The sequence below is a fragment of the Aeromicrobium sp. P5_D10 genome (assembly GCF_054049535.1).
In genome coordinates this window covers 1-55,772 of record NZ_JBFUME010000010.1, presented here as the reverse complement: position 1 = coordinate 55,772, position 55,772 = coordinate 1, and the positions used below count along the sequence as shown (strand labels likewise).

General features: G+C 65.3%; 59 protein-coding genes and 1 riboswitch. Of the genes, 19 read left to right on the top strand and 40 right to left on the bottom strand.

The annotated features are described in order from the left end of the window. Positions 1-81: 81 nt before the first annotated feature. The 3 genes from mraZ to ACXJKC_RS17895 all read right to left on the bottom strand — a co-directional run bounded on the left by mraZ (position 82) and on the right by ACXJKC_RS17895 (position 1,915). Positions 82-531, bottom strand: a complete 450-nt coding sequence (gene mraZ / locus ACXJKC_RS17905; protein WP_367649190.1) for a division/cell wall cluster transcriptional repressor MraZ — start codon at positions 529-531, stop codon at positions 82-84. 222 nt (positions 532-753) lie between these two features. Continuing rightward, positions 754-1,158 (bottom strand): DUF3040 domain-containing protein, encoded by a 405-nt coding sequence (locus tag ACXJKC_RS17900; RefSeq protein WP_456698098.1) that lies wholly within the window; start codon positions 1,156-1,158, stop codon positions 754-756. Next, positions 1,145-1,915, bottom strand: a complete 771-nt coding sequence (locus ACXJKC_RS17895) for a class I SAM-dependent methyltransferase (RefSeq protein WP_456698097.1) — start codon at positions 1,913-1,915, stop codon at positions 1,145-1,147. Before ACXJKC_RS17895 ends, ACXJKC_RS17900 begins: the two co-directional genes overlap by 14 nt. A 73-nt stretch (positions 1,916-1,988) precedes the next feature. Between ACXJKC_RS17895 and ACXJKC_RS17890 the strand changes: the two genes are divergently transcribed. Then, entirely contained in the window at positions 1,989-3,236 is a 1,248-nt protein-coding gene (locus ACXJKC_RS17890) for a phytoene desaturase family protein (protein ID WP_456698096.1), read from the top strand. Between the two features lie 8 nt (positions 3,237-3,244). On the opposite strand, the gene metF is transcribed toward ACXJKC_RS17890, so the two are convergent. Continuing rightward, positions 3,245-4,138, bottom strand: a complete 894-nt coding sequence (metF, locus tag ACXJKC_RS17885) for a methylenetetrahydrofolate reductase [NAD(P)H] (protein ID WP_456698095.1) — start codon at positions 4,136-4,138, stop codon at positions 3,245-3,247. A 23-nt stretch (positions 4,139-4,161) separates the two neighbouring features. Here metF and ACXJKC_RS17880 point away from each other — a divergent pair, with 23 nt between their 5' ends. Next, the gene (locus tag ACXJKC_RS17880) at positions 4,162-5,223 is read left to right on the top strand and encodes a polyprenyl synthetase family protein (RefSeq protein ID WP_456698094.1); all 1,062 of its coding nucleotides are present in this window, start codon (positions 4,162-4,164) and stop codon (positions 5,221-5,223) included. On the opposite strand, the gene ACXJKC_RS17875 is transcribed toward ACXJKC_RS17880, so the two are convergent. Both ACXJKC_RS17875 and ACXJKC_RS17870 read right to left on the bottom strand, forming a co-directional pair. Then, entirely contained in the window at positions 5,198-5,614 is a 417-nt protein-coding gene (locus ACXJKC_RS17875) for a barstar family protein (RefSeq protein ID WP_456698093.1), read from the bottom strand. The genes ACXJKC_RS17880 and ACXJKC_RS17875 overlap by 26 nt on opposite strands. Next, positions 5,611-6,000, bottom strand: a complete 390-nt coding sequence (locus tag ACXJKC_RS17870) for a ribonuclease domain-containing protein (protein ID WP_456698092.1) — start codon at positions 5,998-6,000, stop codon at positions 5,611-5,613. The genes ACXJKC_RS17875 and ACXJKC_RS17870 overlap by 4 nt, the downstream gene beginning before the upstream one ends. A 144-nt stretch (positions 6,001-6,144) precedes the next feature. Between ACXJKC_RS17870 and pknB the strand changes: the two genes are divergently transcribed. Further along, entirely contained in the window at positions 6,145-8,130 is a 1,986-nt protein-coding gene (gene pknB / locus ACXJKC_RS17865) for a Stk1 family PASTA domain-containing Ser/Thr kinase (RefSeq protein WP_456698091.1), read from the top strand. 49 nt (positions 8,131-8,179) lie between these two features. Further along, a complete protein-coding gene (locus ACXJKC_RS17860; RefSeq protein ID WP_456698090.1) occupies positions 8,180-8,779 on the top strand; it encodes a carboxymuconolactone decarboxylase family protein in 600 nt (199 codons plus the stop codon). A gap of 46 nt (positions 8,780-8,825) precedes the next feature. Here ACXJKC_RS17860 and ACXJKC_RS17855 read toward each other — a convergent pair whose 3' ends face one another. The 6 genes from ACXJKC_RS17855 to ACXJKC_RS17830 all read right to left on the bottom strand — a co-directional run bounded on the left by ACXJKC_RS17855 (position 8,826) and on the right by ACXJKC_RS17830 (position 14,839). Then, the gene (locus ACXJKC_RS17855; RefSeq protein ID WP_456698089.1) at positions 8,826-10,163 is read right to left on the bottom strand and encodes a class II 3-deoxy-7-phosphoheptulonate synthase; all 1,338 of its coding nucleotides are present in this window, start codon (positions 10,161-10,163) and stop codon (positions 8,826-8,828) included. 262 nt (positions 10,164-10,425) lie between these two features. Continuing rightward, complete coding sequence (locus tag ACXJKC_RS17850) at positions 10,426-11,454, bottom strand: 6-phosphofructokinase (RefSeq protein ID WP_456698088.1); 1,029 nt, start codon at positions 11,452-11,454, stop codon at positions 10,426-10,428. Between the two features lie 30 nt (positions 11,455-11,484). Beyond that, the gene (locus ACXJKC_RS17845) at positions 11,485-12,258 is read right to left on the bottom strand and encodes a MerR family transcriptional regulator (protein WP_456698087.1); all 774 of its coding nucleotides are present in this window, start codon (positions 12,256-12,258) and stop codon (positions 11,485-11,487) included. A gap of 17 nt (positions 12,259-12,275) precedes the next feature. Beyond that, positions 12,276-13,088 carry an ABC transporter permease gene (locus ACXJKC_RS17840; RefSeq protein WP_456698086.1) on the bottom strand — a complete coding sequence of 271 codons (813 nt, stop codon included), beginning with the start codon at positions 13,086-13,088 and terminating at the stop codon, positions 12,276-12,278. Further along, complete coding sequence (locus ACXJKC_RS17835) at positions 13,088-14,023, bottom strand: ATP-binding cassette domain-containing protein (RefSeq protein ID WP_456698085.1); 936 nt, start codon at positions 14,021-14,023, stop codon at positions 13,088-13,090. The genes ACXJKC_RS17840 and ACXJKC_RS17835 overlap by 1 nt, the downstream gene beginning before the upstream one ends. 63 nt (positions 14,024-14,086) lie before the next feature. Beyond that, entirely contained in the window at positions 14,087-14,839 is a 753-nt protein-coding gene (locus ACXJKC_RS17830) for a lysophospholipid acyltransferase family protein (RefSeq protein WP_456698084.1), read from the bottom strand. A 77-nt stretch (positions 14,840-14,916) separates the two neighbouring features. Here ACXJKC_RS17830 and ACXJKC_RS17825 point away from each other — a divergent pair, with 77 nt between their 5' ends. Both ACXJKC_RS17825 and ACXJKC_RS17820 read left to right on the top strand, forming a co-directional pair. Beyond that, positions 14,917-15,681 carry an alpha/beta hydrolase gene (locus tag ACXJKC_RS17825; RefSeq protein WP_456698083.1) on the top strand — a complete coding sequence of 255 codons (765 nt, stop codon included), beginning with the start codon at positions 14,917-14,919 and terminating at the stop codon, positions 15,679-15,681. Further along, entirely contained in the window at positions 15,674-16,069 is a 396-nt protein-coding gene (locus ACXJKC_RS17820) for a hypothetical protein (protein ID WP_456698082.1), read from the top strand. The genes ACXJKC_RS17825 and ACXJKC_RS17820 overlap by 8 nt, the downstream gene beginning before the upstream one ends. Here the strand turns inward: ACXJKC_RS17820 and ACXJKC_RS17815 are convergent. From ACXJKC_RS17815 to ACXJKC_RS17800, 4 genes are read right to left on the bottom strand one after another with little or no spacing between them, the layout of a single operon-like run. Further along, positions 15,975-17,012: an ROK family glucokinase gene (locus ACXJKC_RS17815; RefSeq protein WP_456698081.1), complete on the bottom strand. Its 1,038-nt coding sequence runs from the start codon at positions 17,010-17,012 to the stop codon at positions 15,975-15,977. The genes ACXJKC_RS17820 and ACXJKC_RS17815 overlap by 95 nt on opposite strands. Further along, positions 17,012-17,959, bottom strand: a complete 948-nt coding sequence (locus ACXJKC_RS17810) for an ROK family glucokinase (protein WP_456698080.1) — start codon at positions 17,957-17,959, stop codon at positions 17,012-17,014. The genes ACXJKC_RS17815 and ACXJKC_RS17810 overlap by 1 nt, the downstream gene beginning before the upstream one ends. After that, a complete protein-coding gene (locus tag ACXJKC_RS17805) occupies positions 17,956-18,258 on the bottom strand; it encodes a hypothetical protein (RefSeq protein ID WP_456698079.1) in 303 nt (100 codons plus the stop codon). Before ACXJKC_RS17805 ends, ACXJKC_RS17810 begins: the two co-directional genes overlap by 4 nt. Then, positions 18,255-18,692: an SRPBCC family protein gene (locus ACXJKC_RS17800; protein ID WP_456698078.1), complete on the bottom strand. Its 438-nt coding sequence runs from the start codon at positions 18,690-18,692 to the stop codon at positions 18,255-18,257. The genes ACXJKC_RS17805 and ACXJKC_RS17800 overlap by 4 nt, the downstream gene beginning before the upstream one ends. A gap of 134 nt (positions 18,693-18,826) precedes the next feature. Between ACXJKC_RS17800 and ACXJKC_RS17795 the strand changes: the two genes are divergently transcribed. Beyond that, on the top strand, positions 18,827-20,560 hold the full coding sequence (locus tag ACXJKC_RS17795; protein WP_456698077.1) for an AMP-dependent synthetase/ligase: 1,734 nt from the start codon (positions 18,827-18,829) through the stop codon (positions 20,558-20,560). Here ACXJKC_RS17795 and ACXJKC_RS17790 read toward each other — a convergent pair. From ACXJKC_RS17790 to ACXJKC_RS17780, 3 genes are all read right to left on the bottom strand, one after another. Then, positions 20,527-21,780, bottom strand: coding sequence for a hypothetical protein (locus ACXJKC_RS17790; protein ID WP_456698076.1), 1,254 nt, complete (start codon positions 21,778-21,780; stop codon positions 20,527-20,529). The two genes, ACXJKC_RS17795 and ACXJKC_RS17790, sit on opposite strands and share 34 nt — an antisense overlap. Positions 21,781-21,787: 7 nt before the next feature. Next, positions 21,788-22,753: a C40 family peptidase gene (locus ACXJKC_RS17785; protein WP_456698193.1), complete on the bottom strand. Its 966-nt coding sequence runs from the start codon at positions 22,751-22,753 to the stop codon at positions 21,788-21,790. Positions 22,754-22,766: 13 nt separating this feature from the next. Then, positions 22,767-22,896: riboswitch (cyclic di-AMP (ydaO/yuaA leader) on the bottom strand. Positions 22,897-23,011: 115 nt separating this feature from the next. Beyond that, complete coding sequence (locus ACXJKC_RS17780) at positions 23,012-23,245, bottom strand: hypothetical protein (RefSeq protein ID WP_456698075.1); 234 nt, start codon at positions 23,243-23,245, stop codon at positions 23,012-23,014. 153 nt (positions 23,246-23,398) lie between these two features. On the opposite strand from ACXJKC_RS17780, the gene ACXJKC_RS17775 reads away from it, so the two are divergent. Together ACXJKC_RS17775 and ACXJKC_RS17770 are read left to right on the top strand one after the other, a co-directional pair. After that, a complete protein-coding gene (locus ACXJKC_RS17775; RefSeq protein ID WP_456698074.1) occupies positions 23,399-25,102 on the top strand; it encodes a DEDD exonuclease domain-containing protein in 1,704 nt (567 codons plus the stop codon). A 27-nt stretch (positions 25,103-25,129) separates the two neighbouring features. Further along, complete coding sequence (locus tag ACXJKC_RS17770) at positions 25,130-25,405, top strand: Lrp/AsnC family transcriptional regulator (protein WP_456698073.1); 276 nt, start codon at positions 25,130-25,132, stop codon at positions 25,403-25,405. A gap of 101 nt (positions 25,406-25,506) precedes the next feature. On the opposite strand, the gene trpD is transcribed toward ACXJKC_RS17770, so the two are convergent. Beyond that, entirely contained in the window at positions 25,507-26,547 is a 1,041-nt protein-coding gene (gene trpD, locus ACXJKC_RS17765) for an anthranilate phosphoribosyltransferase (RefSeq protein ID WP_456698072.1), read from the bottom strand. Between the two features lie 11 nt (positions 26,548-26,558). Beyond that, positions 26,559-26,963 carry a hypothetical protein gene (locus tag ACXJKC_RS17760; RefSeq protein WP_456698071.1) on the bottom strand — a complete coding sequence of 135 codons (405 nt, stop codon included), beginning with the start codon at positions 26,961-26,963 and terminating at the stop codon, positions 26,559-26,561. A 24-nt stretch (positions 26,964-26,987) separates the two neighbouring features. Here ACXJKC_RS17760 and ctaE point away from each other — a divergent pair, with 24 nt between their 5' ends. The 4 genes from ctaE to qcrB all read left to right on the top strand — a co-directional run bounded on the left by ctaE (position 26,988) and on the right by qcrB (position 31,292). Continuing rightward, positions 26,988-27,626: an aa3-type cytochrome oxidase subunit III gene (ctaE, locus tag ACXJKC_RS17755; RefSeq protein ID WP_456698070.1), complete on the top strand. Its 639-nt coding sequence runs from the start codon at positions 26,988-26,990 to the stop codon at positions 27,624-27,626. A gap of 71 nt (positions 27,627-27,697) precedes the next feature. After that, complete coding sequence (gene qcrC / locus ACXJKC_RS17750; protein ID WP_456698069.1) at positions 27,698-28,522, top strand: cytochrome bc1 complex diheme cytochrome c subunit; 825 nt, start codon at positions 27,698-27,700, stop codon at positions 28,520-28,522. Continuing rightward, on the top strand, positions 28,519-29,568 hold the full coding sequence (qcrA, locus tag ACXJKC_RS17745; RefSeq protein WP_456698068.1) for a cytochrome bc1 complex Rieske iron-sulfur subunit: 1,050 nt from the start codon (positions 28,519-28,521) through the stop codon (positions 29,566-29,568). The genes qcrC and qcrA overlap by 4 nt, the downstream gene beginning before the upstream one ends. Then, positions 29,565-31,292, top strand: coding sequence for a cytochrome bc1 complex cytochrome b subunit (gene qcrB / locus ACXJKC_RS17740; RefSeq protein WP_456698067.1), 1,728 nt, complete (start codon positions 29,565-29,567; stop codon positions 31,290-31,292). The genes qcrA and qcrB overlap by 4 nt, the downstream gene beginning before the upstream one ends. Before the next feature lie 206 nt (positions 31,293-31,498). On the opposite strand, the gene ACXJKC_RS17735 is transcribed toward qcrB, so the two are convergent. The 11 genes from ACXJKC_RS17735 to ACXJKC_RS17685 form a co-directional block, all read right to left on the bottom strand. Next, the gene (locus ACXJKC_RS17735) at positions 31,499-32,677 is read right to left on the bottom strand and encodes an Ig-like domain-containing protein (RefSeq protein ID WP_456698066.1); all 1,179 of its coding nucleotides are present in this window, start codon (positions 32,675-32,677) and stop codon (positions 31,499-31,501) included. A gap of 41 nt (positions 32,678-32,718) precedes the next feature. After that, positions 32,719-33,114: a cytochrome c oxidase subunit 4 gene (locus tag ACXJKC_RS17730; protein WP_456698065.1), complete on the bottom strand. Its 396-nt coding sequence runs from the start codon at positions 33,112-33,114 to the stop codon at positions 32,719-32,721. Positions 33,115-33,117: 3 nt separating this feature from the next. Then, on the bottom strand, positions 33,118-34,869 hold the full coding sequence (gene ctaD, locus ACXJKC_RS17725; protein ID WP_456698064.1) for an aa3-type cytochrome oxidase subunit I: 1,752 nt from the start codon (positions 34,867-34,869) through the stop codon (positions 33,118-33,120). Further along, positions 34,869-35,702: an aa3-type cytochrome oxidase subunit II gene (gene ctaC / locus ACXJKC_RS17720; protein ID WP_456698063.1), complete on the bottom strand. Its 834-nt coding sequence runs from the start codon at positions 35,700-35,702 to the stop codon at positions 34,869-34,871. The genes ctaD and ctaC overlap by 1 nt, the downstream gene beginning before the upstream one ends. 146 nt (positions 35,703-35,848) lie before the next feature. Continuing rightward, on the bottom strand, positions 35,849-36,829 hold the full coding sequence (locus tag ACXJKC_RS17715) for a carbohydrate kinase family protein (protein ID WP_456698062.1): 981 nt from the start codon (positions 36,827-36,829) through the stop codon (positions 35,849-35,851). A gap of 77 nt (positions 36,830-36,906) precedes the next feature. Then, complete coding sequence (locus ACXJKC_RS17710) at positions 36,907-37,269, bottom strand: HesB/IscA family protein (protein ID WP_456698061.1); 363 nt, start codon at positions 37,267-37,269, stop codon at positions 36,907-36,909. Between the two features lie 82 nt (positions 37,270-37,351). Further along, the gene (locus ACXJKC_RS17705; RefSeq protein WP_456698192.1) at positions 37,352-38,458 is read right to left on the bottom strand and encodes a glycerate kinase family protein; all 1,107 of its coding nucleotides are present in this window, start codon (positions 38,456-38,458) and stop codon (positions 37,352-37,354) included. A 5-nt stretch (positions 38,459-38,463) separates the two neighbouring features. After that, entirely contained in the window at positions 38,464-39,732 is a 1,269-nt protein-coding gene (locus tag ACXJKC_RS17700) for an aminotransferase (RefSeq protein WP_456698060.1), read from the bottom strand. Between the two features lie 26 nt (positions 39,733-39,758). Continuing rightward, complete coding sequence (gene pspAB / locus ACXJKC_RS17695) at positions 39,759-40,328, bottom strand: PspA-associated protein PspAB (RefSeq protein ID WP_456698059.1); 570 nt, start codon at positions 40,326-40,328, stop codon at positions 39,759-39,761. A 13-nt stretch (positions 40,329-40,341) separates the two neighbouring features. Next, entirely contained in the window at positions 40,342-41,235 is an 894-nt protein-coding gene (htpX, locus tag ACXJKC_RS17690; protein ID WP_456698058.1) for a zinc metalloprotease HtpX, read from the bottom strand. Then, positions 41,222-41,935 carry a PspA/IM30 family protein gene (locus tag ACXJKC_RS17685; protein WP_456698057.1) on the bottom strand — a complete coding sequence of 238 codons (714 nt, stop codon included), beginning with the start codon at positions 41,933-41,935 and terminating at the stop codon, positions 41,222-41,224. The genes htpX and ACXJKC_RS17685 overlap by 14 nt, the downstream gene beginning before the upstream one ends. A gap of 30 nt (positions 41,936-41,965) precedes the next feature. On the opposite strand from ACXJKC_RS17685, the gene ACXJKC_RS17680 reads away from it, so the two are divergent. After that, positions 41,966-42,523 carry a DUF3043 domain-containing protein gene (locus ACXJKC_RS17680; protein WP_456698056.1) on the top strand — a complete coding sequence of 186 codons (558 nt, stop codon included), beginning with the start codon at positions 41,966-41,968 and terminating at the stop codon, positions 42,521-42,523. A gap of 14 nt (positions 42,524-42,537) precedes the next feature. Here the strand turns inward: ACXJKC_RS17680 and ACXJKC_RS17675 are convergent, their stop codons facing one another. Both ACXJKC_RS17675 and gcvT read right to left on the bottom strand, forming a co-directional pair. Continuing rightward, the gene (locus ACXJKC_RS17675) at positions 42,538-42,738 is read right to left on the bottom strand and encodes a hypothetical protein (protein ID WP_456698055.1); all 201 of its coding nucleotides are present in this window, start codon (positions 42,736-42,738) and stop codon (positions 42,538-42,540) included. Positions 42,739-42,740: 2 nt separating this feature from the next. Next, positions 42,741-43,841 carry a glycine cleavage system aminomethyltransferase GcvT gene (gcvT, locus tag ACXJKC_RS17670; protein ID WP_456698054.1) on the bottom strand — a complete coding sequence of 367 codons (1,101 nt, stop codon included), beginning with the start codon at positions 43,839-43,841 and terminating at the stop codon, positions 42,741-42,743. Between the two features lie 56 nt (positions 43,842-43,897). Here gcvT and ACXJKC_RS17665 point away from each other — a divergent pair, with 56 nt between their 5' ends. Continuing rightward, positions 43,898-45,349: a leucyl aminopeptidase gene (locus tag ACXJKC_RS17665; protein WP_456698053.1), complete on the top strand. Its 1,452-nt coding sequence runs from the start codon at positions 43,898-43,900 to the stop codon at positions 45,347-45,349. A 79-nt stretch (positions 45,350-45,428) separates the two neighbouring features. On the opposite strand, the gene ACXJKC_RS17660 is transcribed toward ACXJKC_RS17665, so the two are convergent. Next, positions 45,429-46,001, bottom strand: a complete 573-nt coding sequence (locus tag ACXJKC_RS17660; RefSeq protein ID WP_456698052.1) for a hypothetical protein — start codon at positions 45,999-46,001, stop codon at positions 45,429-45,431. 105 nt (positions 46,002-46,106) lie between these two features. Between ACXJKC_RS17660 and lpdA the strand changes: the two genes are divergently transcribed. From lpdA to ACXJKC_RS17645, 3 genes are read left to right on the top strand one after another with little or no spacing between them, the layout of a single operon-like run. After that, on the top strand, positions 46,107-47,489 hold the full coding sequence (gene lpdA, locus ACXJKC_RS17655; protein WP_456698051.1) for a dihydrolipoyl dehydrogenase: 1,383 nt from the start codon (positions 46,107-46,109) through the stop codon (positions 47,487-47,489). Positions 47,490-47,503: 14 nt separating this feature from the next. After that, entirely contained in the window at positions 47,504-49,321 is a 1,818-nt protein-coding gene (gene sucB, locus ACXJKC_RS17650; protein ID WP_456698050.1) for a 2-oxoglutarate dehydrogenase, E2 component, dihydrolipoamide succinyltransferase, read from the top strand. A 4-nt stretch (positions 49,322-49,325) separates the two neighbouring features. Beyond that, the gene (locus ACXJKC_RS17645) at positions 49,326-50,216 is read left to right on the top strand and encodes a TIGR01777 family oxidoreductase (RefSeq protein ID WP_456698049.1); all 891 of its coding nucleotides are present in this window, start codon (positions 49,326-49,328) and stop codon (positions 50,214-50,216) included. 3 nt (positions 50,217-50,219) lie between these two features. Here ACXJKC_RS17645 and ACXJKC_RS17640 read toward each other — a convergent pair whose 3' ends face one another. After that, positions 50,220-50,657 (bottom strand): hypothetical protein, encoded by a 438-nt coding sequence (locus ACXJKC_RS17640; RefSeq protein WP_456698048.1) that lies wholly within the window; start codon positions 50,655-50,657, stop codon positions 50,220-50,222. A 74-nt stretch (positions 50,658-50,731) separates the two neighbouring features. On the opposite strand from ACXJKC_RS17640, the gene lipB reads away from it, so the two are divergent. After that, positions 50,732-51,457: a lipoyl(octanoyl) transferase LipB gene (gene lipB, locus ACXJKC_RS17635; protein WP_456698047.1), complete on the top strand. Its 726-nt coding sequence runs from the start codon at positions 50,732-50,734 to the stop codon at positions 51,455-51,457. On the opposite strand, the gene ACXJKC_RS17630 is transcribed toward lipB, so the two are convergent. From ACXJKC_RS17630 to ACXJKC_RS17615, 4 genes are all read right to left on the bottom strand, one after another. Continuing rightward, positions 51,447-52,655, bottom strand: a complete 1,209-nt coding sequence (locus ACXJKC_RS17630) for an ABC transporter permease (protein WP_456698046.1) — start codon at positions 52,653-52,655, stop codon at positions 51,447-51,449. The two genes, lipB and ACXJKC_RS17630, sit on opposite strands and share 11 nt — an antisense overlap. Then, positions 52,652-53,530, bottom strand: coding sequence for an ABC transporter ATP-binding protein (locus tag ACXJKC_RS17625; protein ID WP_456698045.1), 879 nt, complete (start codon positions 53,528-53,530; stop codon positions 52,652-52,654). The genes ACXJKC_RS17630 and ACXJKC_RS17625 overlap by 4 nt, the downstream gene beginning before the upstream one ends. 113 nt (positions 53,531-53,643) lie before the next feature. Continuing rightward, positions 53,644-54,300, bottom strand: a complete 657-nt coding sequence (locus ACXJKC_RS17620) for a response regulator transcription factor (RefSeq protein WP_456698044.1) — start codon at positions 54,298-54,300, stop codon at positions 53,644-53,646. After that, complete coding sequence (locus ACXJKC_RS17615) at positions 54,297-55,559, bottom strand: sensor histidine kinase (protein WP_456698043.1); 1,263 nt, start codon at positions 55,557-55,559, stop codon at positions 54,297-54,299. Before ACXJKC_RS17615 ends, ACXJKC_RS17620 begins: the two co-directional genes overlap by 4 nt. Positions 55,560-55,772: the final 213 nt, after the last annotated feature.

Sequence of the window (55,772 nt, the reverse complement as noted above, 5' to 3'; positions counted from 1 at the left end):
TGGCCAGATCCGCGACCGCCGGGTCTGACACCGGGGAAGTGATGTCAGAACCGCGCGGGCGCAGATCTCGCCGCACGAACGTCAGAAGATGCCGGGCATCACTTCCTCCGACATGTCCGCGAACGGACCTTCTTGTGAGGACTCGAACTCGGCCCAGCGACCCGAGTCCCAGATCTCGATGCGATCCATCGCACCGACGACCGTGCATTCCTTGTCGAGCTGCGCCCAAGTGCGCAGCACTGCCGGCACCGAGATGCGTCCCTGCTTGTCCGGCACTTCTGACGAGGCGCCAGAGAAGAACATGCGGTTGAAGTTTCGCGCCGCCTGGTTCGTGAACGGGGTGTTGCGGATGCGATCGGTGAAGGCGTTGAACGCCTCGGTCGTCCATCCGTAGATGCAGTTCTCCTGCCCGCGGGTGAGAACGATCCCGGTCTCGAGGCGGGGACGGAATTTCGCCGGGAGGAACAACCGGCCTTTGTCGTCGAGGCGGGGGGTGTAGGTGCCGAAGAAATTCGATACATCCGGGTTCACCTCGCTCCTCCTGTTCGACGACCATTCGCTCCATTCTCCACCACTGTACTCCACGATCCCCCACTTTGGGACACGTGTCGCCCCTTTTCAAGGCAAAACACATAGCGCCCTCCACGAGGTGGAGAGCGCTCAATTTCCCGTCAGGGCAAAGAAAAACCGCCCCCGAGGGGGCGGTTGGAGTGAAGGTGGAGGGAAGTGGGGCGTCAAAGACCCATCTGGGAGCTAATGATCCTCATCGCGACGTCGCTGCCAGCGCTCTTCCATCCGGTCGACGAACGAACCTGTCGGCTTGGCCTGCTTGCCACCACCGCGACCCTTGCGTGCTGACAGATCGTGCACAGCATCCTCACGACCGCCGATCCCGCGTTTCCAGGCATTGGCGAACAGGTAGGCAGTCACCAGCATCGCGATGAAGCCGAGGACACCGAGCCAGGTCATCTTGCTGACCGTGCCACTGAACATCACGACGAGTCCGCCGATGAAACCCAGGGCTGCCAACACAGCGACGCGCCGGTTACGCGCCATGAACTTCGACCCGCGCAATGTCGACGCGAAGTCGGGATCCTCTGCGGCCAACGACTGTTCGAGCTGGTGAAGCAGTCGAGCCTCTTCGTCAGAGAGTGGCACTCTCGCCTCCTGATGTGGGTGATGCTACTGACAAGTCTAGGCGCGCGATCGACTGCAGACCAGCGGAAAGGCCGGAGAAATCAGATGAGGTTCGCAAGAGCCGCTCCAAGGCGTACAAAGCGTCGCGCGCTCCGGGCTCGGTGTCGACGATTCCGCTGGGCACCAGATCGGCGAACACGCGCAGTCCGTTGACCGCGACCGCGACGAATCCATGGGCTGCCAGCAAGCTCTCAACCTCACTTTGGACGAAGCGACGGGGCCCCATCGACCGGATGTCCCAGGCCGAAGACGACCGCTCGAGCAGCGTCTGCGCCATGACGAAATCTCCGGCCAGAGCACGTGCCATGACGGCCGCGTTGCGTCCGGCCACGACGAGGCTGACGTGCCCGCCGGGTCGCAGCACCGTGGCCACTGCGGCCATGGCAACCGAAGGATCGTCGACGTGTTCGAGCACACCGTGACACAGCACGAGATCGAATGACCCGGGCTCCACGTGGTCGAGTAGATCCGTCGCATCGCCCTGGATTCCGGTGACCGGATGGGCCAAGCCAGCCTCGGCACTACGGCGGTGCAACGAAGCGAGGGCATCGGGGCTCGGGTCGACGATCGTCACCCGGTGACCGAGCTGGGCGAGGCGCACGGCGTCGCCGCCGGTGCCACCACCGAGGTCGAGCACATCGAGGTGCGTTCCCGCACCTGCCAGGTCGGTCGCATCAGCGACTGCCTGCCACATCAGCTCTGAGCGGACCGGACCCATGAGTCACACTGTGCCATATTCACGGGGCCGACCGACTCCGCGGGGCACCGACCCGACCGCGTAGTCTTCGCGCATGGCGAACGTCGTGGTCGTGGGTGGCGGATTCGCCGGATTGTCCGCTGCCGCCCGCATCGCGAAACTTCGACACGATGTGACTCTGCTGGAGTCCGGCGAACGTCTGGGCGGACGCTTGAACGGCTACACGGTCGACGGCCAGACCTGGCAGCTGCAGCTCGACACCGTGACTCTGCCGGGCGTGTTCCGTGACCTGTTCCGCAAGTCCGGTCGCACACTCGACCGCGTGCTGGAGTTCACCAAGACCGACGGCCGCCGGCACCTTTTCAATGACGGCACAGTCCTGGACCTACCGCTCGGCAACCGCGGAGACCAGCACGAGGCGATCGTCGACGTCTTCGGCGAGGACACCTGGTCACCCTGGATCGACCAGTTCTCGGAGCAATGGGAGATCCTCCGCACAGTCGCCCTCAACCAGATCTTCGAAGGCAGACCGGTCATCGACCGGTCGGTTCGCAAGGCCCTGCGCCCCCGGCGGACCGTCAAAGCGCTCGACAAGGACTTCGCCGACGAGCGACTGGCCAAGATCGTGCTCGATCCGGTTCGGCTCGCGGGACACGACTGGCGCATCACGCCGGGATTCGTCGCGATCGCGCATTACCTCGAGCGCTCATTCGGTCGTTGGCGGTTCGAGGGTGGCCTGCCGGCTCTTGCCGCGGCACTCGAACATCGCCTCGAAGAACGCAAGGTCACCGTCGTGTTGGGCGAGGCCGCACATTCGGTCGTGCGGGAGGGCAATCAGGTCACGGGGGTCGTCACCGACAAGCGGACGGTGCCGGCCGATGCCGTGGTGTGGACGGCGCCGACCTCGCCGTCTCCCCTACCCCTGCCCCGCGGTCTGCAGATCATCCCGGCGTCCCGGACGCTCGTCACGTTGTCGGCCGACGCACCTGCCATGCCGCACGAACTCCTCGTGCACGTCAATCCGCCGATCCGACTGTGGACCGCAAATGGCAGCCAGTGGACGATCGAGCACCGCAGCGGCGAGGATCCGCTCAATGCGCTCGTCAGGGCAGGACTCGACCTTCGGCCTTTTGTGACCCAGCGCATCGACTTGTCCCCGAGCGATCTGGTCGCGATGGGGCACTGGGGGTGGACCTGGAACACCTGGACCTCGGCATTCGACCTGCCGGGGATCGCGCCGTCCGGCGGTCTCTATTTCGCCGGTGCCGGCGCGCATCCCGGCGGCACGCTGGAAGCGATCGGCATGGCCACCGCCGCAATAGCCGAGGACCTGCGCCCCTGACGCAGGTCTCAGACCAGGTTCTCGTCGCGCAGAGCCTGGAATATCTCCCTGGTCGCCTTCGAGCGGTTGAGGGTGATGAAGTGCAGACCCGGTGCGCCGCCAGCGAGCAGGTCGCGGCACAACTGGGTCGCCAGCTCGATGCCCTTGGCGCGGACAGCGGCCTTGTCGTCCTGGATCGGTTCGATCTGTTCCAGCACCTCTGGCGGCATTGCCGCACCGGACAGCTCGGCCATGCGGGAGACCTGCGCATAGTTGAGGATCGGCATGATGCCCGGAATGATCGGAATATCGCTGCCCAGCGCCCGCACCCGGTCGACCAGCGAGAAGTAGTCGTCGGCACGGAAGAACAGCTGTGTGATCGCATACTCGGCACCGGCCTTCGCCTTGGCGACGAGCACCTCGGCGTCGTGATCGAGACTCGCGGCGTCGGGATGTCCTTCGGGGAATGCCGCGACGCCGATCTCGAAGCCACCTAGCCCCGAAGCCAACTGCACCAGGTCGATGGCATACGTCAGTCCGTCGGGGTGATGCTCCCACGGCGCGCGGGGCCCGCCCTTGGGGTCGCCGCGCAGAGCCAGCACATTGTCGACGCCGGCCGCCGCGTACTGCTTGAGGACCGACTCGATCTCGCCCTTGGTCTGTGACACCAACGTCAAGTGTCCGACCGGACGCATCGAGGTCTGTTCGGCGATCCGAGCAGTGATGCGGACCGTCCGCTCCTGACTCGTGCCGCCCGCGCCGTAGGTGACCGAGACGAACGTCGGCTCGAACTGCTCCAGCTCGGCGATCGTCTGCCACAGAACGGCTTCGCCCTCATCGTCCTTCGGCGGAAAGAACTCGAATGAGCAGCTCGGCGTGGGTGAGCGCAGTGCCGCAACGAGGGAGGTGTCTTCAGAGCTCATGGACCAACGGTACCGTTCACGATGTGACTGCACGTGCGGATGATCTCGAGTTCCGGACACGCGTCGACGAGAGCCTGGCGGCATTCGTGGATCGCAAGGCTGCCGATCTGCGTCTCCTGGGGGCCGGCATCGACCACATGGTCGCGATCTCCGGCGAGTTCATCGCGGGCGGAAAGCGCCTCCGACCACAGTTCAGCTACGCCGGCTGGCTCGTGGCGGGAGGCCGACGGGGTGATCCGGGCATCATCGCCGCAGCTGCCGCGCTCGAGTGGCTGCAGGCCAGCGCCCTCGTGCACGACGATTTGATGGACGGATCCGACACCCGTCGCGGACGTCCCAGCATCCATCGCGCGTTCGAGGCGATCCACCGCGCCGAACGACGCCACGGCGATGCTGCAGCATTCGGCCTGTCGGCGGCGGTCCTGATCGGCGATCTGATGCTCTCGTGGTGCGACGAGATGCTGACCGATGCGATCTTGGAGTCACCGACCCTCGCACCACACATCCGACAGGCCCGCACCTATTTCGACCTGTGCAAGACCGAGGTCGTCGCGGGCCAGTTCCTCGACGTGGTCGGGCAGACCCGGCAGACCGTGTCGTGGGATGAGGCCATGACTGTCGTGCGGTACAAGTCGGCCAAGTACACCGTCGAGCGTCCGCTGCACATCGGTGCGGCTCTGGCCGGTGCCGACGCCGAGCTGATCGACGGACTGAGCGCCGTCGCACTCCCCCTCGGCGAGGCATTCCAATTGCGCGATGACGTGCTCGGGGTGTTCGGCGACCCAGCGGTCACCGGAAAGCCGGCCGGCGATGATCTGCGCGAGGGCAAGCGCACCGTGCTGATCGCCCGCACCCACGAGCTGACCGACGATGCCGGACGCCGCTTGCTGCTCGATTCACTGGGCACCGCGGAAGGAGTCGACGCGGTCGCCGAACTGATCCGCGGTTGTGGCGCCCTCGAAGCCGTCGAGCACGACATCAGCATGCTCGAAGCTGCCGCCGACGAGGCCATCGACGCACTCGGTCCCGCCGCGCGCGAGGTACTGGGCCCCTTGGCGCTCACAGCAACGCGTCGAAGCCGCTGACCCCCAGATCGTCCCGCACGACCACCACTAGGTGTTGTGTCTGCTCCACCGCGTCGCGCAGCACCTCGACGATCGCGCTCGCGCGGACGGGATCCATCTCGACCAGATCACGAAGCCCGTCCCAGACCATGACCGTCGGTGTCGTGCTCTGTTCTGCAAGCATGTCGAACAGTGCGTCGAGATTGCAGCCGAACCATTCGGGGAGGCCCCACGCCGCGACGAGCCTGGAGTAGAAGTCCTCAATCGATTCGACGTCGCGCGTATCGACCGGCAGCACCTGCCATCCGGCCGCGAACGCTTCACCGGCCAGATCGCGATTCGGCCGCCCCCGCCAGCTGAACAGCCCTGCCGACGCCGTCCCGTTCAGCACCGAAGCGTACGACGCGGTCATCTGCTCCCCCGATCGAGACGGGTGAACGTCCGGTAGTGGTCGCCGGTGTAGTACGTCTCCCCGTCGGCACCCCTCACGATTCGACGAGCCCCACGATCGGCCGATCCCGGTGTGGGAACGGTGTACTCGCGCCAGTATCCGCGCGGACGCTCCGGCAGACGTCGTTCCCGGTTCATGAACACCGTGTCGTCGCGGGAGTACGGGTACGGCCCGCCGTCCTCGATCAGCGCCAGGGTCTCGCCGACTTCTGCGGGTAACCCGGTCGTGGCGACACTCGACGTCTCGGGTCGGGTGTCATCCGACGAATTGTCCGCCGTCACAGTCCAGACGACGTAAGTGATCGCCACGACGGCCAGAAGGACCCGCCACCACGTGTTCGACCGCATGGGTCAATGCTCTCGTACTTTTCGTGTCCGACACCGCAACATCGAAACACCACACCTGCGTGCTGCCCGCGTTCTCATATGGGAGAGTCACTAGACTGCGATGAGGGCCCAAGGGGGTTTCCGGCATGACGAGGGAGGGTTGACGTGCCACTGACCAGCGACGAAGCACTCGTCGGGCGTGTCCTCCACGACCGCTATCTGATCGGCGAACGCATCGCCCGCGGCGGCATGGCCAGCGTTTTCAAGGCCACCGACCAGCGACTCGATCGCGAAGTCGCCATCAAGGTCATGCACCAGGGCCTCGGCGACGACCAGCAGTTCACCCAGCGCTTCGTCCGCGAGGCCAAATCGGCCGCCAAACTCAATCACCGCAATGTCGTCTCGGTCTTCGACCAGGGCACCGACGGCGAGATCACCTATCTCGTCATGGAGTACGTTCCCGGCCGCACGCTGCGCGATCTGATGCGCGATGAGGCCCCCATGCCGCCTTACCGCGCGCTCGAGCTGCTCGAACAGATCCTGATAGCCCTGTCGGCCGCGCACGCCGCCAAGATCATCCACCGCGACGTCAAGCCCGAGAACGTCTTGATCACTCCAGACGGGGAGGTCAAGGTCGCCGACTTCGGCCTGGCCCGGGCGGTCAGTGCCGCGACCACCGCGACCGGCGGCACCCTGATCGGCACGGTCTCCTACCTTGCCCCCGAGATCGTCACGAACGACGGCACCGACGCCCGTTCCGACGTCTACGCATGTGGCGCGATGCTCTACGAGATGCTGACGGGCACCAAACCGCACTCCGGCGAGTCACCCATCCAGATCGCGTACAAGCATGTGCACGAAGACATCGGTGCGCCCTCGGAGGTTCAGCAGGGCATCGCGCCGTACGTCGATGCCTTGGTCGCCCGTGCCACGGTCCGCGACCGCGATCAGCGCTCGACCGATGCGCGCGTCTTGCTGCAGCAGGTCCGATCCGTCCAGCGTGCCCTTGAAGCCGGCCTGGCCGATGATCCCGATCTCGTCGCAGATCTGCTCCCGGGCGCTCGTCCCGGCGAGGACGATCCCGATGCGCCCACGATCGCCGTTCCCCGCGCCGCGATGGGGTTCGCGGCCTCCGAAACCCTCGCGAGTGCGTCGGAGAACACGATGCAGTGGACGCCGCATGAGACGCCGGCCCCGCCTCCGGCGAACGCAGCCAAGCCGATCGGTCTGCATCCGCCGATGTCGCGTGAGGAATACGGCCAGATCGCCAGCAAGCCTCACAGCCGACGGGGCCGCCTGCTACTCATCCTCGCCGTCCTCGCCGCGATCATCGCGGGTCTGCTGACCTGGTACATCACCGATCTCCGCTACGTCGACACGCCGGTCCTGACAAGCAGCTCGGTCGCGGACGCCAAGAAAGAGGCCGAAGCCGAGGGCTTTGAGTTCAAGGAGGTCCGCAAGGACTTCTCCGAGACATTCCTCGCCGGCACCGTCATGAGCACGAATCCCAAGCCCGGCGAGAAGATCCTGCCGGGCAGCACGATCGAGGCCGTCGTGTCGAAGGGCCCCGACCGGGTCTACATCCCCGACGACAACTTCAAGGGTCTCAAGATCAGCGAGACCCGCCAGCTCCTGGAGGCTCAGGACCTCGTGCTGGGCAAGCGGACCAACGTCTATGACGAGAACATCGCCAAGGGGCGGGTCATCCGGGCCGACGGCGTGACGTCCAAGGACGCTCTCAAGCGCGGTGACACGGTCAACGTCATCGTGAGTCGCGGTCGCAAGCCCATCGAGGTCAAGAACTACGTCGGTCAATCTCTCGACACCGCCCGCACAGCATTGCAGAACGCCGGCTTCAACGTCACCGTCAACGAAGCCTTCAGTGACGATGTCAAGCGCGGCAGGGTCATCGCGCAGACCCCCAACGATGGCAACCGGTTCAAGGACGACACGATCGCCTTGACGATCTCCAAGGGCGCTGAGCAAATCGCGATCCCCAATGTCGTCGGAAAGCCCCGGCTCGAGGCCGAGCAGATCCTCAAGGACGCGGGCTTCAAGGTCAGGGTCTTCGGCGGCAATGGCACCGTACTGCTGCAGCCCGACAAGAAGGCCTCACGCGGCAGCCGGGTCACGATCTACACCGCACCCTGATTTCCCATACCAATCAATACGTATGTACAACTTCGCGTAGACTCGGTGTATGGATGAACCCCGGATCGCTCCAGGCGGCCTCAAGGAACTCGGTCTGATCAATTTCGGGTTCGCAACCCTCGCCGGCCGGATGATCGGCGGCGGACGGCCCAATATCTTCACAACTCTTGGACGTCAGCGTCGCCTGTTCCGCGGTTGGCTGCACTTCAGCGGCCGCCTCATGCCGGGTGGCTCGCTCCCCCGCCGCGAATCCGAGTTGATCATCTTGTGGATCGCGACGTTGCGAGAGTGCGAGTACGAACGGCGCCACCATATCCGTCTCGGCCGCAGAGCAGGCATCACCCCCGAACAGATCGCCCATCTCGCCGACCTGAACTGGACGGGATGGTCGGCCCGCGAGCTGGCTCTGCTCGACGGCGCAACCCAACTCGTCGACGCCAAGTACATCGACGACGCCGGCTGGGCCACGCTGCGGACCTACCTCGACGAGGCTCAGGCCATCGAGTTCTTGTTGCTCTGCGGCCAATACGACTCGCTGGCCACGACACTACTGACCTTGAAGGTGCAACCCGAGAACCCGAAACCGCCCGCCGAGGAGGTGGCTACCGCCCTGCGGCGAGGTGGTTACCGCCCTTCCTCAGGGCCGTAACCACCTCCTGAGGGGGCGACAAGTACCTCCTCAGCGGGTGGGTCGATCAGTCCCGACCGGAGAGCATTTCGGCGACGAGGAAGGCCAGCTCGAGCGACTGCGCACGGTTGAGCCGCGGATCGCACAGCGTCTCGTAACGGTGCGTGAGGTCTTCGGCCGAGAGCTTGGCGCCGCCGCCGACGCACTCGGTGACATCGTCACCCGTGAGCTCGACATGCAGACCGCCCGGCCACGTTCCGAGGGCACGGTGCACCTCGAAGAAGCCGCGGACTTCGTCAATGACATCGTCGAACTCGCGGGTCTTGTAGCCGTTGCTGGTCTCGAATGTATTGCCGTGCATCGGATCGCAGACCCAAGCGACCTCGATACCCGCAGCAGTCACCTTCTCGACCAGATTCGGCAGACCCTCGCGGATCTTCTTGGCGCCGAATCGGGTGATGAACGTGATCTTGCCGGGAATGCGCTCCGGGTTGAGCTTCTCGTACAGCGCGATCGCATCGTCAGCCGTCGTGGTCGGGCCGAGCTTGACGCCGATGGGGTTGGCGATGCGGCTCAGCAGCTCGACGTGCGCGCCATCGAGCTGGCGGGTGCGCTCACCGATCCAGACGAAATGGCTCGACACGTCATAGGGCTGTTCGGTGCGCGAGTCGATACGCGTGAGGGCGTGCTCGTACTCCATGATCAGCGCTTCGTGCGAGGAGAAGAAGTCGACGGTGTGGAACTCGTCGGGGTCGACACCGATCGCGTCCATGAAGGCCAAGGCCCGATCGATATCGGCACCGATGCGCTCGTAGCGTTCGCCGACAGGGCTGTTCTTGACGAAGTCGGTGTTCCAGGCGTGCATCTGGCGTAGATCGGCATAGCCGCCGGTTGTGAATGCACGTGCAAGGTTGAGAGTCGCGGCAGATGCGTTGTAGACGTCGACGAGCCGCTGCGGATCGTGCGCGCGGGACTCAGGGGTGAAGTCGAAGCCGTTGACCGCGTCGCCGCGGTACGCCGGCAGCGTCACGCCGTCGCGGGTCTCGGTGTCGCTGGAGCGCGGCTTGGCGTACTGGCCGGCGAGTCGGCCGACCTTGACGACCGGGACGCTCGCGGCGTACGTCAGGACGACTGCCATCGACAGCAGGACCCGCAGCTTGTTGCGGACGTTCTCGGCTGTGACGCCCTCGAATGTCTCGGCGCAGTCGCCGCCTTGCAAGACGAATGCCTTGCCTTGAGCGACCTCGGCCAGACGGTCGCGCAGCGCATCGCACTCGCCCGCAAAAACCAGGGGTGGCATCCTGCGCAACGTCTGCACCGCGGTGTCGCGGGCAGCAGGGTCGACATACGTGGGCTGCTGGGCAGCGCCGATCGCATGCAGTTCGTCAAGGCTAGGAATACTCACCCGCCTAGAATACGCCGCCCGCGGTACCACCTTGAAACCGCGTTGGTTGAGACGCGCAGGCCGCCCACCCCGCTGGTTGAGGTGCGTGCCGCGCCGACTCCGTTGGTTGAGGTGCGCAGGCCGCCTGCGGCCGGAGCCTCGAAACCGCGTTGGTTGAGGTCGTCGAGTCATCTCACCTGGTTTCGAGGCTCGTCGCTACGCTCCTCGGCTCCTCAACCCGCTCGACCGGTCGCGCGCTGAGCGCGCTCGGGCCTCGCGCGCCCTAACCAAACAACACCTCTGCCTCTTCATACAGCTCCGGGCGTACGGTTTTCAGCACGGCAGTTCCCTCGGACAACGGGACACGTTCGATCTCGGTGCCTCGCAGGGCCATCATCTTGCCGAAGTCGCCCTCGTGGACCGCGGTGATGGCGTGCAACCCGAAGCGGGTCGCAAGCCACCGGTCGAATGCGGTCGGCGAGCCACCTCGTTGCACGTGCCCGAGAACAACCGTCCTGGCTTCCTTGCCGGTGCGTTGCTCGATCTCGGCGGCGAGCCGATCACCGATCCCGCCCAACCGCACGTGACCGAACGCGTCCTTGTCGCCGCTGACCAGTGACATCGATCCTCCGTCGGCCGGCACCGCGCCTTCGGAGACCACGATGATCGGCGCATAGTGCGTCGCGAACCGGCTCTCGACTTGTGCGCACACCTTGGCGATGTCGAACGGGCGCTCGGGGATCAAGATGATGTTGGCACCGCCGGCCAGGCCGCTGTGGAGCGCGATCCAGCCCGCGTGACGTCCCATGACCTCCACGACCAGCACCCGGTGATGCGACTCGGCGGTCGTGTGCAGCCGGTCGATCGCCTCGGTCGCGATATTGACCGCAGTATCGAAGCCGAACGTGAAGTCGGTGCCCGACAAATCGTTGTCGATCGTCTTGGGAACACCGACGACGTTGACGCCGAGATCGGCGAGTTTGGTGGCCACCCCGAGGGTGTCCTCACCGCCGATCGCGATCAGCGCGTCACAGCCCTGCTCGGCCAGATTGTCCTTGATGCGCTCGACGCCGTTCTCGATCGCGAACGGGTTGGTTCGTGACGAGCCGAGGATCGTGCCGCCGCGGGGCAGGATGCCTCGAACGGCCTCGATGTCGAGCGTCCGGGTGTCGTTCTCCAAGGGGCCGCGCCAGCCATCACGGAATCCGACGAACTCGTGCCCGTACGTCGAAACCCCCTTGCGGACGGCTCCTCTGATGACGGCATTGAGTCCGGGGCAGTCGCCACCCCCGGTGAGCATGCCAACACGCATCCGACCTCCCATGTCGTAGTCATGACGACCCTAGGCCATGTCACCGGCCGCCACAGGTTCGAACTGCGTCCACCCGGACCAACCCCGTTGCTTCAGGAGCCGAACCAGGGCCGCTCCAGCCGGGACCGAGTTCAGGAAGTAGTTGTCGAGCAGCTCGACCAGTTCTTCCGAGATCATCAGATCACCTGCCTGATGATCGAAATCTGCTGCCGCGATCGTGGCCGCCAGACGATCGGCAAGCTCCGGAAGACGAGGATCGTCAGGCTCCCAACCGACGAGATCCTCGAATTCCCGATACAGGGCGACGACCTCGGGATCGTCGAGCTGCTGGAACTTGGACTGCATCCACAACGCCATCCGGTCCGGGGAGTGGGCAGCGAGCAGGATCCAGCCGTCCCGCTCCCCCTCGATCATCCGCTCCGACATACCCAACGACCGGAGTCGCTCCAGGTACGCCACGGCCTCGGGCGGCAACGCCAGACTGTCACCCGCGGCCAGCTTGGCGATCCGTTCGCGGTGCCGCTGCCGTTCGCGGATCTCGGCGCGCAGCCGGACGTCGATCTGCGCGACGGCCGAGGCGAACTCCGTGTCGTCGGCACGCAGAAGCTCCTCGACCTTCGCCAGCGGCACACCGGCGTCGGCCAACGTCCGGATCTTGATGAGCTCCACGACGGCCTTGGCGTCGTAGCGCCGGTATCCCGATGCATCCCGTGTGGGCTCCGGCAGCAGTCCCTTGGCGTGATAGTGGCGCACCGCGCGCACCGTGACACCGGCATGTGCGGCGATCTGACCGATCGTGAGCATGTTCAGGAGTCTGCCATCTACTGAGTCGGGACACGGGTGAAGAGCTTTCGTGACCACAGGTACCCGAGGACGCCGATCAGAACGCACCACCCCATCGCCAACCACACATCATGTCCGGTGTCGGCGCCGCTGGTCAGAGCACGCAGGCTGTCGATCATCGGCGTGAACGGTTGGTGCTCAGCGAAGTGCCGCAGCCCCCAAGGCATCGCATCGGTCGGCACGAAGCCGCTGCTCAGGAACGGCAACATGACCAGGAACATCGGGGTGTTGCTGGCGGTCTCGACGCTGTTGGCGGCCAGTCCCATCCCGACCGTGAGCCAGGTGAATGCCGACGTCATCATGACCAGCAACACCAAGGCCAGCAACCACTCGCCGAGGCTCCCGCCGGAGCGGTAGCCCAGCACGATCGCGACGATCAGGGTCACCGCCACGGCCAGCAGCGTCTTGAGCACCGCGCCCAGCACGTGGCCCGTGAGCACGGAGACCTTCGCAATGTCCATAGTGCGGAACCGGGCGATGATGCCGCCGGTCATATCCAATGCCACCTCGATCGCGGTCCCCAGGGCGACGCTCGCGACCGCGATGACCAAGATGCCCGGCGTGACGTAGTCGAGATAGTCCCCGCGGTCGCCGCCTCCGGGAACACCCGGCAGACCTGCGCCCATCGTGCCGCCGAACACGTAGACGAACAACAGCAAGAACACGATCGGTTGGGCGACGAGCATGATCGCGAGCGAGGGGTAGCGGATCCAATGCAGCAGATTGCGTCGCAGCATGGTGATCGAGTCCCGGACGACGTAGGTCTGCTGCGGGTTCGATGACGTGGTCATCACGCTGCCTCCTGATGATGTGAGTGACCGGTCAAGGCCAAGAAGACGTCATCCAGGTCGGGATCGCGGACGCTCAACGCCGCCACCGTGACATCGTCCAGCAAAGCGAGGAGATGACGAAGGGAGGCCACACCGTCATTGGCCATCCGGAGCGTGAGCGTTTCGCGGTTGGTACTGGCATCGGGCAGTTGCGCAGCCGCCGCCGCAAGGGCCGCCTCGTCGGTGAATCTGACCTCGACGTGTCCGCCAGGCACCTGACTCTTCAACTCAGCTGGTGTCCCCTCGGCGACGATCCTGCCGCCGTCCAGGACACCTACGCGGTCGGCCAGCTGATCGGCTTCATCGAGGTACTGCGTTGTCAGTAGGACTGTCACACCGCCGGCCACCTGCTCGCGGACGATCTGCCAGAGCTCGCGGCGACTGCGCGGGTCCAGACCCGTGGTCGGTTCGTCCAGGAAGATCAATCGCGGGGAACCGAGCAAAGTCATCGCCAGGTCGAGCCGGCGCTTCATCCCGCCGGAGTAGGTCTGCGCTCGGCGTCCGGCCGCGTCGATCAGGTCGAACCGCTCGAGCAGATCATCGATCGCAGTCTTGGCGGCGGCCCGTTCGAGATGGAACAGATCGGCCATCAACTGCAGGTTCTCCCGGCCGGTGTGGAATTCGTCGATCGCCGAGAACTGCCCCGTCACCCCGATCGATCGACGCACCTGATCAGATGCGGTGCGGACGTCATGTCCGGCCACCCGGATCTGCCCCGCATCGGCTGTCAGCAACGTCGAACAGATGTTGACCGTCGTGGTCTTGCCTGAGCCATTGGGTCCGAGCAGCGCGTAGACGCTGCCCTCTGGAACCTCCAGATCAACGCCCGTGAGGACGGCATGGTCGCCGAAGGCCTTGCTCAGGCCGGCGACGGATATCGCGGAATATGTCTCCATGCACAGCATCGTCACGGGTTGACCCTGCGTCAGGGTCAAGTCCTACCGCATGTGCCAGTCGGACTACTCCGGCTTGATCTCGTCCCAGACCTCTTCGGCCTCCGCGCGGGCCGCGGACTTGGCCGCTTCCTTCTCGCGCGCCTGATCACGCTTCTTGGCGTCCTGGGCGTACAGATCGACGTACTCCTGGCCCGACAGTCGCATGATCTCGTACATGATCTCGTCGGTGATCGCCCGCAAAATATAGCGATCGTCTTCCATGCCCTCATACCGGCTGAAGTCGAGCGGCTTGCCGAACCGGACGCCGGGACGCGCGAACTTGCCGAAGATCTTGCCGGGAGGTGCGACGACATCGGTCCCGATGACGGCCAGCGGGATGACCGGGACACCTGCCTCGAGCGCGAGCCGGGCCACGCCGGTGCGTCCGCGATACAGCAGTCCGTCATGCGAGCGGGTTCCCTCGGGGTAGATACCGCAGACCTCGCCGTCAGCGAGTAGACGCAGCTGGGTCTTGATCGCGCCGGCCGCCGCCGAGCCGCTCGTCCGGTCGATCGGAACCTGGCCCGCACCGGAGAAGAACGTCTTCTGGAGCCACCCCTTGATGCCGACGCCTTCGAAGTATTCGGCCTTGGCCACGAACGTGACCCGGCGCGGAATGACCAGCGGCATGAACAGCCAGTCGCTGTACGACAGGTGGTTGCTCGCGAGGATCGCGGCGCCTTCTTTCGGGACGTTCTCGGTGCCCTCGGCCCACGGGCGGAAGATCAGCTTCAACAAAGGACCCAGCGCGAGGAACTTCAAGAACCAATAGAACACGGACCGACACTACTCCGAACACAGCTGCTTTCGCACGAGGCCGCACATCGTGCCGCCCGATGATGGATGATGGCGACATGACTTCCTCTGTGATGCCGGGGGCTGAGCCCTTCACCGCCCAAGGCGGACGCATCGGCGTTCTGCTGAGCCACGGGTTCACCGGCTCGCCGGCCTCCATGACTCCCTGGGCCAAGCACCTCGCCGAACGCGGGCATTCCGTCGCGGTTCCCAGGCTGCCGGGCCACGGAACGACATGGCAGGAGATGAACCGCACTCGCTGGCAGGACTGGTACGGCGAAGTCGATGCGGCGCTGACCGAGCTGCGCGCACATTGCGATCACGTCGTCGTCGCCGGATTGTCGATGGGCGGCTGCCTCGCCCTGCGCCTCGCCCAACAGCGTCCCGACGATGTCGCGGCTCTCGTCCTGGTCAACCCTGCGGTCAACGTCAAACGATTCGACATCAAGCTGGTCCCCCTTCTGCAGTGGATCGTCCCGTCGATGCCCGGCATCGGCAATGACATCAAGCTGGCCGGTCAGGACGAGATCGGCTACGACAAGACCCCGCTCAAGGCCCTGGCATCGCAGCTGACGATGTGGAAGGACGTCCGCGCGAATCTCGGCCGGGTGACCCAGCCGGTTCTACTCCTGCGCTCCAATGACGACCATGTCGTCGACGAGACGTCGCTCGACATCATCAAAGCCGGCGTGTCGTCGAAGGTCGTCGAGATCGTGCCGCTCGTCAACAGCTTCCACGTCGCCACGCTCGACAACGACGCACCGCTGATCTTCGAGCGCACCGACGCGTTCATCGCCGAGCATGTGGGCGACGGTCGTGGCTGAGCAGGACGAGTTCGACAAGATCGTCGAGGGACTCGACCTGGATCTGTCGTTTCCAGACGAGCCTGCGGATCCCGTCGCCCCCGCTGTCGACGAACCCGAGCCAGCCGCCTGGGAGGACCAGCCCGACGAACCCGAAGAACAGTTCTACCGGCAGGTCGACGCGAGACCGTTGATCCCCCGCAAGCGCGGCATCGTCCTCGCCTGGGCCGGCGTGGTCGGCACGCCCCTGGTGCTGACGCTCGCGACGTTGGCCGGGCTCTTCCTCGAGCGCTCCGTCCTCGCCGCGGCGGCGCTCATCTTCGTGGCTTCGGCGATATACCTTTTCTTGCAGCTGCCCGAACACGGGCCCTCGCGGAGGGATTGGCCGGACGACGGCGCCGTGCTGTGATGCGGGCCATGTCGGCTGCTCCGATGAGCCCGGCGTCTGGTCCCAAGTGCGCCCGGACGATCCGCGCCTCGGCCCGATAGCCGCGACCGGTCAACGTCCGTGAGAACGCCGCACGAGCTGGATTGATCAGCAGTTCGTTGGCGTCGCTGACGCCGCCGCCGATCACGAACATTCCCGGGTCGAGCGCGGCAGCCAAATTGGCGATGCCGACACCCAGCCAGTCGCCGACCTCGGCCAGCCACTCGATCGGTTCCTCGCGGCCGGCCTGAGCGTGCTTGGTCACGAGGTGACCCTCGATGCGTTCGACGTCATCGCCTGCTTCGGCCAACAGCAGTTTGCCGAACTCCGTGCCTTCTGTCGCCGCTGCACGGGCGCGCCGGGTCAAAACCCGCCCGCTCGCATATTGTTCCCAGCAGCCCGAATTGCCGCATTCGCAAAGATTTCCGTTGGGCACGACCTGCATGTGGCCGAATTCGCCCGCGATTCCGAACTGGCCCCGATAGGGCTGACCGTCGATCACGATCGCGCCGCCGATTCCCGTGCCCAATGTGATCAGGACCAGATCGGCCTCGTTCTGCGCCGCGCCGAACCGCCACTCGGCCCAGCCTGCCGCATTCGCATCATTGTCAACCAGCACCGGCAGGCCTGTGCGACGCGCCACCGAATCGCGCAGCGGTTCGTGCCGCCATGCCAGGTGCGGTGCGAACAGGACGGTCGACTGGGTCGCATCGACGAAGCCCGCCGCTCCGACGCCGATGGCCCGAATGTGGTGCTCTCGACGAAACTCCTCGGTGATACTCGCGATCGCATCGATGACTTCGAGTGGCTCGGTCGTCGGGGTCTCCCGCTTCAGCCTGGCGAGGACGTGACCGTCCTCGTCGACGACACCGGCGGCGATCTTGGTACCACCGATGTCGATTCCGACGGCTAGCTTGTCTGCCACTACAAAGGCTCCACTCTTGCGAGGTCGGCGGCACCGATGATGCCGGCCGAGTTGCCGAGGGCCGCGAGTCGCACTGCCGCCGCCGGTCGATGGGATCGTGCGGGCAAGTGGGTTTCGAAAGCCGCGATAAGCGGTTCCAGCAGCAGATCGCCGGCGGCCGAGACTCCCCCGCCGATCGCGATGACACTCGGGTCGAGGATCGTGGCGAGCACAGCGGCTCCCTCCCCGATCCAGCGACCGAGATCGGCAAGGAGCTCGACGGCCAGCACATCGCCTTCTTGGGCCAGACGAGTCACCCCAGGGCCGGTGATACGTCCCGGGTCACCGGCGGCGAGCGCCGCGATGGCATCCGTTCCGGGATCGCCCTGGGCCAGACGCGCCCGGGCCTCACGCACAAGAGCGCTGCCGCTGCCGTACTGCTCATAGCAGCCGTGCTGGCCGCAGCCGCACAAGATCCCGTCCGGAACGATCCGGATATGGCCGATCTCCGCAGCCACGCCGAAGCCGCCTCGAAACAGCTGCCCCTTGTGCACGATGCCGCCGCCGACGCCGGTGCCGACCGTGATCAGCAGCAGATCGTCAGTGTCCTCGCCGGCGCCGAAGCGGAACTCACCCCAGGCAGCCGCATTCGCATCGTTCTCCACGACGATCGGCAGATCGATCAGCGCACCGACATGGCGACCCAGCGGTTCACCCACCCAATTGATATTCGGCGCGAACCGGACGGTCGAGCGATCCTCGCCCACGAATCCGGCTGCGCCGATGCCGACACCGACCGGCTGCTCATCGCGCGTCAGCCGCTTCACGAGATCTGCCACGATCGCCGGAATCCTGCTCGAGTCGGCAGGCGTGGGTTCGGCGTCGTGCACCATGATCTGGCCCGTCTCGGACACGAGACCGGCAGCGATCTTGGTTCCCCCGATATCGACGCCGATTGCGAAATTCACTGCTCCTCCTGGGGAGCCAGGGCCACGTCCACCAAGTCGCGAACCGACTTGGCGAATGCGACGGCAGATTGGGTCACGGCGGCCAGAGCTTCGGGATTGTGCTGAACGAAGCCGACGACCTGGCAGACCGGGCACCAGCTCGTGGGGCAGACGTGCTCGGAGGCGTGCTCGCCCGAGTCGCCGCCAGAGGTGACGGCACGGAACAACCGGAATGCCTCCTCGGCGATCGTGCCCACCTCTTCGGAGTTGTCGTGCTGGTCAGAGCCGTGGTCGGCCCCGTCCGCTCCGAGGCCGGTCACAGGGTCTCGACCCGCTTCTTCAACCCCTTGAGGGCGGTGTCGATGATGACCTTCTCGGCCTTGCGCTTCAACATCCCGAGCAAGGGGATGGAGACATCGACCGACAACTGATAGGTCACTCGCGTGCGCGCGGCATCGAGCGCATCGAGGACATAGGCGCCGTCCATCGAGGTCAACATCGCTCCGGGCTTCGACAGGTTCCACGACACCGACTTGTCGGCGTCCCAGACGTACACAAGCTCGTACTCGTCGCGGATCGGCGCGGCGTCGAGCACGAAGTGAACCTGTTCGGCGCGCCCATTGCCCATCGTCGCCACGACATCGGCGACTTTGACGCCGGTCGCCCACACCGGATAGGAACCGAAGTCGGCAATGACGTCCATGATCTGCTCGGCTGGAGCGTCGATGACGATCTCGCTGGTGGTTCGCGCCATCACCCCTCCTCGTCCGGCCGACCGTGTCGCACCCATGCTAGTGGTTCTTCGACCCCGAACCCGCGCCGGGACTCCGGGCTGACACACCGATGGCCACATGGCCCAGAGGCGGCACCAGATAGTAGCCTCAGCATGTGACGCAGCCTCTTATGACAGATCTGGGCAACCTCAGCCTCGACATCCTCGACCGTCTCGATGCTCACGCAGACGATGTCGCGCTCGCCCGGATGGACGGCGACTCCTGGACGGATGTGACGCTCGGCGAGTTCCACAGCGATGTCGTCTCCGTGGCCAAAGGATTGATCGCTGCCGGCATCGCTCCGGGCGACCGGGTCGCCCTGCTGTCGAAGACCCGCTACGAGTGGACCGTCACCGACTACGCCATCTGGTGGATCGGTGCGGCGACCGTCCCGATCTACGAAACGTCGTCGGCATCGCAGATCGCCTGGATCCTGTCCGACTCCGGATCGGTTGTGGCCATCGTCGAGAACGAGGGGCACGCGGCCCGCGTCGCTGAGATCCGCGCGGACTCCCCCACACTGCGTGAGGTGTGGACGATCGAAGCCGGCGGGCTCGACCAGATCCGCGCGCTCGGTACCGATGTCACCGATGAAGCCCTCGAGGCACGACGCGCCGCCCTGACCAGCCAAACCCTCGCGACGCTGATCTACACCTCGGGCACGACCGGCCGCCCCAAAGGCTGCATGCTGACCCACGGCAACTTCCGATACGAACTCCAGGCCGCCCTCGACGAACTGCCGGAGTTGTTCGCCTCGGAGAACTCGTCGACCCTGCTGTTCCTACCCCTGGCACACGTTTTCGCCCGCATCATCCAGGTCGGCGCGATCCGCGCCGGGGCCAAGCTAGGCCACACCGCCGACGTCAAGGATCTGGTCGCCCATCTGGGCACGTTCCAGCCGACCTTCGTCCTGGGTGTGCCGCGAGTCTTCGAGAAGGTCTTCAACACCGCCAGCGGCAAGGCGTACGCCGACGGCAAGGGCAAGATCTTCGATCGCGCCGCACAGACTGCGATGGCCTACAGCCGCGCACTCGACACCGGCAAGCCGGGCCTGGGACTACGTGCCCGTCACGCATTGTTCGACAAGCTGGTCTACGGCAAACTGCGCGACGCGCTGGGCGGGCACACCGAGTACGCGATCTCCGGCGGAGCCCCCCTGGGCGAACGCCTGGCGCACTTCTACCGCGGAATCGGCGTCACGATCATCGAAGGCTACGGGTTGACCGAGACGACGGCAGCGCTGTGCGCCAACCGTCCGACCGACATGCGCATCGGCACGGTGGGCAAGCCCTTCGAGGGCACCGAGGTGCGCGTCGCCGACGACGGCGAGCTCAGCTTCCGCGGCCCGCAGGTCTTCACCGGATACTGGCACAACGAAACCGCGACCGCCGAAGCGATCGATCCCGATGGCTGGTTCGCGACGGGCGATCTGGGTGAGATCGACGAGGACGGCTACATCCGCATCACGGGCCGTAAGAAGGAGATCATCGTGACCGCCGGCGGCAAGAACGTCGCCCCGGCCGTCCTGGAAGACCGAGTACGGGCCAGCGCATTCGTCAGCCAGTGCCTCGTGGTCGGTGACGGCAAACCGTTCATCGCCGCGCTCATCACGATCGACACCGAGACCTGGACCGGCAGCCTCGACGATCCGGCTCTCCTCGCCGAGGTGCAGAAGGCGGTCGACGATGCCAACACCCAGGTCTCGAAGGCCGAATCGATCCGCAAGTTCCAGATCCTCGCCGATGACTGGACCGAGGAGAACGGCTACTTGACTCCGTCGTTCAAGGTCAAGCGCAATGCGGTCCTCCGCGATCTTCACGATACTGTCGAGGCGCTCTTCGTCAGGTAGTCGCGCCACTGCGCGGTGAGTTGCGCCTCGGTGATCCCGAACGCGTCACGCAGCGCCGCAGGGACATCGGTGCCTGCCAGCACCTCCTCGTAGAACGAGACGACGTTCGCATTGCCGTGCTGGTCGGCGAGCAGCCGAAACACCAGCCAGGCAGACTCGTAGACCGCGCCGAGCCCGTGACCGGCGGCATCGAACGCCGCGGCGTCGGGCAGTTTCGCAGGGAGTCTGCCGGCCGCGACCTCCGCCAGGATCTGACCCGCGCTGACCGCCAACGGTGCAGTGTCGTCGCGCAGTGCGACGTAGTCGGCAAATCCTTCGACAACCCAGGTCTCGGCGCTGGCCCCGACTGCTCCGGTGAGTTGGTGGACGGCTTCGTGGCTCATCACGACCTGCGAGGCCCGCTGGTCCATGGCCTCGAACACGCCGGGGTTGAGCACGATCACGGCATCGCGTGACGAGGAGCTGGCGACGTCGAGCCGTGTCGTCACGGCCGCGATCTGTCTGACCGTTTCGACCTGCTGTCCGACCGCCTGGGCCATCTGCTGCTGCGTGTGCGGTGAGACCACGACGACCTCTCCTTCGAGATTGGGCAAGGTGCGTGCCACGGTCGTCCGAGCCTGCGCGGTCATGGCACTGATCGGCCGGTCGGTCTGCCCCCCGTCGACCGAGATGACAACGCCGTCCGGCACCCGGTCGACTGTCACGGCTCCCATGAGCCACAGTGGCAGGATTCCGGTACGCGGCGCGGCGTCGACGATCGCCAGGGTGCCGTCGTCCTGGGGCACGACCTGCAGAGCGATCGAAGCGCGGTGCTGCGTTTCCAGACGCAGGCCGCTGGCCCGCCCCGGACGCCACGACACCTCGGCCACAGCGGTGGCGGAGCCGTCCCGCCGATCGGCGACATCACCGCCACTGATGTATCGCAGGTCGACATCGGTTGCACCGAGAGCCTGCAGAGAGGTCCAGGTCGTACGTCCGAATACCTCAGCCTTCTGCGATTCGCCGAAAGCCTCGACGAATGACGATTCGCTGGTCGCCGTGGAGATGGCTCGCAGTTGGGTCGTCAGCTGGGAAGATGAGTCCGCCGGGATCGCGATGATCCCGGCGGACTCGCCTGACGTGTTCCATGGTCGTTGCCAGAGCAGGATCGCACCGGCGATGAGCACCAGGACCGACAGCGCCGCCGCATTGGGCGACAGCCGTCGGCGGCGCTCGGCCAAGGTGCGGTCAGCCGACCCGGGCGGCGACCGAGAAGCCGCTCAATGTCGTGATCTCGACGCTCTTGCCCGGGCGAGGCGCATGGACGACCTTGCCCTTGCCCAGATAGATGCCGATATGGGACATGCTGGCGTAAGCGACCAGGTCACCGGGCTGCAGTGAATCGAAGGGCACGCGCTTGCCGGCCGACATCTGCGGCCCGACGACGCGGGGCAGGTTGACCCCGGCGGCGGCATAGGCCTTCATAACGAGTCCGGAGCAGTCCCAGCTGTTGGGGCCGGCGCCGCCGTAGACATAGGGCTCGCCGAGTTGCGCGAGCGCGAAGTCGATAGCCGCCTTGGCCCGTCCCGATGCCGTCGGATCGAAGTCGAGATCGACATCGCTGTTGTTGAACTTGGCCTGCTCGGCCGCATTCAGGCGCGCGAGCTGCGCCTTGGCAGCCTCGTACTTCTTGCGGATCTGGGCCCGCTTGGCGTCGGCGTCCTTCTTGGCTTCGTCGAGGGCGGTCTTGCGGTCCTCGAGCTGGGCACGACGGTTCTTCAGTTCTTTGCTGGTCTCGCCGAACTCCGCGAGGGCATCGGCGCGGGTGCTGTTGAGCGCCTGCACCGCACCGAGACCTTCGATGAACTCATCGGGGTTCTTGCTGCCGAGTAAGCTCGCGGTCGCACCAAGCGGCGCGTCGAGCTGCTGCTGGACGATCGCATCGCCGAGTTCTTGCTTCTGCCGGTTGTAGGCCGTCAGGTGACGCTTGATGTCGACCGTCAGATCATCGATCTCGGACTGCGTCGCCTTGGCTTCGGCACCGAGCTGGTTGACCTGCTCGTTCATCGCCTCGGCGTCATGGAACGCGGCCTCGACGTCTTTTGTCGTCACGGCGGGCTCGGCCTGGGCGGACGGAAACGCGAACAGCGCTGCCGTGATGGACAAGGTGGCTACCGCAATCGCACCGCGGCGGCGCGATGAAGCACCTGGCATCTGCACGTATTACTCCTACATCCTCGACGTCTACCGGGTGAGCTGACGGGTTCGGGCCTCGGATTGCCCTACGGCCAACGCGGACGCTGACCGATTCACCCCAGATACATGGTTCCCCGGTTCACCTCAGACATCTTCCCCATGGCTGCGGCGACTCGACGATGCGTCCGACACCGGCCTGGAGGGTCGGTGTTCACCGGACGCACAAGTCACCACTGTAGGTGGCCGCAGGGGTCAGATCAACTCTCAAACACCACTTCACCCCGCCTGTGTCTCGGGACCGGCGACTGGCGTCACGAGCCGAAGCGGCGGCGTGAGACCCGCGGCCGAGAGCACATCGAGGGCGGCCATCTCGTCGGCATCGATCTCGATCCCGGCCGGCGGCGCACCGAGGAGAAAGGTGACGACGCAATCGCCGCACGCGCTGGCACAGCGGACGAGGCAGCTGTCGCAATCGACGACCACCGAGTCAGCGGAATGGGACTGATGCATTTGGCACCTCCTGTGAAGACGTTGTCCCGTTGATCGGGTACGAACATCACGCTAGGAGCCGCCTCCGACAGAAACGCCGCAGACCGCAGGGAACGCGTCTCGGGTCGGAGCGGGAGCGCAAGCTTGTCGGTGCCGCCGCCTAGCCTGAGCGACGTGGAACTAGTCCAGGGAACATTCGACGAGCTCGGCCGCCAACTGGCCGATGTGACGTTCTGCGTCGTCGACCTCGAGACGACAGGTGGATCGGCCGCCAAGGGCTCCAAGATCACCGAATTCGGTGCCGTCAAGGTGCGCGGCGGCGCGGTGCTCGGCGAGTTCCAGACGCTCGTCAATCCCGACGAGATCATCCCGGCCTACATCACGGTGCTGACCGGCATCACCGATCAGATGGTGATCCATGCGCCGCGCATCGCCGAGGTGTTGCCGAGCTTCCTGGAGTTCGCCCGCGGCACGGTCCTAGTCGCCCACAACGCCCCCTTCGACATCGGCTTCCTCAAACATGCCGGCCGCGAGTTGGGTATTCCGTGGCCGGGCTTCGAGACGCTCGACACGGCTGTCCTCGCCCGCCGGGTCCTGAGCCGCGAAGAGGTGCCCAACTGCAAGCTCTCGACGCTCGCGGTCAAGTTCTCGGCGACCACGACCCCCAATCACCGGGCGCTGTCCGATGCCCGCGCCACGGTCGACGTCCTGCACGGCCTGTTCGAACGCCTCGGGCCTTTGGGCGTCACGACCCTCGAGGAGGTGTCCAGTTACACGTCCAAGGTCAAGCCCGAGCAGCGCAAGAAGCGGCACCTGGCCGAACACCTGCCCGAACAGCCTGGCGTCTACCTGTTCCGCGATGCCAATGACGACATCCTCTACGTCGGCACATCACGCAATCTGCGCACCCGTACGCGTTCGTACTTCACCAAGGCCGAAACCCGCACCCGCATGGGTGAGATGGTCATGCTGGCCCAGCGTATCGAGGGCATCGTGTGTGCCACTGCGCTCGAGGCCCAGATCCGCGAGTTGCGGCTGATCGGCAAGCATCGTCCACCCTATAACCGCCGCTCGCGTTTCCCCGAGCGGCTCAACTGGCTCAAGCTGACCCGGGAGCCGTGGCCGCGGCTGTCGATCGTCCGCGCGGTGCTCGACGATGACGCCGATTACATCGGACCGTTTCGGGGCCGTTCAGATGCCGAAGGTGCGCTCACAGCACTGCACGACTCCTTCCGCATCAGGCAGTGCACACCGCGGCTGGCGCAGAAATCCCGTAAGTCAGCGTGCGCCTTGGCAGAGATGGGCCATTGCCTGTCGCCGTGCGACGGATCGGCCGACCCCGACGAATACGCCGCCGAGGTCTCCCTGGTCCGCCGGGCCATGACGGGTGATCCTCACGACCTCGTCACGACAGTGCGGGCCCATATGCTCGATCTGGCCCGTACCGAACGGTTCGAGGACGCCGCCGTGTGGCGCGATCGTCTGACGGCCTTCCTGCGCGGGGTCGTACGTACCCAGCAGCTGCGTGAGCTGACCAGCCTTCCCGAACTCGTGGCGGCTGCCCCGCACCCAGGAGGCTGGGAGATCCACGTCATCCGGCACGGACGCCTGGCCGCGGCGGGGATCATGCCCCGCGGAACGCACCCGGCATCCTGGGTCGACACGTTGACCGCGACGGCCGAGACCGTGCTGGGCGGATTCGGACCGGCACCCTCGGCAACCGTCGAAGAGACTGAAACCGTCCGTCGATGGCTCGACTCCCCCGACGTCCGCATGGTGCGTGGCGCCTGGCAGACGCCGCTCGAAAGCGCCGCGAGGCATCTGCTGCCGTTCGAGGAGGCCAACTCCTCGTGGCAACAGCTCCAGCAACCTGGTTGACGCCGATCCCGCCGCTAAGGTGGTGACATGATCACCGCCATCGTCTTCATCCAGGCCGAGGTCGCGCAGCTGTCCGATATCGCTGAGCAGATCGCCGATATCGACGGTGTCAGCGAGGTCTACTCCGTGACCGGCGAGCTCGACCTGATCGCCATGGTGCGAGTACGCGAGATCGACGACGTCGCCAAGGTCGTCGCCGACCAGCTCAACAAGGTAAAAGGCGTCGTCACGACGCAAACCCAAATCGCGTATAGGGCCTACAGCCACCACGATCTAGAAGACGCCTTCAGCATCGGCCTCTAACGCTCGCGAGTCACCTAGTTACCAATCGCGAGTCACTGACTTACCGCTCCCGGAACCGCAGTGACTCGGGACCGGTAACTCAGTGACTCATCAGTGGTAATTCAGTGACTCGCGAGGGCTTGGGTGGCCGACGACCATTTCTTGAGGGTTGCGGCTGCGGCGCCGGAGTCGATTGAATCCTTGGCACGTTCAATTCCGGCGGCCAGGCGTTGGTTCAGGGTGCCCGGTTCGGCGGAGTGGGCCGCGATCGCGGCGCCGGCATTCATCAAGACCGCATCGCGGACGGCCGAGATCTCACCGTCCATGACACGGCGGAAGACCCCCGCATTGAACGTCGGATCGCCGCCGGCCAGCGCTTCGGCGGTCGACAACGTGAATCCGAGCTCTTGTGGATCGAGCACTCCTTCGGTGACCGTGCCGCCCCGGACCTCCCAGACCCTCGTCGTCGTGGTCGTGGTGATCTCGTCGAGACCGTCGTCGCCCCGGAACACGAAGGCATCCGCTCCGCGAGCAGCGAACACGGCAGCCATCAGCGGCGCCATCCGGATATCGGCACAGCCGATCGCCGAAGCTGCCGGCGAAGCAGGATTGGTCAGCGGACCAAGGAAGTTGAACGTCGTCGGGATACCCAGTTCACGACGAGCCGGGCCGGTGTGCCGGAACGACGGGTGGAAAACCGGCGCGAAACAGAACGTGATGCCCGCCTGGTCGAAGACGTCGACGATCCGGTCGGCCGGAACGTCGAGCCGGACCCCGAGCACCTCGAAGACATCGGCAGTCCCGCTGGAGCTCGACGCGGCCCGGTTGCCGTGTTTGACGACTCCGATGCCTGCCCCAGCGGCCACAACGGCCGACATGCTGGAGATGTTGACGGTCTTGGCCATGTCTCCGCCGGTGCCGACGATGTCGACGACCCGTCCGGGGACCTCAAGCCGGGTCGCATGCCGCAGCATCGAGTCGACCAGCCCCTGGAGCTCTGCCAGCGTCTCCCCCTTGCTACGCAGCGCCACCGCGAAGCCGGCGATCTGCGCCGCAGAGGCATTGCCGGCCAGGATCTCGTCCATGGCCCATGACGTCGAGGACGCGTCGAGGTCGATACGGGCCACGAGACCGGTCAGGACCTCGGGCCAGGTATGCGTCACCTGGTCGCCGTTCAACTGGGCTGGAGAACACCGCGCGCGAGATCGATGACGACCTCGGCGAGGCGGATGGGCTCGATCGGGTGCGTCAGCGCAGCCTCGGCACGCGACCACGTGGCAAGCCACGCATCCTGCGGACGTCCGGTCAGGACCAGGACGGGAGGCGCTTGGAAGATCTCGTCCTTGATCTGACGGGCAATACCCATACCGCCAACGGGCACAGCCTCACCGTCGAGAATCGCGATATCGACACCGCCGGCGTCGAGGTGCTGGAAGACAACCGGCTCGGTCGCGCATTCGATGTAGTCGAAGGGCGGGAGGTCGGGGTGCGGTCGGGCCCCAAGCGCCGACAACACAGCAGCTCGGACGTCTTTGTCGTCGCTGTAGACCAGGACACGCAGGGGCTTGTGCTCGCTCACAAGTCGATCGTACATAATGAACCCGTGGCGACTACATCAGTGATTCCTGCTTCCCGACTTCACGGCCAGGAAGGCCGTCCCTCGATGGTGACGGTCGGGACCATCGTTTGGCTCGCAAGTGAGCTCATGTTCTTCGCGGCACTGTTCGCCGCATACTTCACGATCCGCAATATCTCTCCGGAGCTGTGGACGCAGGAAACCGAGAAGCTCAACATCCCCTTCGCCACGGCCAACACCACGATCCTGGTGCTGTCGTCGGTCACGTGCCAGTTCGGCGTCTTCGCGGCTGAGCGCGGTAAGGCCGGCCGCACCGGCAAGGTCTGGCAGTTCAGCCAGTGGGGCATGCGCGAGTGGTTCATCCTGACCTACGTCATGGGCGCGATCTTCATCGGCGGCCAGGCGCTCGAGTACGCCGAGCTCGTCCATGAGAACGTGACGATCGCCGGCTCCCCCTACGGCAGCCTGTTCTACCTCGCGACCGGATTCCACGGCCTCCACGTGATCGGCGGACTCCTCGCCTTCCTGCTCGTCATCGGCCGTACTTTCGCCGCGCGCAAGTTCACCCATGAGCAGGCGATCTCCGCGATCGTCGTGTCCTATTACTGGCACTTCGTCGACATCGTGTGGGTCGGGCTCTTCGCCACGATCTACATCATCCGCTAAGGCTTGCCTCAGTTCAGCTCTCCGGTGTGCCGAAAGGTACGCTCGCACTACTTTCAGGAATGGAGTTCTCGGTGCGGAAATTGTCCACCAGACGCCGGCATCCACTAGCTGGCTTCGTCGTCCTCTTTCTGGGGCTCGTCGTTGCCGGAGGCTTGTATGCGGCATTCGCGCCGAAGCCGGCCACAGCCGCCGAAGTCAATGCCAATGACGTTGAGGCGGGTCGTGAGCTGTTCCTCGTCGGCTGCGCCAGTTGCCATGGCGTCAACGCCAGCGGAATCGAAACTCAAAAGGGCGGCAACTACGGCCCCAGCCTGATCGGCGTCGGCGCTGCCGCGGTCGACTTCCAGGTCGGCACCGGCCGTATGCCGATGGCGCAGACCGCGCCGCAGGCCCCCAGCAAGGAACCGGAGTACGACGAGGAGGAGACCCGCCAGCTCGCTGCGTTCGTCGCTTCGCTCGCGCCTGGTCCGGCCATCCCGGGCGAGGAATACACCGATATCAGCAAAGCGTCCGTCGAAGACATCCGCGAAGGCGGCGAGCTGTTCCGCAGCAACTGCACGGCCTGCCACAACTCGGTCGGAGCCGGCGGAGCCATGCCCGGCGGCAAGTACGCCCCCTCGCTGAAGGGCGTCAGCGCCCAGCACATCGCCGGAGCCATGATCACCGGCCCACAGCAGATGCCGGTCTTCTCCGATGACGTCATCACTCCCGAAGACAAGCGCAACATCATCGCGTACATCAAGACCGTCCAGAACCAGCCCAACTACGGTGGACTCGGCGGCGGAGGGCTCGGCCCCGTGGTCGACGGCATGTTCATCTGGATCATCGGCATCGGTGGACTGGTCATCGCCTCCATCTGGATCGGCGCACACGGAGCAAGGGTGAAGAAGCGATGAGCGACGAGCTGCAGCCTCAGGTCGACGCGGAACCCATCAAGGATCCGGGTCTTCCCGAGCACCAGTACCGCCCGCAGGACGTCGACGAGTCAGCGGCCCGCCGCACCGAACTGCAGATCTCAGGCATGTTCACCGTCGCCGCGATCTTGGCCCTCGGCTTCTGCTTCGCGTATTTCATGATCGACAAGGACGAGACGTTCCTCGGCTGGTCGGCTCAGAACTTCGCCTTCGGCGCAACCCTCGGTGGCTCCATGATGCTGATCGGCATCGGCATCATCCAGTGGGCCAAGAAGTTCATGGGCGATCACGAGATGGTCGAGATGCGCCACCCCACGGTCTCCTCTGACGAGGACCGTGCCGCAGTACTCAAGGACATCAGCGACGGCGTGGCCGAGACCGGACTCGGTCGTCGTCCTCTGATCCGCAACACGCTGCTCGGCGCGATGGGTGCCCTCGGTCTGCCTGCCATCGTCTTGCTGCGTGACCTCGGTCCCATGCCTCACAGCCAGCGCGAGACGGTCTGGAAGAAGGGCATGCGCCTGGTCAACGACGTGACCGGCACACCGATCAAACCGTCGGACCTCCAGGTCGGCCAGCTGGTCAACGGCCAGCCCGCGATCGTCTACGAAGTCGACGCCGACGGCGAGCGCGTGCTGCACGGCACGCCGTTGCTGCAGGCCAAGTCGAAGGCGTCCATCATCGTGGTGCGCATGCGTCCCGAGGACATCACGCCGTCGAAGGGCCGCGAGAACTGGGGAATCGACGGAATCCTCTGCTATTCCAAGATCTGCACGCACGTCGGCTGCCCCATCAGCCTCTGGGAACAGCAGACCCACCACCTCCTCTGCCCCTGCCACCAGTCGACGTTCGACCTGGGCGACAACGGCAAGGTCGTCTTCGGACCCGCCTTCCGTCCGCTCCCCCAGCTGCCGCTGGGGCTGGACGACGAGGGGTACCTGATCGCTATGAGCGACTTCCCCGAAATCGTCGCGCCGAGCTATCCAGAACTCGCACGTGACCAGAAAAAGTTGGATGATAAGTCATGAGCACGACTGAGCAGAGTGCGCCGCAGCAGTCGGAGAGCACGCCCATCCAAGACACCCCGTTCGGCAAGAAGGCAGCCGGACCGGTCGGATGGCTCGATGAGCGTCTCGGCCTGGCCGGTGTCGCCAAGAAGAACCTGCGCAAGGTCTTCCCCGAGCACTGGTCGTTCATGCTCGGCGAGATCGCGTTGTGGAGCTTCGTCGTCCTGCTGCTGACCGGCGTCTTCTTGACGTTCTGGTACCAGCCCAGCATGGTCGAGGTGCCCTACCACGGCTCCTACACGCCGTTCAGCGGTCTGGAGATGTCCGCGGCCTACAAGTCGACGCTCGACATCTCGTTTGACATCCGCGGCGGTCTGCTCATGCGGCAGATGCACCACTGGGCCGCAGCCCTGTTCGTCGCCGCCATGATCGTGCACATGCTACGCGTCATGTTCACCGGCGCGTACCGCAAGCCGCGCGAGATCAACTGGATCATCGGCCTCTCGCTCCTGCTGCTCGGAATCATCGAAGGCTTCGCGGGCTACTCGCTGCCCGATGATCTGTTGTCCGGAACCGGCCTGCGCTTCGTCGACGGCCTGATCCGCTCGATCCCGATCGTCGGCTCGTTCCTGGAGTTCTTCATCTTCGGTGGAGAGTTCCCCGGCGACGTCATCATCCCCCGCCTCTACATGGTCCACATCCTGCTCATCCCGGCGATTCTGCTCGGTTTGATCGGCGCTCACATGCTGTTGCTCATCTACCACAAGCACACGCAGTGGCCGGGCGCCGGACGCACGCAGGAGAACGTCGTCGGCTACCCCATGTTGCCCGTCTACGCGGCCAAGGCCGGTGGCTTCTTCTTCATCGTGTTCGGCTTCCTGGCTCTCATGGGTGCGTTCATCCAGATCAACCCCGTGTGGGCGATCGGACCGTACAACCCGTCCGAGGTCGTCGCCGGCTCGCAGCCTGACTGGTACATGGGCTTCGTCGAAGGCGCCGTCCGCATCATGCCGGGCTGGGAGAGCACGATCTTCGGATTGACGTTCAGCTGGAACGTGTTCATCCCGGGTGTCATCTTGCCGACGCTGTTCATCATCGTCGGATTCGCCTGGCCGTTCCTGGAGCAGTGGATCACGGGTGACCGTCGTTCGCACCATCTGCTTGAGCGTCCTCGCAACGCCCCGTTCCGCACCGCGTTCATCGTGGCCTGCATGACGCTGTACGGCGTGTTCTGGATCGCCGGCGGTAACGACATCATCGCGACCCAGTTCCACCTGAGCCTCAATGCGATCACCTGGTTCTGCCGCGTCGGGATCTTCGTCGGACCCGTCTTGGCCTTCATCATCACCAAGCGGATCTGCATCGGACTGCAGCGCGCAGATGCCAACCGCATCCTGCACGGCTACGAGACCGGCATCATCGAGCGGTCACCTGACGGTGGCTTCTCGGAGCGCCACGCTCCCCTGCCAGTCGCTGCGCAGTACAAGCTCACGAGCCACGATCGGCTGCCTGTCCTCGAGGCGCCAGCTGAGACCGACGCGAATGGCGTCGCCGCGCCTCATGGTCGCAAGGCCAAGTTGCGGGCCAAGCTCCGTGGGTACTACTACGACGGCGCTCTCGACAAGCCGACCGTCGAAGACGTGCAGCATGCCGAGGAACACCTGGCTGGCCACGACGGCCACCCGAACGAAATCGGCGAGGACTTCCAGGGCGTCTCCGAGACAGGTATCCCGAAGGTCCACTGATCCATCGTCGAAGCCCCCGTCAGCTGTTGCTGGCGGGGGCTTCGTGCATATGCCGGGCGAGGAACTCGTGTGGGACTACTCCCCCACCGACTGGACGCCTCCCTCGCACGTCAGCGGCACATCGGTGGACTGGTCCTTCACGCCATTTCGTCTCGAGGCCTCAGTGGCCGATGTCGAGATCTCGGCCCCCAGGACCCAGCAGCGTGTCAGGACTGGGTGCTCAGCGCCGATCCGGCGGTCCACTCAGACCACGGGACGTTCCAGTCCGTCCAGCCATTGCGGTCCTCGAGCGGACGGGGACTGTTGACGTACCGGATGATGTCGCCGCGCCGCGAGCGGTCGTAAAGCCATTTCGCATCGGAGGTGCTCATGCCGGTACACCCGTGACTCACGTTCGCCACGCCTTGCGAACGCACCGACCACGGCGCCGCGTGCACGAACTCGCCCGAGTTGGTCAGGCGCATGGCCCAACGGACATCCGAGATGTTGTAGTAGCCCGGATCCTCAGAATCCACGCCTGTCGTCGCAGCATCCATATCGACCGAGGAGAACTTCTCCATGATGACCTTGATGCCTTCGCGCGAACGGTGCGTATTGTCGCCGGTTGTGACCGGCATCGTGCGTACCGGCCGGTCGTCGACGGTGTACCGCAGTTTGTGCCTGGCGACGTTGACGACCGAGACCACCTTCTTGCCGACCCGGAAGTCGATGTCCTGGTCCTGTTGCCCGTAGATGCCGCCACCGGCTGACAGCCCGTTGAGTCGAAGCCGGACATTGACCTTGGCGTGCGCCGGCCAATAGGTCTCGGGCCGAAAATGCGCTTCGCGGTCGTTGAGCCAGGTCCACGAACCCACGACGTTCTTGTCGGTCGTGACGGCCATGTGCTTCTCGTACAGCGCCCGATTCTTGACCGGGAGATCGAATGTGACGATGACCGGCATTCCGACACCCACCGTCTCACCCTCCAACGGTGCGACCGACGGATACGTCTGCTGTTCGAGCGTGAGCTGCTGGGTCGTGAACGTCCGCTTCACCGTTGCGGACTTGCCGTCCTCCCCCGCACCGCGAGCCGTCAGCCGGTACGAAGTGCCAGGCTCCAGCCGATCTCGTGCGGTCCAACCGTTGGCGTTGATACGGCCGGGAATCTGGGTCTTGCCATCAGCGGTCTGGAGCGTGGCTTCGGTGACCGAACCGTCCTCGACCAGCACCTTGACCCGCGTGCTGACCTTGACGTCCTTCTCGCCCGGCTGGACGTTCGGCGTCAGGGCGATGGGCACAGCTGACGCAGCCGGCTCATCGGGCTCTGACGAGGCGATAACAGAACAGCCGGCAACGGCGACCAGCACACAGCAGGCCGCCCAGGACGAAAAACGAAGATCCCCCACCGCCACAGTCTACGTGGCGATGGGGGATCGTCGAAAATGGCTCAGTGAGCGTGGATGCCCCGGTAGTACTCGAACACCCAACCGCACACCATGACTCCCAGTATTCCGGCGCCGATGATGAACAGCCACCAGCCGATGACAACACCCAGCACGACGACTGCCAGCGCCAGGGCGCAGAACAGCGGCCACCAGCTGTAGGGCGGGAAGAAGCCCTGCTCGCCAGCGCCTTCGGCAATCTCGCCGTCGCTGCGGTCTTCAGGACGGTCCGGGATCTGCTTGGCGACCACGGCCAGGTAGAAGCCGAGCAGGGCACACAACAGCGTCGTCATGACGAGCGCCGTCGTGCCAGTCGGATCCTTAGTGAGGACCCAATAGACCGGGGCGATCAGTGCGAAGAAGATTCCGCACGCCAGAATTGTCCAAGTTTCGGCCTTCATGGATCAGTGCTCGCCCTTCGCATCGCCGATGGCTTCGTTCTTGCCGCTCACATCAGGTGCGTCGGCAAATGTGGAGTCTTCGCCCGGATTGTGAGCCAACTCGAGAGCTGCGATCTCCGGGTGGTGCAGGTCGAAAGCCGGGCTTTCGGACCTGATGCGCGGCAGCGACACGAAGTTGTGGCGCGGCGGCGGCGAGGAGGTGGCCCATTCGAGCGAGCGTCCCCAGCCCCACGGATCGTCGAGGCCGACTTGCGGCGACTTGCGCGACTTCCACACGTTGTAGAAGAACGGCAGCGTCGAGGCACCGAGCAGGAATGCACCGATCGAGGAGATCTCGTTGAGCGTCGTGAATCCATCGCCGGGTCCGTAGTCGGCGTAGCGGCGCGGGAAGCCCTCGACACCCAGCCAGTGCTGCACCAGGAAGGTCAGATGGAAGCCGATGAACAGGAGCCAGAAGTGGATCTTGCCGAGCTTCTCGTCCAGCATGCGACCGGTCAGCTTCGGCCACCAGAAGTAGAAGCCGGCGAACATCGCGAACACGACGGTGCCAAAGACCACGTAGTGGAAGTGCGCAACCACGAAGTAACTGTCCGACAGCTGGAAGTCAAGTGTCGGCGATGCCAGGATGACGCCGGTCAGACCGCCGAAGAGGAACGTCGTCAAGAAGCCCAGCGAGAAGATCAGCGGCGTGTCGAAGGACAGAGATCCGCCCCATAATGTGCCGATCCAGTTGAAGAACTTCACGCCTGTCGGTACCGCGATCAAGAACGTCATGAACGAGAAGAACGCCAGATCGACCGAACCCGTGACGAACATGTGGTGGGCCCACACGGCGATCGACAGCGCCGCGATCATCAACGTCGCGCCGACCAGGCCGACGTAGCCGAAGATCGGCTTACGGGCGAACACCGGCAGGATCTCGGTCACGATGCCGAAGAACGGCAACGCGATGATGTAGACCTCGGGGTGACCGAAGAACCAGAACAGGTGCTGCCACAGAATCGGTCCGCCGTTGGCCGGGTCGAACACATGGGCACCCAGGCGGCGATCAGCCTCGAGCGACAGGAGCGCAGCGCCGAAGATCGGGAAGGCGATCAGGACCAGCATGCTGGTCACCAGCGTGTTCCAGACGAAGATCGGCATGCGGAACATCGTCATGCCGGGGGCACGCATCGTGAAGATCGTGGTGATGAAGTTGACCGCACCCAAGATCGTGCCGAGACCCGACATCCACAGGCCCATGACCCATAGGTCACCGCCGACCCCTGGTGAGTTGACCGCATCACTCAATGGGGCGTACGCGAACCAACCGAAGCTGGCCGCGCCGCCGGGCACGAAGAAGCCCGAGACCACGATGATGCTGCCGAACAGGTACAGCCAGTAGCTGAACATGTTGAGGCGCGGGAACGCGACATCGGGCGCGCCGATCTGCAGCGGCATGATCGCGTTGGAGAAGCCGAAGAACAACGGTGTCGCGAACATCAGCAACATGATCGTGCCGTGCATCGTGAACAACTGGTTGTAGGTCTCGTCGTCGACGATCTGGGTGCCGGGCTGAGCCAGCTCGGCACGGATCAGCAGCGCCAGGATGCCGCCGATGATGAAGAAGGCGAACGACGTGATGAGGTACATGTTGCCGATCACTTTGTGATCGGTCGTCGTCAACACAGTGACGATCTTCTGACCCAGGGTGCGCTCGTGCGTCACCACGCGATCCGAAGCGTCATCAAATGAGGCTGTTGCGTCGCTAGTCATCAGGACCCTGACCCATCTCCCTGAACGCCGGTGACGTTCCCAGTCTTGACGTCACCTTCGAGGCCGGCGATCTCATTGGCCTTCTTGGAGCCTTCGGGGGCTCCGATCTGACCGGCCTCTTCGAGCTCGGCGAGGTGCTTGTCGTAATCGGCGCGCGAAACAACGTGCACCTTGAAAATCATGCGTGAGTGGTAGAGACCGCAGAGTTCTGCACAGCGGCCGGTGAACTCACCCGTGCGTGTCGGTGACAGATCAAAGGTGTTGATCTTGCCCGGCACGACGTCCATCTTGAAGTAGAACTCGGGAATCCAGAAGGAGTGGATCACGTCAGGTGACTTGAGCACGAAGCGAACGGACTCGTCGACCGGGAGCCAGAGCTCGGTCGGATCCTGCGGGGTGCCGATGTCGAAGACATCCTCACCCTTCGCAGCGTCTTCGTTGAGGTAGTTGAAGGCCCACTGCCACTTGCTGCCCACTACCTCGATCGTGTGATCGGGATTGTCGACGCGTTCGAGCACATTGTTCTGCGAGGTGACGGTGTGGAAGAAGAACACCGCCACGATGATGACCGGCGCGAAGGTGTACAGCGCTTCGATCGGCAGGTTGTAGCGAATCTGCGCCGGAACCTCGTCATCACTGCGGCGACGGTAGCGGATCATCGCGTAGACGATCAGACCGAAGACCAGCAGGAAGATCACCAAAACAGCGATCCAGGCACCCAACCACAGTTCCCAGATGTCGTCGGTACGGTCAGTGCTGCCCACAGGCAGTGCCAGCCGCTTGAGGTCATTATCGGCGTCTGGTGCACAACCGCTCAATACAACGGCGGCCACGAGGAGAACCGCCCATTTCATCCGACCCACGAGGCGCCTTTCTAAACCATGACTGTCACAAGATGACATCAAGAACCTTAACGCAGGGCTGTCTCGCCAGGTCGGTGAGGTAAGCCTGTGTTGAATTTGGGTTGTTCCCCGCGTATTCATGCGCGAAACAGTGCTGCGCCGACCTCGGCACGGGCAGCTTCGCCGTACGAGGCGCCGATGCGCTTGAGGAAGTTTTCGCGGTCGAGTGCGTACTCCTGCGTGCCCTTGGTCTCGACGACGCTCGCGGCAATCGTGCAACCGATCTGCGCGGAACGTTCGAAGTCGAGATCAGCTGCGATACCGGCCAGGAATCCGGCCCGGAAGCTGTCGCCCACTCCTGTGGGATCGACCGCCACCACGCCTTCGATCGCGCCCACCTCGATGGGCTCGGCACCACCCTCGGGATAGATCGTCACGCCGTCCTTGCCGCGCGTGATGATCTGGGTTCCGACGTGGGCGCGTACTTCGTCGGCGGTCCAGCCGGTCTTCTGCTGGATCAGCGCTGCTTCGTAGTCATTGCTGAACAAGTACGTCGCACCGTCGATCAGCTGGCGGATCACATCGCCTTCAGCCCAGGCCAACTGCTGCGAAGGATCGGCGGCGAAGGCGATGCCGTTGTCACGGCACGCCTGTGTGTGGCGCAGCATGCCTTCTGGATCATCGGGCCCGACCAGGACCAGGTCGAAATCGGCACCGACGGCCGTCAGGTCGATGTCACGCGCCTCGGCCATCGCGCCGGCGTAGAACGTCGCGATCTGGGCCATGTCCGAATCCGTCGTGCAGACGAACCGTGCCGTGTGACGGGTCTCGGAGACCCGCACTCCGCTGGTATCGACGCCAGCGGCATCAAGCCAGCCGCGGTACTCCACGTCGAAGTCGCGACCGACGGCACCGACCAGGAGCGGCCGATGACCCAGCTTCGCGAGGGCGAAGGCGATGTTGGCGGCGCACCCCCCACGGCGAACGTCGAGGTCGTCGACCAGAAACGACAGTGAGATCTTGTCGAGCTGGTCCGGCACGAGCGAGTCGGCGAACTTCCCGTCAAATGTCATGAGGTGATCGGTAGCGATCGATCCAGCGATGGCGAGGTGCACCATCACACAATAGTCAACGCCCTCCCGCTGGCGCAGGAGGGCGTCGTGTGACCTGATGCAGGTCGTGGTCTAGCTACGTCTCAGTGGAACGAATCTCCACAGGCGCACGAGCTCGTGGCGGCGGGGTTGTCGATCGTGAAGCCCTGTTTCTCGATCGTGTCGACGAAGTCGATCGTCGCGCCGCCGAGGTACGGCAAGCTCATCCGGTCGACGACAACGTTGACGCCGCCGAACTCGAAGATCTGGTCACCGTCGAGCGAACGCTCGTCGAAGAACAACTGGTAGCGCAGTCCGGAGCAACCGCCCGGCTGAACGGCGATCCGCAGCGAGAGATCGTCGCGTCCTTCCTGAGCGAGCAGGCTCGCGACCTTGGACGCAGCTCCTTCACTCAGGCTGACACCGGTCGCACTCTCGACGTTGGACTGCTCGGTCTCGACTGTCATGTGTAACTCCCATGGTCTGGTGTGGAGGACTCGTCGTCATCCAACAACGTGCTCCGTGGCGATTCCATTCCATCCTACGTGGTCAATCGTGACGTCGTGGCGACCACGTCCGTGCGACGCGCTCGGCGAGATCGCAAAGGTGCCGGTAAGGATCGGCCATCGACGCCTCGACATCCACATAGTCGCTGACTCCATAGGCGGCTTCGACGCCCATGGCACGCATCTCGCGGGAGCCGACCAGGACCTGTCCGGCCAAGACGATGCAGGGCCGCGCGGCCGCCGACGCGACAGTTGCCACCCCGTAGGCGACTTTGCCGGCACGGGACGAAAAGTCGTACGTCCCCTCCCCTGTGACGACCAGATCGTGTCGGGCCGCCTGTGCGGTCAGTCCGACCACCTCGGCCACGAGCTCGATTCCCGACACCCGCTGCCCGCCCAGCAGCATCAGCGCGAAACCAAGTCCGCCGGCAGCACCGGCACCCTTCGTATCGGCGATTCGCCGCTCGGCCGGAGTCGCTCCGCACGCCGCCTCGACGAAGGCATCGAGGACGCCGTCGACCGTGATGATCTGATCGTCGTCCAGCCCCTTCTGCGGGCCAAAGGTCTTGGTCGCACCGAACATGCCCAGTAGCGGCAGATCGACATCGGACGCGATCACGATTTCGACGTCCTCGACCCGATCGCGTGCACGACCGATATCGACCCGGGTGACACCGCTGAGACCCACGGGACCTGCATCCAACGGGACGTCTGCCGTCGCGCCGAGTGCGCCGAGCAGGCCCGCTCCCCCGTCATTGGTCGCGCTGCCGCCCAGACCGATCACGATACGTCGCGCACCGGTGTCGATGACCCGGGCGATGACCTGCCCGACGCCGTGAGTCGTTGCGTTCATGGGGTCCGCGGGATCGACAAGCTGCAGACCGCACGCTTGGGCGCTCTCGACATACGTCGTGTCACCGACCGACAACACCGTGACCGGCACCGGTGCGCCCAGGGGGCCTCGAACGACCTCGACGACAAGCTCGCCCCCGATCGCGGCGTGGATCACGTCGACGAAGCCGGGCCCGCCGTCAGACATGGCAGCGGGCGTCAGGATGTCGTCGGGCGCGTGGCGCTGCCAGCCCTCGGCAATCGCACGGGCCGCCTCGGGGGCCGACAGCGTCCCGCCGAATCCATCCGGCGCGACCAGGATCCTCAGGCGAGGGCCTGTTCGGCCGCGGCGATCAGGACGCAGGTCACGAGTACCTCGATCGCGGCGGTCAGATCATCGGGCGAGGGAAATGACGGCGCGATCCGGATATTGCGGTCGCGCGGATCATCGCCGTAAGGGAACGCAGCTCCCGCACCCGTCATCACGACCCCGGCCTCACCGGCCAGTTCGATGACTCGCGTCGCGGTCCCGTCGAGTACGTCGAGACTGACGAAGTAACCGCCCTTGGGCTCGGTCCACGAAGCCACGCCGTATTCGCCGAGACCAGATTCGAGGAGCCGCACGACGGTGTCGAACTTCGGCGCCAAGATCGCCCGGTGCTTGTCCATCAGCGCGTAGACACCCTCGGTGTCCTTGAGGTAGCGGGCGTGACGCAGCTGGTTGATCTTGTCGGGCCCGATGGTCCGCTTGCCGAGGTGGCGCAGATACCACTCGACATTGGCCCGCGAGCTGCCCAGGAAGCAGACACCCGATCCGGCGAACGTGATCTTGGACGTCGAGGCGAAGATGATCGGCCGGTCGGGATTTCCCGCCGCCGTGCACAATCCGAGGATGTCGGCGGTCTTGGTCTGCTCTTCAGTCAGATGGTGCACCGCATAGGCGTTGTCCCAGAAGATCCGGAAGTCTGGCGCTGCTGTCTCCATTGCGGCGAGCTCGGCCGCGATGGCCTCGCTCACGACGGTTCCGGTGGGATTGCCGTACGTCGGCACGAGCCACATGCCCTTGACCGCAGGATCCTTGACGATCTCGCGCACCGCGTCCATGTCGGGACCGTCGTCGTTGAGTGTCACGGGGATCATCTCGATCCCGTATTCCTCCAACAGCGCGAAATGGCGGTCGTAGCCGGGTACCGGGCAGACGAACTTGACCGATTCCTCGGTGCCCCACGGCTGTTCGGAGCCGGGTACGCCATGGAACAGCGCGAAGATCAGATTGTCGTGCATCATCGCGAGGCTCGCATTGTCACCGGCCACGACCTGGTCGACCGGCACCTGCATGATCGGCGCGAAGATCTCGCGGATCTCGGGCAGACCGTTGAGCCCGCCGTAGTTGCGGGTGTCGGTGCCGTGGGAATCGACGAAATCGGCGCCCGGCAGGTCGAGGAGTCCATTCGACAGGTCGAGCTGCGCCGGCGACGGCTTGCCGCGCGTCAGGTCGAGCTTGAGTCCGCGATTCTGCAGGACGCGATAGGCAGCGGTCTGCTCGTCGAAGATGGCTTGGATCTGGTCACGGGAGAAGGCGTCGAAGCTCACATGTCCAATCTATCGCCCGCATCCGATCAGGTCAGACCGGGCGCACCCCAGATCGCCAGCCATCTGGTCAGATCGGGTTCGATCGGCACATCTGTGGCCACGACACCGCGGGCCTGAAGCTCCAGACTGTTGTCGCGCCGGTTCTCGCCGTCGGGCGCGAACGGATAGAACGTGCCTCGTTTGTAGAGGTACACCAGCCCGAAGGGTTTGCCGACCGCCGTGGTGAACGCGACCGTCGAGCACAGCAGCGACGGCCCGAAGCCGGCATCGGCCAGCGAGGTGTTGACGGCGTGCAGGTCGGTCACGAGTCCCGAGACGTCCCCGTCGGCACGGGTCACGGTCAGCCAGTGGAAACCGAACCGGTCATCGCTGCGGGTCACCGTCGATCCGGGCGAGGACGTGATCAGGCGCTCGGCGTCGGCCATGACGAGATCGTCGGCATTGCCCTCGGCGTCGCGGAAGCATACCGAGCCCGAGCCGGTTGGCGTGAAACCCTCGACCTGCAAGGAGATCACCGCTTGCGGGACCGCGAACAGCACGTCGAGGTCTGCCTCCGGCGGTTTGCTGCGGCCGAGGATCGCATCGAAGAAGCCCATCGCGCGAGACTATCTACTCGGACAGCTCGGCGCTGACTTTGGCCAGCTGGTCGAGCCGCTGCTGCAATGGCGGATGCGTCGAGAACATCGCGCCGATCGACTCGCGGTTGATCGCCGGTGCGAAGAAGAAGGCACTGATCGCCTGCCCCTCACGCAAGTCGCGGTTGGGGATGCTGGCCATATCGCCGGAGATCTTGACGAGTGCCGACGCCAGCTTGGACGGTCGTCCCGTGATGTAGGCGCCGCTGCGGTCGGCGCTGAGTTCGCGATAGCGCGACAACGAGCGGGTCAGGACGAAGCTGACGGCGTACACGACCATGCTGACCAGGAACACGACAAGGAACACCGCCCCGTTGTTGCGGTTGCGGCCGCCGAAGATATTGCTGGCGTACATGCCCCAGCGAGTGATGAAACCGGCGAGCAGACCCAGCGACGAGGCCACCGTCATGACCGTGACGTCACGGTTGGCAACGTGGGCCAGCTCGTGCGCCAGGACGCCTTCGAGCTCATCGGCGTCGAGCCGCTGCATGATGCCGGTCGTGACGCAGACGGCCGAATGTTTGGGCGACCGTCCGGTCGCGAACGCATTGGGCATATCGGTCTGCGCGATCGCGACCCGTGGCTTCGGCATATCGGCCAGAGCACACAGACGATCGATCATGGCGTGGAGCTCAGGCGCTTGATGCGGCTCGACAACCTGCGCGTTCATCGACTTCAGCGCGAGCGTGTCGGAGAAATACCACTGCCCCCACGCCATGCCGAGGACGATGACCAGTGCGATGACGCTGTTGCCCATGACCGTGAACAAGACGGCACCGAAGATGATGTAGAGGGCACCGAGGCCGAAGCTCACGCCGCCCATACGCAGCGTCAGGCCGCGGTCGGACTTGAATCTAGTGCGCGCCATTGTCGTCCTTGGGGTGAGTCGAGATCTCCTCGAGCTGACGGTCGACCTCGGCGCTGTCGAGCGCGGCGTCGAACTGCCGGCTCCACACATCGTCGGGCGACTGGCCGGGCTTGGTCACGACGCCGTCGGCGACGAGTTCGTCGACCGCATCGGCCTGGGCCTCGAGTTCGCGGGTACGCCGTTCGGCCGATTCCATGGCCTGACCGACCTCGCTGACGGCGGAGTTGATGCCCGTCGTGGCGCTGTTGATCTCGGCGCGCGCCGATGCTGCGGTGTGCCGGGCCGAAAGCGTGTCCTTGCGGATCCGGAAGCTCTCGACCTCCTGCTCGACCTTGTCGGCGGCCTGCTCGAGCTTGCTCTCTTCGGCCTTCAGGTCAGCGTGACGCTGTTTGAGGTCGGCGCCCGACCTCTCCAGAGTCACCTTGCGCACGAGGATCGCCCGCGCCTCGTCGTCATTGCCCTGCGCAACGGCCTGGCGCGCCTGGTCATCGAGGTGCGAGCTCTGCTGCGCGATCGTCGCGAGTTGGAGTTCGACCCGCTTGCGGCTCGTCGCGACATCGGCGACGCCGCGCCGCACCTGGCGAAGCAGGGCTGTCTGCTCGCGATACTTCTCATCGAGACGATCTTTGAGCTTGGCCGGATCGTCGCTGGTGGATGACCGTGACTTCAACCAGTTGACGATGCGCTTGCGGATGCTCATGTCGTCAAGCCTACGGGTAGGGTTGCGCCCGTGGTAGACGAGACGGAAGCAGGCAAGGGACGCGCGACCCCCAGTCGCAAAGAGGCCGAGGCTGCTCGCAAGAAGCAGATGAAGACGCCGACGACCCGCAAAGAACAGGCCAAGCGCGAGCGGGCCGCCCGCGAAGCACTCCGAGTCAAGCAGCGCGAGGCGCTCAAGAACGGCGACGAGCGCTATCTGCCGGCTCGCGAGCAGGGCCCCGTGCGCCGCTTCAGCCGCGACTACGTCGACCGTCGGTGGAATGTGGCGGAGTTCCTGCTGCCGTTCCTGGTCGTGTTGCTGCTCTTCTTCATGGTGGCCGGCAGCATGAGCCCGAAGGTGACCGACGCGCTCACGGTGTTCGTCTACCCCGTCGTGATTCTGGCTACTGTCTTCGACGAGATCTTCATGGTGCGCGGTCTGAAGAAGCAGCTCCGGGCCCGCTTCGGCGACGATGCCCTCAAGGGCACGACGACGTACGCCGTGCTTCGCAGCACCCAGCTACGCCGGTTCCGGCTGCCCAAGGTGCAGGTCAAGCGCGGCGAGACGCTCAGCGACAACTACCGCTGAACCACCTGCCGGGATCAGTTGTTCTCGGCGTGCAGTGACATCGGGCCGTAGATCTCGTTCTCACCTTCGAACAACCGCACCTGATCGATGCCCTGATCGAGCAATTCGCCGAATGCCTCGCCGACCCATGATTCGGCGTCGCCACGATTGTCGAACGTCTCGGAGCGGCCGACGACCTCGCCGGTCGTGTTTTCAAACGTCCAGGTCCAGCTCATGGTCATGACTCCTTGGTCGAGGGTTGAACGAACGGCGGTTTGGTGACGGTGAAGGCCTCGGAGCGACCGCGTACGTCGACGATCACTGTGGCGCCATCTTCGACGGACGGCTCGATGAGAGCAAGCGCGATGCCCTGTCGGAGGGTGGGCGAGAACGTTCCGGACGTGACCTCGCCGATCGCCCCGTCGTCGGCGTCCAGCACGGTCATCCCGGGTCGCGGGATCCCACGACCTTGAGCGGCCAGGCCGCGCAACGTCCGGACGACCTTCTCGGCGCGCTGAGTCTCCAACGCTGCCTTGCCCCAGAATTCCGGCTTCTTCCAGCCGACAGCCCAACCGGCTCGAGCCATGACGGGGCTGATCTCGGGCGACAGTTCGTGTCCGTGCAAGGGATAACCCATCTCGGTGCGCAGCGTGTCGCGCGCGCCGAGACCACAGGCCCGTAGGCCGTACGGTTCGCCTGCTGCGATCACGGCGTCCCAGACTTCCACTGCCGAGGCGGTCGGCACGACCAGCTCGTAGCCGCGCTCGCCGGTGTACCCCGTGCGGCACACCGTGATGTCGCGTCCGGCGATCGTGGCGTCTGCGAATGACATGTACTGGTGGTCGACCGGCAGGTCGAGTGCTTGCAGCACCTCATCGCTCGATGGTCCTTGGATCGCCAGGATCGCGTAGTCGCGGTGCAGGTCGGTCACCTCGATGCCGTCGGGCGCCGCTTCCTGCAGACGCTCCACGACGGCCGCGGTGTTGGCGGCATTCGGGATCAGGAACACCTCGAAGTCATTGCGCAGGTAGACGATCAGATCGTCAACCGTCCCGCCGTCCTCGTCGCAGCACAATGTGTACTGCGCTTGACCGGGCTGGATGCGCTCCAGGTCGTTCGTGAAACAGGTGTTGACGAATGCCGCAGCACCGGATCCGCGCACCAGCGCCTTGCCCAAGTGGCTGACGTCGAACAGGCCGACGCCCTCCCGGACGGCTTTGTGCTCGGCCAGGACGCCTCCACCGGCGTATTCCAACGGCATGGCCCAGCCGCCGAACTCGGCGAGCTTGGCACCTAGTTCGGTATGACGGTCGTGCAAGGGCGAATGCAGCAAGTCCATACCCTCAACCTAGACGAGAGTCGCGCCCCCGGATGCCGCGACCTAGAGTGGCAGGCATGCCCTCTGTCACCCTCAGCACCTCGAAGCCGACCACGGCCAGCGCCGACGTCCTGATCCTGGGAATCCGCAACGACGAAGACCGCGGCGACCTCGCACCGACCCTCGACCTGCTCGGGTTCACCGGGGAGAAGGGGCAGGTCGTCAGATTCCCGTCAGGCGGGCTGACCAAGGCACCCATCGTCATCGCGGTCGCCCTCCCCGATGAGCCGACCGCCGAGGACCTGCGCCGTGCTGCGGCACGCGGACTGCGGGCGGCGACCAACGCCACGAGCCTCGCAGTCGCCCTGCACCCGGCAGGCGTCGACGAGGTCGCCGCGATCGCCGAAGGCATCGCGCTGGGCGCCTACTCGTACGACACCTACAAGACCAAGAAAAAGGGCGACAAGCCCAAGCCCGAGGTCGAGAGCGCTGTCATCCTGACGCCCTTCGCGCGTCAGTCGACCGCCACGCAGGCCGTCGAACGCGCCGCGACGGTCGCGGTCGCGGTCAACGCGGCCCGCGACTGGGTCAACACTCCCCCAGGCGACAAGCGTCCTGCCGACTTCGCCGAGGCCATCTCGGCGCACGCCGGATCCGACGTCAAGGTGACGATCTGGGACGAGAAACGTCTTGCCAAGGAGAAGTGCGGCGGCATCCTCGGCGTCGGTCAGGGGTCCGACGCTCCTCCCCGCCTCGTAACGCTGTCGTACGAGCCGGAGAAGCCCGTCGCGCACTTGGCCTTCGTGGGCAAGGGCATCACGTTCGATTCCGGAGGACTGTCGATCAAGCCCGGCGCCTCGATGCAGACCATGAAGTGCGATATGGCCGGTGCGGCAGCTGTGGCCGCCGCGACGATCGCGATCGCGCGCCTCGGCCTGCCCATCAAGGTCACGACGTACGCATGTATCGCCGAGAACATGCCAAGCGGCGCGGCGACCCGCCCCGGCGATGTCCTGCACATGCGCAGCGGCGCGACCGTCGAGGTGCACAACACCGACGCCGAAGGACGGTTGGTCCTGGCCGACGGGCTCTCGCTCGCGGTCGATGCCAAGCCTGATCACATCGTCGACGTCGCGACCCTGACCGGTGCCTGCATGGTCGCTCTCGGGCAGAACACGGCCGGTGTCATGGGCAATGACGAAGCGCTCAGCGACACGATCCTCGCGGCTTCCAAGACCGCCGGCGAGTCGATGTGGCCGCTGCCGATCACTGAGGAGATGAAGGGCATCGTGACCTCGTCTTCCATCGCGGATCTGCGCCAGCACAATCCGAAGTCGTACGGCGGCGCGCTGTTCGCGGCGGCGTTCCTGCGCGAATTCGTCGGAGAAGTCTCCTGGGCGCACCTCGACATCGCCGGCCCGGCGTTCAACGAGGGATCGGCCAATGACTACACGCCGGTCGGCGGGACGGGGACAAGCGTCCGGACCCTGGTGGAACTGGCCTCGGAACTGTCCCAGGCGCCCCGCTAGCAAGATGTCGGCGGTTTTGGGTCGTCCGGTGCAGCGCAACGACCCAAGACCGCCGATATCTCGCCTGGCAGGGACAGGGTTAGTCCGGGAGGTTGAGGGCTCGGGCGGCGTCCTCGACGGTGTCCCATTTGGTGCGATCTCCCCCGAGGCGATCGGGGTGGGCCTGCTTGCGCGCGCTGCGGTAGAGCTTCATGAGCTGATCGAATGATGGATCGTCCGACAGCGGTTCGACCCCGGCGATGGACTCCAGCGTCATGATGGCCGCCAGTTCCCGGCGCGAACGTTGCTTAACAGGCTGCGATGCGGACGACTTGGACGGCGACGAGACCTTGACCTTCCGCAGGTCGTACTCGCGCTTCCTGGTGGGTATCGGTACGAGATTCGAGTCGTAGACCGGGATCTGCAGTTTCTTGCGGGCGAAGTCGTGACCGGCCTGCGCTGAGGTGACACGTCGGCGAATCGACTCTCCGTCGTGCGCGACGAGCAGCAATGTCGTCTGGGTCACCGAAGTCTTCGGCTCTATCCACGCCTCCACACCGCGCCTGGACTCGGCGAACTGTCGTAACGCGTCGAGGTCGGCCCGGCTGGAGTTGCGGTCGGAGACGACAGCACCTGCCTCAGTGCGAGCCTTTCGACCGCGGAAGATTCCCATGGGACAAGTGTGCCCGATCGACATGACAGCCACGATCAACCCCGGTGGCAGGTTGCTTGTGATCAGTGACAAGATGAAGTCAAGAGAGATCCTCAGGAGGACACCGTGGCGGACGGCGCCGGCAACAACTTCGACATTGTGATTCTCGGCGGCGGAAGTGGCGGTTACGCCTGCGCACTCCGCGCCGTGCAGCTCGGCAAGACAGTAGCCCTGATCGAGAAGTCCAAGTTGGGGGGAACATGCCTGCACACAGGCTGTATCCCGACGAAGGCTCTGCTGCATGCCGCCGAGGTCGCTGACAACACTCGCGAGAGCTCGCATTTCGGCGTCAAAGCGACCTTCGAAGGCATCGACATGCCTGCGGTCAACACGTACAAAGACGGCGTCATCGACCGTCTCTACAAGGGCCTGCAAGGTCTCATCAAGTCCGGCGGCATCACGGTCGTCGAAGGTGAAGGCAAGCTCGTCGACACCAAGACCGTCGAGGTCAACGGCGAGCGCTACACAGGAACCAATGTTGTGCTGGCGACCGGATCGGTCTCGCGCACGCTCGGACTCGAGATCGGCGGCCGGGTCATCACGTCGGCCGAAGCGCTGACGATGAGTGAAGTCCCCGAGAAGGTCGTCATCATCGGCGGCAGCGTCATCGGTGTTGAGTTCGCCAGCGTCTGGAAGTCATTCGGCGCCGACGTCACGATCATCGAGGGTCTGCCGACCCTCATCCCGCTGGAGGATCCGTCGCTCAGCAAGCAACTCGAGCGCGCATTCCGCAAGCGCAAGATCAACTTCAAGACCGGCGTGAAGTTCGAGTCGGTCAAGCAGACCGAGTCCGGCGTCACCGTGACCCTGGAGAACGGCGACACGCTGGAGACCGATTTGGTCCTCGTCGCCGTCGGCCGCGGCCCGAACTCGGCCGGCATGGGCTACGAAGAGGCCGGCATCAACGTCGACCGTGGCTGGGTTCCGACCAATGAGCGTCTGGCGACCAACGTCGACGGCGTCTTCGCTGTCGGCGACCTCGTCCCGGGCCTGCAGTTGGCACACCGCGGCTTCGCCCACGGAATCTTCGTCGCCGAAGAGATCGCCGGTCTCAACCCGCAGCCGGTCATCGACGCGGGTATCCCTCGTGTGACCTACTGCGATCCCGAGATCGCCTCGGTCGGCATCACCGAGCCGCAGGCCCGCGAGAAGTTCGGCGACGACGGCGTCGAGACCGTCGAGTACAACCTCGGCGGCAACGGCAAGTCGCAGATCCTCGGAACTGCTGGCAGCATCAAGCTTGTGCGTGAGAAGAACGGCCCTATCGTCGGTGTCCACATGATCGGCGCCCGCTACGGCGAGCAGGTCGGTGAGGCCTCCCTCATCGTCAACTGGGAGGCGTACCCCGAGGACGTCGCGCAGTTCATCCATGCCCATCCCACCCAGAACGAAGCGCTCGGCGAAGCCGCGCTCGCTCTGGCTGGCAAGCCCCTTCACTCGCACGCCTGAGACCGGAGATCACCATGGCTACGACTGTCACACTTCCTGCTCTCGGCGAAAGCGTCACTGAGGGCACCGTCACCCAATGGCTCAAGCAGGTCGGCGACACAGTTGCCGTCGACGAGCCGCTCCTGGAGATCTCGACCGACAAGGTCGACACCGAGATCCCGTCCCCCGTCGCCGGAACTCTCCTGGAGATCCGCGCCGCCGAGGACGACACCGTCGAAGTCGGCGCCGTCCTGGCCGTCATCGGTGAAGAAGGCGAAAGCGCCGGCGACGACGCTGCTCCCGCTGCCGAAGAGCCGGCTGCCGAACAACCCGCCGCCGAAGAGGCGCCTGCCGCCGAACCCGAGGCGGCCCCTGTCGCGGAGGAGCGCTCGAACCAGCCAGAAGACAGCGCCGAGGAGCAGCACGACGCCGCCGAGACGGCTCCGGCCCCGCAGGCCGACACTGCCCCGGCATCCGGCGAAGGCACCGAAGTGACGCTGCCCGCCCTGGGCGAGAGCGTCACCGAAGGCACCGTCACCCAGTGGCTCAAGCAGGTCGGCGACGAGGTCGCCGTCGACGAGCCGCTTCTCGAGATCTCGACCGACAAGGTCGACACCGAGATCCCGTCCCCCGTCGCCGGAACTCTCTTGGAGATCCGCGCCGCAGAGGACGAGACGGTCGAGGTCGGCGCTGTGCTCGCCATCATCGGCGCAGAGGGTGCCGCGGCCGCTCCGGCAGAAGCGGCGCCTGCCGCTGAAGCCGAGGCGCAAGCAGCACCTGCCGAACCGGCTCCCGAGCCTGCTCCGGCACCGCCGCCCCCGCCCCCTGCGCCAGAACCGACACCGACTCCCGCACCGGCCGAGCCTGAACCGGCCCCCGCAGCGCCTGCGCCGGCTGCACCTGCGGCTGCCGCATCCGGCGAGAGCAACGGCGACTCGTATGTGACACCGATCGTGCGCAAGCTCGCCAAACAGCATGATGTCGATCTTTCGGCCATCACGGGCACCGGAGTCGGCGGACGTATCCGCAAGCAGGATGTCCTCGACGCCGCCGCGAAGCCGGCTGCTGCCGAGGCGCCTGCCGCTGCTGCAGCTCCGTCGGCGCAAGCGCCGGCCGCCGAGCCGTCCGCGCTGCGCGGCAAGACCGAGAAGGTCACCCGCCTGCGCAAGACCATCGCCAACCGTATGGTCGAGTCACTGCAGATCTCGGCCCAGCTCACGCAGGTCCACGAGGTCGACGTGACCGAGGTCGCCCGTCTGCGCGCCCGCCACAAGGACGCCTTCCTCGAGCGCGAGGGAGTCAAGCTGACCTTCCTGCCGTTCTTCGCGAAGGCCGCGATCGAGGCGCTCAAGTCGTACCCGCAGCTCAACTCCGCGCTCGACCTCGAAGCCGGCACCGTGACCTACCCGTCGGGTGAGCACCTCAGCATCGCGGTCGACACCGAACGCGGGCTGCTCGCACCCACGGTCAAGGATGCCGGCGACTTGTCGATCGCGGGCCTGGCCCGCAAGATCGCCGATGTCGCGGAGCGCACCCGCACCAACAAGATCACGCCCGATGAGCTGTCCGGTGGTACCTTCACGATCACCAACCTGGGCAGCAACGGCGCGTTGTTCGACACGCCGATCATCAACCAGCCTCAGGTCGCGATCCTCGGTGTCGGTGCGGTCGTCAAGCGTCCTGTCGTGACGACCGACGAGCACGGGAACGACAGCATCTCGGTGCGCAGCATGGCCTACCTGGCGTTGACCTACGATCACCGCATCGTCGACGGCGCTGATGCCGGTCGCTTCCTGACCGCGGTCAAGCAGCGTCTCCAGGCCGGTTCGTTCGAAGCCGAACTCGGGTCCTGATCCCATGCATGTCGTCGTCGGTGGTGCGTCGGGGTTCCTCGGCGCAGCACTGACGACGCATCTGCGTGAGCGTGGCCACGAGGTCACCCGGCTCATCCGCACGGGCACCCCGGCCGACGACGCGTCGATCTGGGACCCGCACACCGGACGCATCGACCAGGTCCTGATCGACCGGGCTGATGCCGTGGTCAATCTGTCCGGCGCCCCCATCTCACAGTGGCCCCGCACCTCGGGGCGCAAAAAGGAAATTCTCGCCTCGAGGGTCCAGGCAACGGAGACCCTCGCCAAGGCGATCGCGGCGTCCACCTCACCGACCGTGTTCATCTCGGGCTCAGGAATGTCGTGGTACGGAACCGACCGTGGCGGCGAGATCCTGAGTGAGACCAGCGCGCCCGGTCACGGCTTCCTGGCCGAGGTCTCACATCAGTGGGAGGCTGCTGCTGCACCCGCCGTCGCTGCTGGAGCCCGAACCTGCTTCGTGCGCACATCGCTCGTCCTCGACGGCGACGGCGGCGTTCTCGCGCTCATGCTGCCGGTGTGGAAGCTGGGCGGCGGCGCCAGGCTCGGCAACGGGCACCAGCACATGTCGCTGATCTCGCGCAACGACTGGGTCCGCGGCGTCACATTCCTTTTGGAGAATGACCACACCGCCGGACCCTTCAACTTCGCGATGCCCGAGGCCGTGACCAATGCGGAGTTCACCCGGGCGCTCGCCAAGGCCGTCCACCGGCCGACATTCCTGGCCGTGCCGGCCTTCGCGGTCAAGGCGGCTCTCGGCGGTCTCGCCGATGATCTGCTGGGATCCTTACTGGTCTCCCCCGTCGCGCTGGCCGACGCCGGTTTCACCTTCTCCGAACCCGATCTCCAAGCAGCTCTCGACGCCGCTGTCTCCTGAGGGTCACCGCTCAGCGTCACGAACCGCTGAGATCCGCCAGCCGTCTGCGGTGCGCTCCATCGTGACGATCCGTTGCGACGGACGGTCGCGGGGCAAGTCAGTTGTCGTTCCGTCCTGCCACACGACTTGCGGGGACTTGAGGACGTCGACGACCTCCAATCTCGTCTGATCGCGGCTCGCTGCGATGACCCGGCACGAAAGTATCCGCAGCTCGGCTCCCACGACCCGACCGTCGCGGCGGGAGTAAGCCCGGATCGTGGCAGCATCGTCGGCCAGCGCTTCGCTGCCCGTCGAGTACACCTGATCCAGCAGATGCGGTGCGGCTTCGGCGAATGCCCTGTGGCGGACGGTGTCGAGCGCGGCCAGCCGAGTAGCCCACTGATCGTCCGGCGCCGGGGAAACCTGCCGCGCCAGCGTGATGAGCACCCATAACCACTCCATGCGTCCACTGTCAGTCAATCGACAGATTCATGCGTCGGGCTGTCCACAAGCCTGTGAGAGATACCCTGGATGCCGTGACGACGTTTGAGATCCTCGAAGACTGGTACGGCGCCAACGCGATCGACTTCGAAGAGGCTTGGGAGCTTCAGAGGGCACTTCACGCACGCCGGGTCGCCGACGAGATCGGTGACACCACGCTGTTCCTCGAGCACCCGCCGGTCTACACTGCGGGACGTCGCACTGAGCCGTACGAGCGCCCGTTCGACGGCACTCCCGTCGTCGACGTCGACCGTGGCGGCAAGATCACCTTTCACGGACCGGGCCAGCTCGTCGGCTACCCCATCACGAAACTGCCCTCGCACGTGCTCGTCGTCGACTATGTCCGTCGGGTCGAGGAAGCGATGATCCGCGCCTCGGCCGACCTCGGCGTGACGACAGGCCGGGTCCAGGGACGTTCCGGGGTATGGATCGCGGCGACGGCCGAGCGTGCCGAACGCAAGGTCGGTGCCATCGGGATCCGGGTCTCACGCGGCGTCACGATGCACGGCTTCTCGCTCAACACCGACGTCGATCTGTCGTACTACGACCGCTTCGTGCCGTGTGGGATCGCCGATGCCGGGGTCACGTCGCTTTCGGCCGAGCTGGGCCGCACAGTGAGCGTGCGAGAGGCAGCCGAGGCCATCAAGCCCCACCTGCAGGAGATTCTCGCCTGGCAGCCCTATACCCCGACACCGGATCTGCATGAGCCGGAACCGACCGGCCCGTCCGTGCCGGTCGGTTCCGCGCTCATCACTCGCTGAGCCGCAGCGCCTCGCCGAATCCGATCTTGCGCTCCGTACGCATCAGCGTGCGCTCGTAGAGACGCGCCGCGAACCGCACAAGCAAGAACGCGCCGACGACGTTGACGGCCAAAGCGACGGCAATCTGCCAGGCCGGCACCGATCCCTCGGCCATCCGCGACGGCATGATCATCGCCGACACGACGGGCAGCATCGAGACGACGGTTTTGACCCCGGCGCCCCCGGTGACCGCAAGCATGTACGGCGCAAACAGAATGATCTGTCCTGGCATGGTGGTCGAGCCCAGATCTTCTTGGCGTGAGGCCAGCGATCCGGCGACGGCCCACAGGCCCGACAGCGCCACGAAGCCGAGCACGAAGAACGCGATGTACCACGCCGCAGCCGGCCCGATGGCCGACAGCAGGTCCTTCTCCCCGGTGAGGGCCAGCGCCACGATCCCCGTCGCGACCATCACGACGATCTGGAACAGGGCCAGCACCGAGTTGCCGACGATCTTGCCCCACAGCAACGCCCGGATCGGCACCGCAGCGGCGAGTATCTCCACCACCCGGCTCTCCTTCTCCTGCACGACGCTCTGGGCGATCGTCATGCCGAACATGACCGCTGTCAGGTAGAACAACAGCACGAACACGAAGGCCGTGGCGCTGCGCGCTCCCGCATCGTCGGAGTCCGGGTCGAGCAGACGTTCCGCCACCGCCGAGCCGGCCACGAGCTGCTCGAGATCGACGTCCTGCGCTTGCGCATTGCGATCGAGCGCCTGCTGTGACGCGATGGTCGTCAGTGCGGTCGACAATGTGCCGTCGATCTTGTTCTCGCCGATGACCTCGTAGCCGTCATCGGTCCGGACGAGCGCCGCGTCGACGTCGCCGTCGCGCACGGCCCGTTCAGCTGCCGCCGCCGAGTCGAAGTCACGCGCCTTGATGGTCGACCCTTCGTCGGCGCGATCGATCGCGGGGGCGGCCGCCTTGACGATCGCGGCGGTCTCCTGGTCGACGACGCCGACCTTGTAGTCGGTAGGCCGGCCACCGAGCACCGAGGCCAGCACCACCATGGCCGCGATGCCGACGACCAGGGCCAGGATGCTGTACCGGAACGACTTCTGCTGGATCCGGGTCGTGATCTCACGCTCGGCGACGACCCGCCAGGCTCCACGCACCGATGCATCGCCGGTCTGCGGGTTGACTGTCGTGGTGCTCATCGGATGACCTCCCGGAAGATCGTGGACAAGGGTTGGCGAACCTGTGCGAACTCGGCGACAGGCTCTCGGGCGACGATCTGGCCGAGAAGCGCCGACGCCGTGACACCGTCGAGGTCGACCAGTGCTGTCGAGCCGTCGATGTCACGTACCTCGATGCCCCGGAGGTCACGGATCCAGGCGGCGTCTGCACCGTCGAGCACCACGCGATAGCGATCAGCGCCCCGGCCTCGGAGCTCCTCGACCGGACCTGCCGCGACGACCCGACCGTTCGACAGGATCACCAGGTCATCGCACAGCCGTTCGACGAGGTCGAGCTGATGGCTGGAGAACAGCAGCGGCTTGTCGCCGGCTTCCTTGACCAGGAGCTCGGCCATCGCGTCGACGGCCATGGGGTCCAGACCGCTGAACGGTTCGTCGAGCACCAGCGCGTCGGGGTGGTGGATCACCGCGGCGGCGATCTGCACGCGCTGCTGGTTGCCCAACGACAAACTGTCGAGCAGATCGTCGGCGCGGTCACCGAGGTCGAAGTGCTCGAGCAGACCCGTGGCCCTGTCAGTCGCCGCCGAGCGGCTCATACCGTGGAGTCGGGCGAGGAAGACGAGCTGCTCAAGGAGCTTCATGCGCGGGTACAGACCGCGCTCTTCCGGCATGTACCCGAACTTGCGACGTTGCGCCGTGCTGATCGGCGCGCCATTCCACCGAACCTCGCCCGAGCTCGGCGAGAGGACCCCGAGGATCATCCGCATCGTGGTCGTCTTACCCGCACCGTTGGCGCCGACAAAACCGGTGACCCGTCCGGGTCGCACCTCGAAGCTGATGTCATCAACGACAACACGCTCGTCGTAGACCCTGGTCAATGAGTTGATCTCCAACATGACTCCACGCTAGGCGGAGCCGGCCGCCGGGGCATCGGCCGCGCGGACGAGAGACACTTCATCCTTTCGGCGGACGCAGGTGCCCGAGACCCACACCGAAGAGCTCGAACGGACTACTGGCCGCTCGAGTCCATCAGCCCTGACTCATGCACCAAGATCACGGCCTGCACCCGGTCTCGCACCCCGAGCTTCATGAGCACCCGCGATACATGCGACTTGACCGTCGTCTCGCTGACGAAGAGTTCGGCTGCGATCTCACTGTTGCTGAAACCACGGCCCATCGCCGTCAGCACGTCGAGCTCGCGTTCGGTCAGATCGTCGAAGCCGGGTGGTCGGGGTCCTCGCTCCCGCTCGGTCGAACGCGCGATGACCCGTTGGGTGACCTCTGGTGCCAGCAGCGAATGTCCCTGCGCCACGACTCGTATCGCCGCGACAAGATCAGCTGGCGGACAATTCTTGAGCATAAACCCGCTCGCGCCCGCCTGAAGCGCCGCGAACAGGTAATCGTCATCGTCGAAAGTCGTCAGGATCAGCACCCGGCATCCAGGTACCTGCTGGACGACCCGCCTGGTGGCCTCGATGCCGTCCATGCGCGGCATCTGGACGTCCATCAGCATCACATCGGGCGTCAGCTCCACGGCCTTGGCCACCGCGATGTCTCCGTCCTCGGCTACTCCGACGACGTCGATGTCGTCCTCGGCACCCAGGATCATCCCGAACCCGGTTCGCACCAGCTCCTGGTCGTCGGCGACGACCACCGTGATCGTCATACCGCTACCGGAATACGCACTCGCACCCTGAACCCCCCTTCGGGCCGTGGCCCGATCTCGCACGAACCTGAGTGCATCACGGCACGTTCACGCACGCCTCTGAGCCCGAAGCCCCCCGATTCATCCTGCCCCACGGGCGAGCCGAGGGCCTTCCCGTCATCGATCACCTCGACCTCGACGCTGGCAGGACGGCTATCGCCGGCCGCAGCGAACCGAAGGACAACCTCCCCTTTGCCCGCATCAGCGTGACGCCGGAGGTTCGCCACGGCTTCCTGAGCGATGCGGAACAGCGACAGGGCCACCGTGGGAGGAACGTCGAAGGGCTCCCCCACCTGGCGGAATGTCACGACCGGACGTCCGTCGGGCGAGGCCAACGAGCCGAGGTCGGCAAGTCCAGGCTGGGGCCCGCGGTCGCTGCGCTCGTCGTCGGAGCGCAACAGGCCGACCAACTGGTGCATCTGCTGCACGGCCTGGCGGGACGACCGCTCGATGACTTCCAGCGCCAGCGCGGCATCTTCCGGCCTCGAGCTGAGCACCCGGCTCGCTCCGGAGGCCTGGATCCCGATACCGCTGACGTGGTGTGCCACGACGTCGTGCAGGTCACGGGCGATGCGCACGCGTTCGGCCTGGACCGCGCGCTCGCGGTCGACGACCTGGGCACGGCGCTCGTCGTCGACCCGTTCGGCGAGCTCGGCCCGTTGACGGGCACTCCGCCACGCGCCGTGCCCCCAGGCCATCGCGCCGAAGAAGTAGAACACGTTGACCACCAGCGAGTACGTGATGACCGCGGCGTACGGCGGGAGCAGTCCCTCGTGCGGCATACGCGGTGGAGTCGTCGTCGCAAACTCCCACGCCAGCCAGCCGAACATCGCAAGGATCACGGCGGCGCTAGTTGCGTAGAGCCGTCGTGGCGCGCGTGACCAGGCCCACGCCGAGTACAGCGAGACGAACATGATCACCTGGATCGTGAAGATGACCCCGAGTTCCTCCAGCCGGACGCCGATCAGGATGAACAGCGCCGAATCCCCCGCGAGCGTCACGAGGGGCAGCCGCCTGCGCAATGCCAAAAGCAGGCCTGCGACGGCGAACAGGAGGTAGCCCTCGATGCCCTTCCAGCCGAGCGACGTGCCGTAGCCGCTGTGCCACACCTCCACCGATGCGACCGACAGGAGTGCAGCAGCCACCCCGGCAACCGTGTCGCGTCGCACCTGGGCAGACGTCGGACTCGGACGCACCCACCGACGTTCGAGATCCAGCACCCGACCGAGCCTAAGGGACGTTTTCAGACGGGCGTACGCTTGGGCATGTGACTATCGCTCCTGAGGGCCGCAAGTTGTTGCGTATCGAGGCCCGTAATGCTGAGACTCCGATCGAGAAGAAGCCTGAGTGGATCAAGACTCGGGCCAAGATGGGGCCGGAGTACAACGAGTTGATGAAGCTCGTCAAGGGTGAGGGTTTGCATACGGTCTGTC

Excerpts from the sequence above, each read along its gene's own strand:
- qcrA (WP_456698068.1), top strand. The coding sequence starts at position 28,519 with ATGAGCGACGAGCTGCAGCCTCAGGTCGACGCGGAACCCATCAAGGAT.
- ACXJKC_RS17860 (WP_456698090.1), top strand. The coding sequence starts at position 8,180 with ATGGATGAACCCCGGATCGCTCCAGGCGGCCTCAAGGAACTCGGTCTG.
- ACXJKC_RS17780 (WP_456698075.1), bottom strand. The coding sequence starts at position 23,245 with ATGCATCAGTCCCATTCCGCTGACTCGGTGGTCGTCGATTGCGACAGC.
- ACXJKC_RS17850 (WP_456698088.1), bottom strand. The coding sequence starts at position 11,454 with ATGCGTGTTGGCATGCTCACCGGGGGTGGCGACTGCCCCGGACTCAAT.
- ACXJKC_RS17800 (WP_456698078.1), bottom strand. The coding sequence starts at position 18,692 with ATGGCGCGAACCACCAGCGAGATCGTCATCGACGCTCCAGCCGAGCAG.
- ACXJKC_RS17840 (WP_456698086.1), bottom strand. The coding sequence starts at position 13,088 with ATGACCACGTCATCGAACCCGCAGCAGACCTACGTCGTCCGGGACTCG.
- ACXJKC_RS17625 (WP_456698045.1), bottom strand. The coding sequence starts at position 53,530 with ATGTTGGAGATCAACTCATTGACCAGGGTCTACGACGAGCGTGTTGTC.
- ACXJKC_RS17785 (WP_456698193.1), bottom strand. The coding sequence starts at position 22,753 with ATGCCAGGTGCTTCATCGCGCCGCCGCGGTGCGATTGCGGTAGCCACC.
- ACXJKC_RS17675 (WP_456698055.1), bottom strand. The coding sequence starts at position 42,738 with ATGAGCTGGACCTGGACGTTTGAAAACACGACCGGCGAGGTCGTCGGC.
- gcvT (WP_456698054.1), bottom strand. The coding sequence starts at position 43,841 with ATGGACTTGCTGCATTCGCCCTTGCACGACCGTCATACCGAACTAGGT.
- sucB (WP_456698050.1), top strand. The coding sequence starts at position 47,504 with ATGGCTACGACTGTCACACTTCCTGCTCTCGGCGAAAGCGTCACTGAG.
- htpX (WP_456698058.1), bottom strand. The coding sequence starts at position 41,235 with ATGGCGCGCACTAGATTCAAGTCCGACCGCGGCCTGACGCTGCGTATG.
- ACXJKC_RS17890 (WP_456698096.1), top strand. The coding sequence starts at position 1,989 with ATGGCGAACGTCGTGGTCGTGGGTGGCGGATTCGCCGGATTGTCCGCT.
- ACXJKC_RS17845 (WP_456698087.1), bottom strand. The coding sequence starts at position 12,258 with ATGCTCACGATCGGTCAGATCGCCGCACATGCCGGTGTCACGGTGCGC.
- ctaD (WP_456698064.1), bottom strand. The coding sequence starts at position 34,869 with ATGACTAGCGACGCAACAGCCTCATTTGATGACGCTTCGGATCGCGTG.
- ACXJKC_RS17685 (WP_456698057.1), bottom strand. The coding sequence starts at position 41,935 with ATGAGCATCCGCAAGCGCATCGTCAACTGGTTGAAGTCACGGTCATCC.
- ACXJKC_RS17825 (WP_456698083.1), top strand. The coding sequence starts at position 14,917 with ATGACTTCCTCTGTGATGCCGGGGGCTGAGCCCTTCACCGCCCAAGGC.
- ACXJKC_RS17715 (WP_456698062.1), bottom strand. The coding sequence starts at position 36,829 with ATGGTGCACCTCGCCATCGCTGGATCGATCGCTACCGATCACCTCATG.
- ACXJKC_RS17730 (WP_456698065.1), bottom strand. The coding sequence starts at position 33,114 with ATGAAGGCCGAAACTTGGACAATTCTGGCGTGCGGAATCTTCTTCGCA.
- qcrB (WP_456698067.1), top strand. The coding sequence starts at position 29,565 with ATGAGCACGACTGAGCAGAGTGCGCCGCAGCAGTCGGAGAGCACGCCC.
- pspAB (WP_456698059.1), bottom strand. The coding sequence starts at position 40,328 with ATGGGCTTCTTCGATGCGATCCTCGGCCGCAGCAAACCGCCGGAGGCA.
- ACXJKC_RS17770 (WP_456698073.1), top strand. The coding sequence starts at position 25,130 with ATGATCACCGCCATCGTCTTCATCCAGGCCGAGGTCGCGCAGCTGTCC.
- metF (WP_456698095.1), bottom strand. The coding sequence starts at position 4,138 with ATGAGCTCTGAAGACACCTCCCTCGTTGCGGCACTGCGCTCACCCACG.
- ACXJKC_RS17640 (WP_456698048.1), bottom strand. The coding sequence starts at position 50,657 with ATGGAGTGGTTATGGGTGCTCATCACGCTGGCGCGGCAGGTTTCCCCG.
- ACXJKC_RS17665 (WP_456698053.1), top strand. The coding sequence starts at position 43,898 with ATGCCCTCTGTCACCCTCAGCACCTCGAAGCCGACCACGGCCAGCGCC.
- ACXJKC_RS17895 (WP_456698097.1), bottom strand. The coding sequence starts at position 1,915 with ATGGGTCCGGTCCGCTCAGAGCTGATGTGGCAGGCAGTCGCTGATGCG.
- ACXJKC_RS17710 (WP_456698061.1), bottom strand. The coding sequence starts at position 37,269 with ATGACAGTCGAGACCGAGCAGTCCAACGTCGAGAGTGCGACCGGTGTC.
- ACXJKC_RS17660 (WP_456698052.1), bottom strand. The coding sequence starts at position 46,001 with ATGGGAATCTTCCGCGGTCGAAAGGCTCGCACTGAGGCAGGTGCTGTC.
- ACXJKC_RS17645 (WP_456698049.1), top strand. The coding sequence starts at position 49,326 with ATGCATGTCGTCGTCGGTGGTGCGTCGGGGTTCCTCGGCGCAGCACTG.
- ACXJKC_RS17630 (WP_456698046.1), bottom strand. The coding sequence starts at position 52,655 with ATGAGCACCACGACAGTCAACCCGCAGACCGGCGATGCATCGGTGCGT.
- ACXJKC_RS17620 (WP_456698044.1), bottom strand. The coding sequence starts at position 54,300 with ATGACGATCACGGTGGTCGTCGCCGACGACCAGGAGCTGGTGCGAACC.
- ACXJKC_RS17875 (WP_456698093.1), bottom strand. The coding sequence starts at position 5,614 with ATGACCGCGTCGTACGCTTCGGTGCTGAACGGGACGGCGTCGGCAGGG.
- ACXJKC_RS17870 (WP_456698092.1), bottom strand. The coding sequence starts at position 6,000 with ATGCGGTCGAACACGTGGTGGCGGGTCCTTCTGGCCGTCGTGGCGATC.
- ACXJKC_RS17835 (WP_456698085.1), bottom strand. The coding sequence starts at position 14,023 with ATGGAGACATATTCCGCGATATCCGTCGCCGGCCTGAGCAAGGCCTTC.